The 57445-nt window shown below is 59.8% G+C and carries 57 protein-coding genes and 1 tRNA gene (1 of these 58 running past the window's edge); 23 read left to right on the top strand and 35 right to left on the bottom strand.

What is annotated here, in order from left to right; all coding sequences use genetic code 11:
• The 20 genes from ABHT90_RS00820 to ABHT90_RS00725 form a co-directional block, all read left to right on the top strand.
• Positions 1-63, top strand: partial view of a pseudouridine synthase gene (locus tag ABHT90_RS00820; RefSeq protein ID WP_346981284.1) — the end only. 903 nt of this gene lie to the left of the window's left edge; only the last 63 of its 966 coding nucleotides appear in the window; the start codon falls outside the window, past its left edge; it ends in the stop codon at positions 61-63.
• A 66-nt stretch (positions 64-129) separates the two neighbouring features.
• Positions 130-816 carry a (d)CMP kinase gene (cmk, locus tag ABHT90_RS00815; protein WP_271760406.1) on the top strand — a complete coding sequence of 229 codons (687 nt, stop codon included), beginning with the start codon at positions 130-132 and terminating at the stop codon, positions 814-816.
• 3 nt (positions 817-819) lie between these two features.
• Entirely contained in the window at positions 820-1548 is a 729-nt protein-coding gene (locus tag ABHT90_RS00810) for a lysophospholipid acyltransferase family protein (RefSeq protein ID WP_195445797.1), read from the top strand.
• A 2-nt stretch (positions 1549-1550) separates the two neighbouring features.
• Positions 1551-2450 (top strand): 4-hydroxy-3-methylbut-2-enyl diphosphate reductase, encoded by a 900-nt coding sequence (locus tag ABHT90_RS00805; protein ID WP_346981283.1) that lies wholly within the window; start codon positions 1551-1553, stop codon positions 2448-2450.
• Between the two features lie 2 nt (positions 2451-2452).
• Complete coding sequence (locus ABHT90_RS00800) at positions 2453-3895, top strand: DUF512 domain-containing protein (protein ID WP_346981282.1); 1443 nt, start codon at positions 2453-2455, stop codon at positions 3893-3895.
• 10 nt (positions 3896-3905) lie between these two features.
• Positions 3906-5240 (top strand): ribosome biogenesis GTPase Der, encoded by a 1335-nt coding sequence (gene der, locus ABHT90_RS00795; protein WP_346981281.1) that lies wholly within the window; start codon positions 3906-3908, stop codon positions 5238-5240.
• The gene (gene plsY / locus ABHT90_RS00790; protein ID WP_052044181.1) at positions 5233-5916 is read left to right on the top strand and encodes a glycerol-3-phosphate 1-O-acyltransferase PlsY; all 684 of its coding nucleotides are present in this window, start codon (positions 5233-5235) and stop codon (positions 5914-5916) included. The genes der and plsY overlap by 8 nt, the downstream gene beginning before the upstream one ends.
• 9 nt (positions 5917-5925) lie before the next feature.
• On the top strand, positions 5926-6933 hold the full coding sequence (locus tag ABHT90_RS00785) for an NAD(P)H-dependent glycerol-3-phosphate dehydrogenase (protein ID WP_035138461.1): 1008 nt from the start codon (positions 5926-5928) through the stop codon (positions 6931-6933).
• A gap of 18 nt (positions 6934-6951) precedes the next feature.
• Entirely contained in the window at positions 6952-7623 is a 672-nt protein-coding gene (gene rpe, locus ABHT90_RS00780; protein ID WP_346981280.1) for a ribulose-phosphate 3-epimerase, read from the top strand.
• Between the two features lie 6 nt (positions 7624-7629).
• Entirely contained in the window at positions 7630-8808 is a 1179-nt protein-coding gene (locus ABHT90_RS00775; protein WP_346981279.1) for a cysteine desulfurase family protein, read from the top strand.
• Entirely contained in the window at positions 8805-9614 is an 810-nt protein-coding gene (locus ABHT90_RS00770; protein ID WP_346981278.1) for a Nif3-like dinuclear metal center hexameric protein, read from the top strand. The genes ABHT90_RS00775 and ABHT90_RS00770 overlap by 4 nt, the downstream gene beginning before the upstream one ends.
• Positions 9611-10330 carry a zinc ribbon domain-containing protein gene (locus ABHT90_RS00765; RefSeq protein WP_346981277.1) on the top strand — a complete coding sequence of 240 codons (720 nt, stop codon included), beginning with the start codon at positions 9611-9613 and terminating at the stop codon, positions 10328-10330. Before ABHT90_RS00770 ends, ABHT90_RS00765 begins: the two co-directional genes overlap by 4 nt.
• 3 nt (positions 10331-10333) lie before the next feature.
• A complete protein-coding gene (coaBC, locus tag ABHT90_RS00760) occupies positions 10334-11545 on the top strand; it encodes a bifunctional phosphopantothenoylcysteine decarboxylase/phosphopantothenate--cysteine ligase CoaBC (protein WP_346981276.1) in 1212 nt (403 codons plus the stop codon).
• A gap of 80 nt (positions 11546-11625) precedes the next feature.
• A tRNA-Pro gene (locus ABHT90_RS00755) sits at positions 11626-11702 on the top strand.
• 293 nt (positions 11703-11995) lie between these two features.
• Positions 11996-12700, top strand: coding sequence for a CDP-alcohol phosphatidyltransferase family protein (locus tag ABHT90_RS00750; protein ID WP_089573364.1), 705 nt, complete (start codon positions 11996-11998; stop codon positions 12698-12700).
• Positions 12701-12766: 66 nt separating this feature from the next.
• The gene (locus ABHT90_RS00745; protein ID WP_006236002.1) at positions 12767-13201 is read left to right on the top strand and encodes an FHA domain-containing protein; all 435 of its coding nucleotides are present in this window, start codon (positions 12767-12769) and stop codon (positions 13199-13201) included.
• Between the two features lie 3 nt (positions 13202-13204).
• Positions 13205-14083, top strand: coding sequence for a transcriptional regulator FtsR (ftsR, locus tag ABHT90_RS00740; RefSeq protein ID WP_148346656.1), 879 nt, complete (start codon positions 13205-13207; stop codon positions 14081-14083).
• Between the two features lie 40 nt (positions 14084-14123).
• A complete protein-coding gene (locus tag ABHT90_RS00735; RefSeq protein WP_006235999.1) occupies positions 14124-14654 on the top strand; it encodes an adenine phosphoribosyltransferase in 531 nt (176 codons plus the stop codon).
• A 32-nt stretch (positions 14655-14686) separates the two neighbouring features.
• Positions 14687-15814, top strand: coding sequence for a coiled-coil domain-containing protein (locus tag ABHT90_RS00730; RefSeq protein WP_346978494.1), 1128 nt, complete (start codon positions 14687-14689; stop codon positions 15812-15814).
• 168 nt (positions 15815-15982) lie between these two features.
• Positions 15983-16849 carry a DegV family protein gene (locus ABHT90_RS00725; protein ID WP_346981275.1) on the top strand — a complete coding sequence of 289 codons (867 nt, stop codon included), beginning with the start codon at positions 15983-15985 and terminating at the stop codon, positions 16847-16849.
• A gap of 71 nt (positions 16850-16920) precedes the next feature.
• On the opposite strand, the gene ABHT90_RS00720 is transcribed toward ABHT90_RS00725, so the two are convergent.
• Both ABHT90_RS00720 and ABHT90_RS00715 read right to left on the bottom strand, forming a co-directional pair.
• Positions 16921-17532 carry a DUF1836 domain-containing protein gene (locus ABHT90_RS00720; protein ID WP_346981274.1) on the bottom strand — a complete coding sequence of 204 codons (612 nt, stop codon included), beginning with the start codon at positions 17530-17532 and terminating at the stop codon, positions 16921-16923.
• Positions 17533-17687: 155 nt separating this feature from the next.
• Positions 17688-18626: an NAD(P)/FAD-dependent oxidoreductase gene (locus ABHT90_RS00715; protein WP_346981273.1), complete on the bottom strand. Its 939-nt coding sequence runs from the start codon at positions 18624-18626 to the stop codon at positions 17688-17690.
• Between the two features lie 222 nt (positions 18627-18848).
• Here ABHT90_RS00715 and ABHT90_RS00710 point away from each other — a divergent pair, with 222 nt between their 5' ends.
• Complete coding sequence (locus ABHT90_RS00710; RefSeq protein WP_346981272.1) at positions 18849-20045, top strand: MGDG synthase family glycosyltransferase; 1197 nt, start codon at positions 18849-18851, stop codon at positions 20043-20045.
• Positions 20046-20439: 394 nt separating this feature from the next.
• Here ABHT90_RS00710 and dut read toward each other — a convergent pair whose 3' ends face one another.
• Genes dut through ABHT90_RS00695 form a run of 3 tightly spaced genes read right to left on the bottom strand, consistent with a single transcriptional unit; the run spans position 20440 to position 21832 of the window.
• Positions 20440-20883 carry a dUTP diphosphatase gene (dut, locus tag ABHT90_RS00705; RefSeq protein WP_346981271.1) on the bottom strand — a complete coding sequence of 148 codons (444 nt, stop codon included), beginning with the start codon at positions 20881-20883 and terminating at the stop codon, positions 20440-20442.
• Positions 20884-20887: 4 nt separating this feature from the next.
• On the bottom strand, positions 20888-21331 hold the full coding sequence (nrdR, locus tag ABHT90_RS00700; RefSeq protein ID WP_022093781.1) for a transcriptional regulator NrdR: 444 nt from the start codon (positions 21329-21331) through the stop codon (positions 20888-20890).
• Positions 21332-21382: 51 nt separating this feature from the next.
• Positions 21383-21832 carry a LysM peptidoglycan-binding domain-containing protein gene (locus tag ABHT90_RS00695; RefSeq protein ID WP_346981270.1) on the bottom strand — a complete coding sequence of 150 codons (450 nt, stop codon included), beginning with the start codon at positions 21830-21832 and terminating at the stop codon, positions 21383-21385.
• Between the two features lie 163 nt (positions 21833-21995).
• On the opposite strand from ABHT90_RS00695, the gene lexA reads away from it, so the two are divergent.
• Both lexA and ABHT90_RS00685 read left to right on the top strand, forming a co-directional pair.
• A complete protein-coding gene (gene lexA / locus ABHT90_RS00690) occupies positions 21996-22640 on the top strand; it encodes a transcriptional repressor LexA (protein ID WP_040359862.1) in 645 nt (214 codons plus the stop codon).
• Complete coding sequence (locus ABHT90_RS00685) at positions 22640-23344, top strand: heparan-alpha-glucosaminide N-acetyltransferase (RefSeq protein WP_346981269.1); 705 nt, start codon at positions 22640-22642, stop codon at positions 23342-23344. Before lexA ends, ABHT90_RS00685 begins: the two co-directional genes overlap by 1 nt.
• On the opposite strand, the gene hflX is transcribed toward ABHT90_RS00685, so the two are convergent.
• The 30 genes from hflX to holA all read right to left on the bottom strand — a co-directional run bounded on the left by hflX (position 23329) and on the right by holA (position 57438).
• Complete coding sequence (gene hflX, locus ABHT90_RS00680) at positions 23329-24618, bottom strand: GTPase HflX (protein WP_346981268.1); 1290 nt, start codon at positions 24616-24618, stop codon at positions 23329-23331. The two genes, ABHT90_RS00685 and hflX, sit on opposite strands and share 16 nt — an antisense overlap.
• Entirely contained in the window at positions 24618-25556 is a 939-nt protein-coding gene (gene miaA / locus ABHT90_RS00675; RefSeq protein ID WP_346981267.1) for a tRNA (adenosine(37)-N6)-dimethylallyltransferase MiaA, read from the bottom strand. Before miaA ends, hflX begins: the two co-directional genes overlap by 1 nt.
• Positions 25556-26926, bottom strand: coding sequence for a tRNA (N6-isopentenyl adenosine(37)-C2)-methylthiotransferase MiaB (miaB, locus tag ABHT90_RS00670; protein WP_055285164.1), 1371 nt, complete (start codon positions 26924-26926; stop codon positions 25556-25558). Before miaB ends, miaA begins: the two co-directional genes overlap by 1 nt.
• Before the next feature lie 49 nt (positions 26927-26975).
• Positions 26976-27293 carry a stage V sporulation protein S gene (locus ABHT90_RS00665; protein ID WP_006235982.1) on the bottom strand — a complete coding sequence of 106 codons (318 nt, stop codon included), beginning with the start codon at positions 27291-27293 and terminating at the stop codon, positions 26976-26978.
• Positions 27294-27367: 74 nt separating this feature from the next.
• Positions 27368-28453: an ATP-binding protein gene (locus ABHT90_RS00660; RefSeq protein ID WP_346981266.1), complete on the bottom strand. Its 1086-nt coding sequence runs from the start codon at positions 28451-28453 to the stop codon at positions 27368-27370.
• Position 28454: 1 nt separating this feature from the next.
• Positions 28455-30005 (bottom strand): ribonuclease Y, encoded by a 1551-nt coding sequence (gene rny, locus ABHT90_RS00655; protein ID WP_089573375.1) that lies wholly within the window; start codon positions 30003-30005, stop codon positions 28455-28457.
• A gap of 257 nt (positions 30006-30262) precedes the next feature.
• On the bottom strand, positions 30263-30955 hold the full coding sequence (locus ABHT90_RS00650; protein WP_346981265.1) for a regulatory protein RecX: 693 nt from the start codon (positions 30953-30955) through the stop codon (positions 30263-30265).
• A gap of 11 nt (positions 30956-30966) precedes the next feature.
• The gene (gene recA, locus ABHT90_RS00645; protein WP_346981264.1) at positions 30967-32115 is read right to left on the bottom strand and encodes a recombinase RecA; all 1149 of its coding nucleotides are present in this window, start codon (positions 32113-32115) and stop codon (positions 30967-30969) included.
• Positions 32116-32372: 257 nt separating this feature from the next.
• Positions 32373-32903: a CinA family protein gene (locus tag ABHT90_RS00640; RefSeq protein ID WP_346981263.1), complete on the bottom strand. Its 531-nt coding sequence runs from the start codon at positions 32901-32903 to the stop codon at positions 32373-32375.
• A 12-nt stretch (positions 32904-32915) separates the two neighbouring features.
• Positions 32916-33464: a CDP-diacylglycerol--glycerol-3-phosphate 3-phosphatidyltransferase gene (pgsA, locus tag ABHT90_RS00635; protein WP_430393356.1), complete on the bottom strand. Its 549-nt coding sequence runs from the start codon at positions 33462-33464 to the stop codon at positions 32916-32918.
• 99 nt (positions 33465-33563) lie between these two features.
• Entirely contained in the window at positions 33564-34913 is a 1350-nt protein-coding gene (rimO, locus tag ABHT90_RS00630) for a 30S ribosomal protein S12 methylthiotransferase RimO (protein WP_346981261.1), read from the bottom strand.
• Positions 34914-34940: 27 nt separating this feature from the next.
• Positions 34941-35438, bottom strand: coding sequence for a YajQ family cyclic di-GMP-binding protein (locus ABHT90_RS00625; protein WP_022094699.1), 498 nt, complete (start codon positions 35436-35438; stop codon positions 34941-34943).
• Between the two features lie 26 nt (positions 35439-35464).
• On the bottom strand, positions 35465-36976 hold the full coding sequence (locus ABHT90_RS00620) for a helix-turn-helix domain-containing protein (protein ID WP_217108128.1): 1512 nt from the start codon (positions 36974-36976) through the stop codon (positions 35465-35467).
• Entirely contained in the window at positions 36976-39750 is a 2775-nt protein-coding gene (locus tag ABHT90_RS00615; protein ID WP_346981260.1) for an FtsK/SpoIIIE family DNA translocase, read from the bottom strand. Before ABHT90_RS00615 ends, ABHT90_RS00620 begins: the two co-directional genes overlap by 1 nt.
• 1 nt (position 39751) lies before the next feature.
• Positions 39752-41422, bottom strand: a complete 1671-nt coding sequence (locus ABHT90_RS00610) for a ribonuclease J (RefSeq protein ID WP_346981259.1) — start codon at positions 41420-41422, stop codon at positions 39752-39754.
• A gap of 251 nt (positions 41423-41673) precedes the next feature.
• Positions 41674-43920, bottom strand: a complete 2247-nt coding sequence (locus ABHT90_RS00605; RefSeq protein WP_055309899.1) for a polyribonucleotide nucleotidyltransferase — start codon at positions 43918-43920, stop codon at positions 41674-41676.
• 148 nt (positions 43921-44068) lie between these two features.
• Positions 44069-44347 (bottom strand): 30S ribosomal protein S15, encoded by a 279-nt coding sequence (gene rpsO, locus ABHT90_RS00600; protein ID WP_035138510.1) that lies wholly within the window; start codon positions 44345-44347, stop codon positions 44069-44071.
• Positions 44348-44485: 138 nt separating this feature from the next.
• A complete protein-coding gene (gene recO / locus ABHT90_RS00595; protein WP_346981258.1) occupies positions 44486-45235 on the bottom strand; it encodes a DNA repair protein RecO in 750 nt (249 codons plus the stop codon).
• Positions 45236-45250: 15 nt separating this feature from the next.
• Positions 45251-46318: a GTPase Era gene (gene era / locus ABHT90_RS00590; RefSeq protein ID WP_346981257.1), complete on the bottom strand. Its 1068-nt coding sequence runs from the start codon at positions 46316-46318 to the stop codon at positions 45251-45253.
• Positions 46319-46330: 12 nt separating this feature from the next.
• A complete protein-coding gene (locus ABHT90_RS00585) occupies positions 46331-46708 on the bottom strand; it encodes a diacylglycerol kinase family protein (protein WP_346981256.1) in 378 nt (125 codons plus the stop codon).
• A gap of 9 nt (positions 46709-46717) precedes the next feature.
• Complete coding sequence (gene ybeY / locus ABHT90_RS00580; RefSeq protein WP_238023186.1) at positions 46718-47227, bottom strand: rRNA maturation RNase YbeY; 510 nt, start codon at positions 47225-47227, stop codon at positions 46718-46720.
• Positions 47224-48210, bottom strand: a complete 987-nt coding sequence (locus tag ABHT90_RS00575) for a PhoH family protein (protein ID WP_346981255.1) — start codon at positions 48208-48210, stop codon at positions 47224-47226. The genes ybeY and ABHT90_RS00575 overlap by 4 nt, the downstream gene beginning before the upstream one ends.
• A complete protein-coding gene (locus tag ABHT90_RS00570) occupies positions 48191-49483 on the bottom strand; it encodes a MiaB/RimO family radical SAM methylthiotransferase (protein ID WP_346981254.1) in 1293 nt (430 codons plus the stop codon). The genes ABHT90_RS00575 and ABHT90_RS00570 overlap by 20 nt, the downstream gene beginning before the upstream one ends.
• A gap of 9 nt (positions 49484-49492) precedes the next feature.
• Positions 49493-50641 carry a molecular chaperone DnaJ gene (gene dnaJ, locus ABHT90_RS00565; protein ID WP_346981253.1) on the bottom strand — a complete coding sequence of 383 codons (1149 nt, stop codon included), beginning with the start codon at positions 50639-50641 and terminating at the stop codon, positions 49493-49495.
• 81 nt (positions 50642-50722) lie between these two features.
• Complete coding sequence (locus ABHT90_RS00560; RefSeq protein WP_346981252.1) at positions 50723-51826, bottom strand: DnaJ domain-containing protein; 1104 nt, start codon at positions 51824-51826, stop codon at positions 50723-50725.
• A gap of 58 nt (positions 51827-51884) precedes the next feature.
• Positions 51885-53117, bottom strand: a complete 1233-nt coding sequence (gene hemW, locus ABHT90_RS00555; RefSeq protein WP_346981251.1) for a radical SAM family heme chaperone HemW — start codon at positions 53115-53117, stop codon at positions 51885-51887.
• A 2-nt stretch (positions 53118-53119) separates the two neighbouring features.
• Positions 53120-54163, bottom strand: coding sequence for a tRNA dihydrouridine synthase DusB (gene dusB / locus ABHT90_RS00550; RefSeq protein ID WP_346981250.1), 1044 nt, complete (start codon positions 54161-54163; stop codon positions 53120-53122).
• Between the two features lie 4 nt (positions 54164-54167).
• Positions 54168-55979: a translation elongation factor 4 gene (gene lepA / locus ABHT90_RS00545; RefSeq protein WP_055250059.1), complete on the bottom strand. Its 1812-nt coding sequence runs from the start codon at positions 55977-55979 to the stop codon at positions 54168-54170.
• Between the two features lie 96 nt (positions 55980-56075).
• On the bottom strand, positions 56076-56342 hold the full coding sequence (gene rpsT / locus ABHT90_RS00540; RefSeq protein WP_022094714.1) for a 30S ribosomal protein S20: 267 nt from the start codon (positions 56340-56342) through the stop codon (positions 56076-56078).
• 133 nt (positions 56343-56475) lie between these two features.
• On the bottom strand, positions 56476-57438 hold the full coding sequence (gene holA / locus ABHT90_RS00535; protein ID WP_271736547.1) for a DNA polymerase III subunit delta: 963 nt from the start codon (positions 57436-57438) through the stop codon (positions 56476-56478).
• Between the last annotated feature and the right edge of the window lie 7 nt (positions 57439-57445).

Below are 57445 nucleotides of genomic sequence, written 5' to 3'. Positions count from 1 at the left end.
CACCACGGCAGCCACGGCTCCGCACCCAAGCGCAACACCTACCGCGAGCGATACACGGGCTAGGCAACCCGCCGCGCCCCAACGCCCGCGAACCATACCAGCACGTCAACCATTGAAAGGAAGCATTGCATGATCGTCGCCATCGACGGCCCCGCCGGATCCGGCAAGTCCACCATCGCCAAGGAGATCGCCCGTCAGCTTGGCTTTAACAAGCTCGACACGGGCGCCATGTATCGCGCCGTCACCTTCGCCGCGCTCGACCGCGGCATCGATCTGGATAACGAGGCGGCCATCGACGCTCTCGCCGAGCAGATTGAGATCCGCTTTACCAACGGCACCGGCGAGGACACGCGCCTGACCATCGACGGCCAAGACGCTTCGGCCGCCATCCGCACCCCGCAGGTCGACGCCAACGTGTCCAAGGTCTCGGCCTATCCGGGCGTGCGCGCCGCCATGCTCATCCACCAGCGCCGCGCCGCCGAGGACCGCGATATCGTGGCCGAGGGTCGCGACATCGGCACCGTCGTGTTCCCTAACGCGCAGGTCAAGGTCTTCCTGACCGCCGACCCGCGTGAGCGCGCCCGCCGCCGCGTGCTGCAGCGTCACCAAAACGACGCCCAGCCGCTCACGTCCGAGCAGCTCGAAGCCGAGGTCGACGAGACCCTCGACGCCCTCAAGCAGCGCGATAAGCTTGACAGCAGCCGCGAGGTCGCCCCGCTCGTGCCCGCCGAGGACGCCGTGCACGTCGACTCCACCGCCCACACCATCGACGAGGTCGTCTCGATAATCGAGGACCTTATCAACCAAAGGAGGTAGCCCATGCGCCTGTTTCAGCAGACGCCCGAGGACTATTACAACGCCCCCTACGCCGAGTTTCCAGCGCTCATCCGCGGCACCGTCGTCGTAGTCATGGCCATCCTTTGGGCCTTCTCCAAGCTCATGTGGCGCTGGAAGGTCGAGGACGCCGATCTTCTGTTTGAGCGCCAGGAAGGCCGCGGCAGCGTGGTCATCTGCAACCACACCTCGATGGCCGAGCTCTTGGCCGTGGAGACGGCGCTGTTCTTTGGGGGCCGCCGCATTCGTCCCATCTTTAAGTCCGAGTTCGCCAAGAGCAAGATTGTGCGCTGGGCCTTCAGCCGCGTTGGCGGCATCCCCGTGGAGCGTGGTACTGCCGATATGAAGTGCCTGCGCGCCGCCCAGCATGCGCTGCAGCGCGGCGAGGACGTCCTGATTTTCCCCGAGGGCACGCGCATCCGCTCGCGCGATATCAAGCCCGAGGTCCACGGCGGCTTTGCGCTCATCGCCCAGATGGGCAAGGCGCCCGTCAACCCGCTCGCCATCTGCGGCTGGTCCGATATTACGCCTGCGGGCAAAAAGCTCATGCGCCCCAAGAAGTGCTGGATCCGCGCCGGCAAGGCCGTCTCGCTTTCCGACGCACCGGCCGGGCTTAAACGCACGGAGCGCCTGGAATGGTTTGAGTCCGAGGCCATGAACCGCGTCTACGCTATGCGAGACGAGCTGTGCGCCGAGCATCCGGGCAGGTTCTAGCCATGAGCGAGAATGTGACGAACACCGCCGCGACTGCGTCCGACCAGGCAACCGCGCCTACCATCGAGATCGCCGCCCACGCCGGTACTTGCTACGGCGTACAGCGTGCGCTCGATATGGCGCTAGCCGCCGCGCCGCAGGCAGGGGAGTGCACTCAGGTTCATACCTTGGGTCCGCTCATCCATAACCCCATCGTGGTGCGCGAGCTTGCTGAGGCAGGCGTTGGCCTGGCCGAGAACCTGGACGACGCCGCATCGGGCACCGTAATCATTCGCGCGCACGGAGTGGTGCCGCAGGTGATCGATGCCGCTCGCGAGCGTGGCCTTAACGTCGTCGACGCCACCTGCCCTTACGTGAAGAAGGTCCATATGGCAGCCGAACGCCTGGTGCGCGAGGGCTACCGCGTGGTGGTCGTAGGCGAGCCAGGTCACCCTGAGGTGGAGGGCATCCTGGGCCACGCCGGCACTGATGCGCTGGTCGTGAGCTGTGCCGCCGACGCCAACGCCTTGTCGTTCAAGGGCAAGGTAGGCCTCGTCGTGCAGACCACCCAGACCGCGCAGAACCTCGCCGAGGTCGTGGCAGCTATCACCCCGCGCGTGCAGGAGCTGCGTGTGATCAACACCATCTGCGCCGCCACGAGTGAGCGTCAACAGGCAGCAGCCACACTTGCCAACCGCTGCGACTGCATGGTCGTCGTGGGCGGCAAGAACTCGGGCAACACCCGCCGCCTGGCGCAGATTTGCGCAGACGCCTGCGAGCGCACGCATCACATCGAGGAAGCTTCAGAGCTTGAGACCGCTTGGTTTACCGACGCTCACCACATCGGCATCACCGCCGGAGCCTCCACCCCGCAAGAACACATCGAGCGCGCCGTCGAGCGCATCAAGGAGCTTTGCCGCTAATCATGGACCAGACCGTACCCGCATACGCCGCCGAGGTGGCCGATTACGGGCGCAGCCGCGACCCCGAGCCGGGTGAGGGCGCGCTCGTAAAGAACGTGCGTCCCGAATCGCCCGCGTGGGATGTGGGTATCGAGCCGGGCATGCGCGTGCTCGCGGTCAACGGCGAGCAGCTTACCGACATGATCGTGTGGCTCTGGGAGGCAGACGACGACACGGTCGACCTCGAGGTTTTCGACCCGCGCGATGGCACCGTCACCCCCGTGGAGCTCGATCGCTTTCCCGGAGAGGATTGGGGTCTGGAGTTCGACGGCCCTATCTTCGATGGCATGCGCACCTGTGTAAACGCCTGCGTGTTCTGCTTTATGACGATGCTCCCCAAGGGCGGCCGCTCCACGCTCTATATTCGCGACGACGACTATCGCCTAAGCTTTTTGCAGGGCAACTTCGTCACGCTCACGAACCTCACCGACGAAGATATTCAAAACGTCATCCAACGCAACATGAGTCCCATGAACGTATCGGTCCATGCTGTGAGCCCCGATGTCCGCCGCCGCATGATGGGCCGCAACGCCCAGCGCGGAATGGACGTACTCGAGGCCATCATGGCCGCCGGCATCGAGATTCACGCGCAGATCGTGTTGTGCCCCGGCATGAACGATGGCGAGGAGCTGGAAAAGACCCTGCGCTTTTGCGAGGAGCACGAGCAAATCACAAGCCTGGGCATTGTGCCGCTCGGTTTTACCAAGCACCAAAACCGCTTTAGCTGGTCATACAGCGACAAACCCGAGCTAGCGCGCGAGACCATCGCCATGATCCGACCGTTCCAGGACCGCGCCTATGAGCGCTTTGGCCGCCACACCTTCCAGATGAGCGACGAGTTCTATCTGGACGCCGGCATCGATCCTCCCGAGGCAGACTTTTACGACGGTTACCCGCAGTACTACGACGGCATCGGCATGATTCGCTCGTATCTGGACGAGACCGATGACGTGCTCGCCGCCGACGCCGAGCGTCTGGCCCGCGTTCGCGAGGCCGTCGCCGCCCGCAACCAGCGGCTTCTGTGTCTCTCGGGCGCCAGCGCGCGCGACACCGTGGCGCGCTTTGTGGAGTCGTCGCATGGTCTCGCCGGCGCCGTCACAGCCATCAAGAACCGCTACTTTGGCGGCAACGTGGACGTGACCGGCCTCATCGTCGCGTGTGACATTCTGGAGCAGCTGCCCCAAGATCTGTCGGGGGTTATGCTCTTTGTGCCTAAGCTCATGTTCAACGCTGACGGCATGACGCTTGACGAGTATCATCGTGACGATTTACTCGCAAGCCTTACCAGTCGCGGCGCCGAGGTTCATGTGGTGTCGACCATGCCGCATGAGCTGCTCGATACCCTGGAGCGCATCCTTGGCATTGTGCCCGCAGACTCTAACACTTCCACTGACCCTACCCATTAAAGGAGAGCAGATGAAACCTATCGTCGCCGTCGTCGGACGCCCCAACGTGGGCAAGTCCACGCTCGTTAACCGCCTGGCCCAGACCTCGGACGCCATCGTCCACGAGTCTCGCGGCGTCACGCGCGACCGCTCGTATCACACGGCCGATTGGAACGGCCGCGAGTTCACCATCGTCGACACGGGCGGTATCGAGCCGCTCAAGAGCGACGACGTCTTTGCCACGTCCATCCGCGACCAGGCCCTCGCCGCCGCCGAGGAAGCCGCCGTCATCCTGTTTGTGGTCGACGGCCGCACCGGCGTCACCGAGGAGGACGAGTCGGTTGCCCGCATGCTCAAGCGCTGCGACAAGCCGGTCTTTCTGCTGGTGAACAAGCTCGACAACCCCGATCGCGAGAACGACAGCATCTGGGAGTTCTATTCGCTCGGCGTCGGTGAGCCTACGCCGCTCTCGGCCCTGCATGGTCATGGCACGGGCGACCTGCTCGATGACATCGTGGCCCTGCTTCCGGAGGAAGAGGACGAGGTCGCCGATGAGTTCCCCGACGCGCTGAACGTCGCCATCATCGGCCGTCCCAACGCCGGTAAGTCCTCGCTGTTCAACCGCATCCTGGGCGCCGACCGCTCTATCGTGTCCAACATTGCCGGCACGACGCGTGACGCCATCGACACCGTCGTGGAGCGCAACGGCAAGCATTACCGCATGGTCGACACCGCGGGCATTCGCAAGAAGAGCACCGTGTACGAGAACATCGAGTACTACTCCATGGTCCGCGGCCTGCGCGCCATCGACCGCGCCGACGTGGCGCTGCTCGTCGTCGACGCCTCCGTGGGCGTTACCGAGCAGGACCAGAAGGTCATGGGTCTTGCCATCGAGCGCGGCTGCGCCATCGTGGTGCTGCTCAACAAGTGGGACCTGCTCGACGATGACCGCAAGCGCGAGGCCTGCATGGAGACCGTCGACCGCCGTCTGGGCGTCATGGCTCCCTGGGCCCAGTACCTGCGCATCTCAGCCCTGACCGGCCGTAGCGTCGAGAAGATCTGGTCGATGGTCGACGCGGCCGAAAAGACGCGCTCGCAAAAGATCAGTACCTCACGCCTCAACACGTTCCTCACCGACCTGCGCGAGTTCGGTCATACCGTGGTGGACGGCAAGCGCCGCCTGCGCATGCACTACGTGACCCAGACGGGCGTCAACCCGCCGACGTTCACGTTCTTCGTCAACCACAGCGACCTGGTCAACGACACCTACCAGCGCTACGTGGAGAACCGCATGCGCTCGACCTTCGACTTTGCCGGCACACCCATTCGACTCTTCTTTAGGAAGAAGGAGCAAAAGGATGCATAATCCGATTCTGCTGACCGCCATCTGCGCCGTGGTCTCGTTCTTTATCGGGGCGATTCCGTTTGGCCTGATTCTGGGCCGCGTGTTCAACCACACGGACATCCGCAAGGCGGGCTCCGGTAACATCGGCACCACCAACGCCCTGCGTGTGGCCGGCCCCAAGGTGGCCGCGCTCACGCTGCTGCTCGACTGCCTTAAGGGCGCCATCTGCGTCCTTATCGCGCGTCCGCTCATTGCCGACTTGGGCTATGGCTTCCCCGTGAGCATTATGGCCCCCGGCGCCGCCGGCGACTGGATGCTCGGCGTCATCTGCCTGGCAGCCGTGTGGGGCCATATCTTCTCGCCCTATCTCAACTTCCACGGCGGCAAGGGTATCGCGGTTGGTCTGGGCGTCATCCTCGCTTGGTACTGGCCTATTGGCCTGTCGCTGCTGGGCATGTTTATCGTGGCCGTCGCCATCACCAAGTTCGTGTCGGTGGGCTCGCTCGCCGCGGCCATCGGTCTTCCCATTGCCGTCTGCGCGGTCTTTCCGTACAGCAGCCTGGGACTTAAGTTTTGCATGGCGCTGATCGGCATCACCGTGGTGTGGGCCCATCGTGCGAACATCAAAAAGCTCATGACGGGTAAGGAGTCCAAGCTCTCGTTTACCAAGCGCGTCACCGAGCCCGACGATAAGTAGGAGAGAGTCATGAATGTTGCGCTGATTGGCTCCGGCTCCTGGGGAACCGCCGTCGCCGGCCTTGCCGCCGCGCGAGCCGAGCGCGTGACCATGTGGGCCCATAGCGAGCAGACGGCCGCCGGCATCAATGGCGAGCACCGCAACCCCCGCTACCTTGTGGGCTACGAGCTGCCCGGCAACGTCGTCGCCACGACCGAGCTCGTGCAGGCGCTCGACGGCGCCGAGGCCATCATCTTTGCCGTTCCTTCGACGCACCTTCGCAGCGTGTGCCACCAGGCCGCGCCCTTTATCGCCGCCGATACCCCGGTGCTCTGCCTCACCAAGGGCATTGAGCCCGAGTCCGGCCTGCTCATGAGCGAGGTCATCGCCAGCGAGATCGGCAACGAGGCGCGCGTGGCGACCCTCTCGGGCCCCAACCATGCCGAGGAGATTTGCCGCGGCGGACTTTCTGCCGCCGTCATCGCCAGCGAAGACCCACAGGTAGGGGAGACCTTTAAGGACCTGCTCCTATCCACGGCCTTCCGCATCTACCTGTCGCAGGACATGACCGGCGTCGAGGTTTGCGGCGCCATGAAAAACGTCATCGCCATCGTGTGCGGCATTTCCGCCGGTTCCGGCGCGGGCGACAACACGCTCGCCCTCATCATGACGCGTGGTCTGGCCGAGATCAGCCGTCTGGTACACGCCCGCGGCGGTCAAGCTATGACCTGCATGGGACTTGCCGGCATGGGCGACCTCATCGCCACCTGCACCTCGGAGCATTCGCGCAACCGCACCTTTGGCTACGAGTTTGCCCACGGCGTGTCGCTCGACGAGTACCAGACGCGCACGCATATGGTTGTCGAGGGCGCCGTCGCGGCCCGCAGCGTGAGCGAGCTTGCCCGTTCACTGGGCGTAGACATTCCGCTCACCTTTGCCGTGGAGCAAACGCTCTACAACGGTGTTACTTTGGATAGGGCGCTCGAGATTCTTACCGATCGCGTCCCTTCTCAAGAGTTCTACGGACTCACCGACTAGCGCAGAAAGGCTTCTACCATGGGTTCCATCAAAATCGCTCCGTCTGTCCTTTCGGCCGACATGGCCAACCTCAAGGGCGAACTCGACAAGATCGCCGGTGCCGACTACGTGCACTTCGACGTCATGGACGGCCACTTTACCGGCAACCTCACCTTTGGCGTCGACATCCTTAAGGCCGTCAAGCGCTCCACCGATGTACCGGTCGACGCACACCTGATGGTGTCGAACCCCGACGAGACGGTCGATTGGTACGCCGACGCCGGTGCCGACATGATCACCGTGCACTACGAGGCCTCCACGCACCTGCACCGCACGCTCACGCACCTGCAGCAGCGCGGCGTCAAGGCCGGCGTGGTGCTCAACCCCGCCACCCCCGTGTGCGTACTCGAGAGCATCATCGACGTTGTCGACATGGTGCTGCTGATGAGCGTGAACCCCGGCTTTGGCGGCCAGAGCTTTATCCCGGGCACTCTGCCTAAGCTGCACGAGCTTACGGCCATGTGCGAGCGCCACGGCGTGTCGCCCCTGATCGAGGTCGATGGCGGTATCTCTTCCAAGAACATCGCCGAGGTCGTCAAGGCCGGCGCCAACGTGCTCGTAGCCGGCTCCGCCGTATTTAAGTCCGAAGATCCCGCCGCCGAGGTTGCGCTGCTGCAGAAGCTGGGCAACGAGGCTGCACAGGAGGCATAAACCCTTATGACCGCAGGTCAAAACCGCATACCCGTGAATCTTGACTATGCCGCCTCGACGCCCATGCGCGCCGAGGCGCTCCTTGCGCAGCGCGAATATGACGACAGCGAGCTTGCCGGCGTCAACCCCAACTCGCTGCATTCGCTCGGCCGCAAGGCCGCCGCGCGCCTGGAGGTGGCACGTCGCGAGATTGCCCGTAGCTTTGGCGCGCGCGTTCGCCCGTCCGAGATCATCCTTACCAACGGCGGCACCGAGGCCAACCAGCTGGCGCTGCTCGGACTTGCCGAAGGCGCTCGTCAGCGCGACCGCAAGCGCAGCCGCGTGATCGTATCTGCCATCGAGCACGATTCGATTCTGGACAACCTGCCGCTGCTGCGTGCCGCCGGCTTTACCGTCGACCTGGTGCAGCCCTGCCGCGCGGGCTACATTGAGCCTGCCACGCTTGTCGAGCTGCTGGGCGACGACGTGGCGCTCGTGAGCATCATGGTTGCCAACAACGAGACCGGCGTAGTGCAGCCCATCCGCGAGCTGGCCGCCGCCGCACATGCTGCCGGCGCCCTGTTCCACACCGATGCCATCCAGGGCTACTTGCACATTCCGCTCGATGTCACCGAGCTGGGAGTTGACGCCATGACCGTTGCCGCGCACAAGATCGGTGGCCCCGTGGCATCCGGCGCGCTCTACCTTAAGAGCCGCACGCCGCTGCGCCCGCGCATCTTTGGCGGCGGACAGGAAGCCGGACGACGTGCCGGCACGCAGGACCTGCGCACGCAGATGGCCTTTGCCGCTGCCGCCCGCACGTTGGCGCCCCGCGTGGCCCAGGAGCGTACGACGCTGCAAGCCCTTTCCGACAAGCTCTATGCCACGCTTACGGCTCATCCGCGTATTCATGCCACCATGGGCGACTACGCACAGGCCGATCGTCTGCCGGGTATGGTTTCGATCTACGTCGACGGCATGGACTCCGAGGAGCTCATCATCAAGCTCGACGCCGCCGGCTTTGAGGTTTCGGCCGGTTCTGCCTGCTCGAGCGGCAGCATGGACCCCAGCCATGTGCTCAGCGCCATGGGTATTGGCCGCGAACAGGCGCTGGGTGCACTGCGCATCTCCTTCGATGACCGCGTGAACCCTGCCGACCTGGATGAGTTTGCCCAGACGCTGCTCTCGATCGTAGGTGCCGCATGATCGTCGCCGAGCTTGAACGTGCGCTGCTGGCGCGCTATCCCAAGGCGGACGCCGAGGGCTGGGATCATGTAGGACTCTCCGTCGGCGACCCTGCCGCGGAGATTACCGGTGTTGCCTGCGCACTCGATGCGACCGAAGCCAACGTGCACCGCGCCCAGGAGGCCGGTGCCAACGTGTTGTTGACGCATCATCCTATCTACATCAAGGCGCCCGAGGCGTTTTGCCCGGCGGATGCCACTCGCCCCCAGTGCAGCGCGGCACTCTATGAGGCGGCCCGTTGCGGCGTGAGCATCATATCGCTCCACACCAACCTGGACCGCTCGCACGAAGCCCGTGTCTGCCTGAGCAAGCTGCTGGGTGCCGCACCCGTGAGCTCACTGGAGTACGTGGACGACCCCGAAGCCACCGGCCTGGGCGCGCTTGCAACGCTCAACGACCCGTGCACGCTGCGCGATCTTGCCACCCGTGCTGCCACGGCCTTCGGCAGCGACCCGCGTGTGTGGGGCGAAGCCGATCGCCCGAGCCGCACCGTCGCCATTTTGGGCGGCTCCCTGGGCGACTTTGGAGAGCTCGCCATCGCCGCAGGCGCAGATGTTGTCGTAACGGGCGAGGCGGGCTACCACGTGGCGCAAGACCTTGCCTTGCGCGGGCTGTCGGTGATCTTGCTCGGCCACGACCGCTCCGAGGAGCCGTTCGTTGATATATTGATGAACTCTGCAGTTGACGCCGGGGTCGACCCCCGTCATGCGATTAAAATACTGAACCCTTGCCAATGGTGGACTGTGACAAAAGGAGAGAACTTATGAGCGCCGGCGCTACGCTACTCAAGCTGCAACAGATCGATTTGGAGCTCGCCCGCAACAAGAGCGAACTTGCCAATATGCCGGAGCTCAAGGAGCTCGCTTCCAAGCGCAAGACCTATGTGAAGCTCAAGTCTGAGATGACCAAGCTCTACGCCCAGCGCAAGGATCTGGACATTGAGCTCGATGATCTCAACACCACCGAGATTCAGACCAACAACGCCATCGAGGCTGCCAAGAAGCGCCATGTCGACGGCTCCGACTACCGCGAGGTTCAGGACCTGGAGAATGAACTCGCCACCCTGGCCAAGCGTCTGGACAAGATTGAGCATACCCGCAAGGACGTCGTTGTCGCCCATAAGGAGGCGCTCGACCGCGAGGCCCGCGCGCAGGCAATCATCGCCAAGTTCGAGGAGGGCGTGAAGGCCGATACCAAGGCCGCCCGCGCCAAGGCTGCCGACCTTCAGGCTCAGATTGACGCCGCCACTAAAGAGCGCACCGCGCTTGCCGCCACGCTGCCGGCCGACGTGCTCACCGACTACGAGCGTCTGCTCAAGCAGTTCCGCGGCCTGGCCGTCGAGACCATCCAGGGCAACATCCCCACGGTCTGCCACACCGCGCTGCAGGCATCGTCCATGAGCGACCTCAACCACGACGGTAGGTCAATTACGCACTGCCCATACTGCCACCGTCTCCTGGTGCTCCCGAGCAAGGAAGCTTAAACGATGGCGGCATCCAACAATTCAATGCAACTTGAGGGAAAAACGATCCTGCTGGGCATTACCGGCGGGATCGCCGCCTATAAGTCGTGCAATATCGTGCGCCTGCTGCAAAAGCGCGGTGCGCGCGTCAAGGTCGTTATGAGCGAGCATGCCACCGAGTTTGTGGGCCCGCTCACCTTCCGTGCACTCACCAACGAGCCCGTTGCCGTGGGCCTATTCGACGATCCCTCCGACCCCATCCACCACATTTCGCTGGCGCAGGAGCCCGATCTGGTGGTCGTGGCGCCCGCGACGGCCAATATCATCGCCAAGATGGCCAACGGCATCGCCGACGACCTCATCTCCACCACGCTGATTGCGACGCCGCGACCCATCGTGATCGCACCCGCTATGAACAACGGCATGTGGAAGGCGCCGGCGACACAGGCCAACATGTCCACGCTGCGCGAGCGCGGTGTCCATGTGGTGGGACCCGGCAGCGGCTACCTTGCCTGCGGCGACGTGGACACCGGACGTATGAGCGAGCCCGAGGACATCGTCGAGGCTGTCTGTGAGGTGCTCAACCCCGCGCCTCAGGACCTGGCAGGTAAGCGCATCGTGATTACCGCCGGCCCCACGCACGAGCCGATCGATCCGGTGCGATTCATTGGCAACCGCTCTTCGGGCAAGATGGGCATCGCCCTGGCGGGGGAGGCCGCACGCCGCGGTGCCGAAGTCACGCTCGTGTTGGGACCGACATCGCTCGATGTTCCCCGCGACGTGGAGTGCGTGCGCGTGCAAACCGCCGCAGAGATGCTCCAGGCGGCACTGAGCGCCTTCCAGACGGCCGATGCGGCAATTTGTGCGGCTGCCGTCGCCGACTATACCCCGGCGGCCCCTGCCGACCATAAGCTCAAAAAGGCTAACGAGCGCCTGGATCGAATCGAGCTCGTCGAGACCGTTGACATCTTAGCCGAGCTTTCGCGTCAGAAGGGCGAGCGATGCGTGATCGGCTTTGCGGCCGAGACCGACAATGTTGTCGAGTACGCCGAACGCAAATTGGCCCGCAAGGGCTGCGATGCCATTATCGCCAACGATGTCTCACGCGCCGATTCGGGCTTTGGAACCGATACGAACAAGGCCTGGATCGTGAGTAAAGCGGGTACGCAAGAACTTCCTGTGCTAACAAAACCCCAGCTCGCAGATACAATTTTGGACTTGCTTCAAAATTTGTAAAAAAGTTCTTGCACAAGGCTAAAGTTTCGGGTTAATATACTCCCTGTTGCGAGCGAGAGCAGAGCAACAAACAAAAGCTTCGGGACGTGGCGCAGCTTGGTAGCGCACTTGACTGGGGGTCAAGGGGTCGCTGGTTCGAATCCAGTCGTCCCGACCAGAAGTTTGCAGGTCAGGCACCTAGTGCCTGACCTTTTTTGTTTTAATCACCATGATTATTTTGCTTAAAGCAACAACGTTCCCGCTCGATGTAATCACCGAATCAAAACGTGTACATCAGCCACCAAAATCGACATTTTTCGACATGTTTGGAGGCTGATGTACACGAATGCGAAATCCCCGCCGCCTAAAAGCGTCCTCCACATGTCTGGACTCTCTATGCTTGCGCTGGATAGACATCGCCGGAACGGGTATAGTATCGAAAGTTTTGTCGTTAACCAGCGGGGGAGTCCTGTGGGCATCAAAAAGAAGATCAAAAAGGAGCTTATCGGCACTTCCGATTACCCGTCGAATAAGATCTTTACGATCTCCAATTTCATCACCTTTACGCGCCTGATCCTCACCCTGGTATTTCTGTACCTGTTTGTGACGGATAACAATCGCGTCATCGCCATCGTTATCTACGCCGTTGCCGCCTCCACCGACTGGATGGACGGCCAGATCGCCCGCATGACTAAGACGGTCTCGTGGCTCGGCAAGGTCATGGATCCCATTTGCGACCGTGCACTGCTGTTCACCGGCGTGCTGGGGCTGGTGGTCCGCGGAGAGCTACCTATCTGGGTCTGCGTGCTCATTATTGGCCGCGACATCTATCTGGGTATCGGCACGCTTATCGTGCGTCATTATCATCGTCGCCCCATCGATGTCGTCTTTCCCGGAAAGATTGCCACTGCGCTGCTCATGACCGGCTTCTCGCTCATGCTGCTCGGTTTCCCCGTTATTGACGGCCTGCATCTTTTGCCTTCAACCCTCACGGCCTTCCCGGGCCTCAACGGAAGCTCGGTGCCCCTCGGCATCTTCTTTGTGTACGGCGGCGTGATCTTCTCCATGCTCACGGCTGTCATCTACTCCATTAAGGGCGGAGTGGCCATTAAACAGGCTCTCGCGCATCCCGAGGACGAGGACATCGACTTTCTGAACCCTGAAATCGAAGACTGATTCGTTGGGGTATGATTACGTACGGTTCATTATTTGCGGCACGTCCGCGATAAGTTAGGGGTTGTCATGGACAACATGGTTAACAATATGCCTCAGAATGATAAGACTGCTGACGCTACCTGCGTATTCCGCGTGCCTTCAAGCGACGTCACCGTTCCCGACCTCATGGCCAACGTGCGCATCACCGCCCCCGTTCTGTCCATCGTCAAGGGTCCGCAGACTGGTGCCGCTTTTGAACTCGAGGACGACGTGACCACCATCGGCCGCGATCCTGCGAACGGCATCTTCCTCAATGACATGACCGTTTCGCGCAGCCACGCGCGCATTATTCGCGAGGGCCTCGGCGCTCGCATCGAGGACTTGGGCTCGCTCAATGGCACCTGGGTCGACGGTGCCATCGTCAATGCAGCCCCGCTGCACGACGGTTCTTCCGTCCAGATCGGTACGTTTACGCTCATCTACCACGAGAGCACGCCGGAGCGCATCGAAACCGGTGAGTAGGGCATGGCCGAACGCAACTATCTGAGTATCGGCCAAGTCGTCAACCTACTTCGAGGCGCATACCCCGATCTTTCGAACTCAAAAATTAGATTTCTAGAGGATGAGGGGCTCATTACCCCTCATCGTACGCCAAAGGGATACCGTCAGTACTCCAAGGAGGACGTTGATCGCCTGGAGGTCATTCTGCACCTGCAGAAGACCCGCTATATGCCACTCAACGTGATTAAGCAGCGCTTGGAAAACGCCACGGACCTGTCAACGCTCGCCTACGAGGTGGGCTTGCTGTCCGATGTTCCGCTCAAGACGGAGCCCAAGGAGACTAAGCAAAAGCTGCATCCCATCGAGACCATTCCCGATATGCTGGGCGTCGAGATTTCGTTTATCCGCTCGCTCGCCGAAAACGACCTCATTCGCATCATCAAAAGCCCGCAGAACCGCGAGCTCGTCGATGGTCGCGATTTTCCGATCATCCGTTACTGCTCCGAGCTGTCGCGCTTCCATATCGAGCCACGCAACCTGCGTCAGTACGTGTCTTCCGCTAACCGCGAGTCCTCGATGTTTGAGCAGGTGCTCGTGAGCATGCTCGGAATGGATACCTCCGATGACGAGCGCGACGCCAAGCTCGAGCGTGCGTTTAAGAAGCTTCACGACCTGACGGAGGGCGTGCACACCGCGCTGCTCAAGAACCGCGTTTTTGAGTCGCTCAACGCCGTGGTCGAGGACGCCGACATCGATGCACTCGATGAGGAAATCACGCGTTCCGAGTCCACCAAGGCCAAAAACGAAGAGCCAGCCGCGCCGGTTTCGCACGAGGATTCTCTCGTAAAGCCGCTCAAAGTCGTCGCCCCTTCGCAATCCGGCGCCGCCACCGCGGGCAAATAACCGCTTCTGAAATTTCGGCAACCCATTGAAAGGTCATGCAATGTACGACTTCGAATCTCAAATCGTCGACATCCCCGACTATCCCGAGCCCGGAGTCATCTTTAAAGACATCACGCCGCTCTTCGGCAATCCCGAGGCGCTCAAAGCCATGACCGATGCCCTCGCCGAGCACTTTGCCGGCATGGGAATCACCAAGGTCGTGGGCCCAGAGGCTCGAGGCTTTATGGTTGGCGTACCGGTGGCTGTAGCCCTTGGCGCCGGCTTTGTTCCCGCACGTAAACCGGGTAAGCTGCCGCGCGAGACCGTAAGCCAGAGCTACGAGCTCGAGTACGGAACGGATTCCATTGAGATCCATGCCGACGCTATCAGCTCTAAAGATACCGTGTTGATTCTGGACGACTTGGTCGCGACGGGCGGAACCGTCGAGGCAACAGGTAAACTGGTGCGAGATATGGGCGCAAAGCTTGTCGGTTACGGTTGTATCCTTGAGCTTGCGTTTCTCAACCCGCGCGAGAAGCTCACGCCGTCTGATGACGATGTGGAGCTGTTTAGCCTGGTGACGGTGGACTAGCCGTTACCCTTAGTTACTGGAAAGGAAGCTACATGCGCACAGCAAACACGCACAAAAACATGGCACGCTGCGCTGCTACGGCAACCCTCGCTTGTGTTTTGGGCTTGGGCCTCGCGGCTCCTGCCTACGCCGATACCGCATCCGACCTTGCCGCTGCTCGTACTAAGCTCGAGCAGATCGGTACCCAAACTCAGCAGATTTACGATGAGCTCGCCACGCAGACGCAGGCGCTCGATCAGACTGCCGGCGAGATCACGCAAAAGCAGCAGGAGATCGCCGATGGCCAGGCCAAGCTCTCGACCTATGTCGCCGGCGAGTACAAAACCGGCGGTCTGAGCCTGCTTCAGGTTCTGACGGGTGTCGATGACCTGAGCGATATGCTCAACCGTCTGTTCTACTACGGCAAAGTTTCCGATAAGCAAGCTCAGACCATTCAAGAGGTCAAGGAACTTAAGCAGCAGCTCACCGATAAGCAGTCCGAGCAGGAAAAGAACGTCGCCGCCACGCAAAAGAAGGTCGACGAGCTTAACGCCCAGCAGGCTGAAGCCCAGAACGTCGTAAACTCCCTGGATTCGCAGCTGCAGGCCGAGCTTGCCGCCGAGGCCGAGGCCAACGCCGCGCTGCAGGCCGGCATCAACGCCAGCACCGCCGAGAAGGCCACGGTGAGCAACGAGACTGCCGGTACGACCGAGAACACCAACAACGGTGGCCAGACCAGCAATAACAACAACCAGGGCGGCAACACTCCGGCTCCTACGCCGGCACCTGCTCCGACGCCACAGCCCTCCACGCCTGCTCCGGCTCCGACGCCTTCCGCTCCGAGCCAGTCCGTCGATGGCGGTTCTGTTGTCTCGCGTGCATACAGCAAGCTTGGTTGCGCCTATTCCTGGGGCGGAATTGGCCCGAACAGCTTCGATTGCTCTGGTTTTGTTAGCTATTGCCTCACTGGTCGCTATTGCCGCCTGGGCACCACGGGCACCTTTATGGGCTGGACGCGTGTGTCCGATCCGCAACCCGGTGACGTTGTGGTCAACTCATACCACACCGGCATTTACATCGGTGGTGGTCAGATGATTCATGCTTCCGACTACAACACGGGTGTTATCATCAGCTCCGTTGCCGCCGGCATGAACAATAACTACATCTTCGTACGCTACTAAGTCATCTTACACAGCGTGTGGATGTGGACCTCGTGGCTTTAAGTCGCGAGGTCCATTCTTTTTTTCTCTCTCATCTTAGACGGCTATCTAGTATTCAAAACTAGATAGCCGTCCATTCGGTTTGCAAGAAGGCTATAATTGTTGATGAACAATTAGAAAGGACCCTCTATGAGCTGGGCACTTATCTCCGATTCAAGCTGCAACCTCCGTGATTGGCAACCGACCGCGCCCCATACCACCTTTGCATTTGCGCCCCTCAAAATTCGAGTGGGGGAGCGTGAATTCATCGATGACCTTTCGCTCGATGTTCATGAGCTCAACTGCGCTGTTCAGGTGGAGACGAACGCTTCTTCGAGCGCTTGTCCCAGCGTAGGGGAGTGGGCCGAGCTCTTCAAATTGGCAGACAAGACCATCTGCATGCCGATCTCTGAGGGCGTGTCGGGCAGCTACAACGCGGCAGCCACGGCTCGCGATATGGTTCTTGCCGAGGAACCGGACCGACAGATTCATCTAGTCAATTCACGCGCAGCTGGCGGCAAAATGGACCTCATTTTCCTGCTGTTCGACCGCTATCTTGCAAGCAACCCGGATGTCTCATTCGAGGATGCTTGCGCATACTTCGATAGTCTTGAACAGAACAGCAAAATCCTCTTCAGTTTGTGCAATTACGAAAACCTCGCCAAAGCCGGACGTATCCCTAAGGCAGCCGGCGTCATTGCCAACAAGCTCAATATCCGCATTTTGGGCACGGCGAGTGAGGCCGGTAAAATCGAACTCGTCGGGCACACGCGTGGCGAAAAGAAGATGCTCAACAAGATCATCGACACCATGGAAGCCGAGGGCTTTACGGGCGGTGAGGTCGTCATCGACCATGTGGAAAACGTATCGAGCGCCCAGGCGCTGGCCGATCGCATTATTGAGCATTGGCCCGACTCCAAGACCATCATTATGCCCTGCAATGGCCTGGATTCCTATTACGCCGAGATGCACGGCCTCATCATCGGCTATGGCATGGGCGTAGCTTCGGGCAAATAAAGTCCAACCAGCAAAATACGGGCGGGACAAAGCGACAGATGGCTCTTTGTCCCGCCCGTTTTATACGTCGGCTAGCTATTAAACCCGTTGAACTTGAGATAGCTCATCAGGTACGCTTTCGAAACAAAGGATGAAACCGCGCTGCGCACAAGCAGCGACTCACGCGTTACCTGATGCGCCGTATCGGGAACCGGCGTCTGCTCGACAGAAAACGCCGCACGAATCGATGCCTCAAGCTGATCGACAACATAATCAAAGGCGGTCGGAGCGTCGTAGCTCAAGCGCTGAATATTAAAGAGCGCCTGAACCGCAGCGATGGGTAGCACCTGCTTAAAGATACAAATGGCGATGAGACGCGCAATCTGCTCACGGCCATACTGTTTTTTAACCGGAGCAGGAACGAGGCCGACCTTCACGTAGTTATTAATCATTGAAGGCGTGATAACGGGCTGCTCTACGCAAATAGACAGCGGCTCCATCCACAGCGCAACATACTCAATGACCTGGTCGCGGTAGAGCGTCACATTGGGCAACTGGTCATAGCGCGGCAGACTCAACGTATTGAGTTTGCGCACGATATCGGACTGAATAAATGCATCGGGCAGCACAGTGGGCTGAATATCCTCAGGCTTAATGCTGACCGACGAATCGGACATCGGGATAACGCGTTTGGCGTGGTTCATAAGGATCCTCCGTTCATTAGCTATATTGTATTCTAGGTTATCTAGTTTTGCATACTATATAGCAGGAAAGTAAAAGTGGTTGGACAGCACATTGATGCACCGTCCAACCACTTTGTTTTAAAGATAGCAACCTTACATAAGATATATTATCGTACTTAACCGCGTAGAAACGCGTATGCGCTCGTTCCTGCTATGGCTCCGTCAGAAACGGCAGTCACAACCTGACGTAAGCGTTTGGAACGGATGTCGCCAGCAGCAAATAGACCTGGCGTACGGGTCGCCATGGATTCATCAGTCAGAATGCCGCCATCAGGCGCCAGATCGACTAGATGCTCAACAAGCTCGGTATGGGGTTGCGTCCCGGTAAAGACAAAGATGCCAAACGAGCCGGGCTCAAATGACTCGGTATGAGTCTCACCGGATGCATTGTCCTTAAAGGTAATCGTCGTTGGCATGGCTTCGCCCGAGAGCTCCACAATACTAGTTTGGTACCTAACTGAAATATTATCTTTTGCAAGAACTTTTTGAACCACACCATCGGGGGCACGGAACTGATCGCGGCGCAAAACGATGGTCACGCTGCTGGCGATTTCTGACAAGAACAGAGCTTCCTCGCAGGCAGCATTGCCGCCGCCGATGACAAAGACCTGCTTGCCGCGAAAGAACATGCCGTCGCACGTCGCGCAATAGGAAACGCCGCGACCGCGAAACGCATCTTCGCCAACAAAACCAGCAGATCGCGGCGTGGCACCCATGCAAGCGATAACGCTCGAGGCCAGCGTATCGCCCATATCGTGATGCACCGTAAACAACGCTGCATCGGCATCGTAATCGATACCCGTAACCATGCTCCATGTAACCTGTGCTCCCAGGCCCTCTGCATGCTGCTGAAAACGCTCGCCGAGTTCGGCGCCACTCAAGAGCGGAATACCCGGATAGTTCTCGACCTCATTGGTTGTGGCAATCTGCCCTCCCGACATGCCCTGCTCAATCACAGTCGTCGTTAGGTTGGCACGCGCAGCGTAAATGGCGGCAGAATAGCCCGCGGGGCCGCCACCGATAATCGCAACATCGATCGGCTGATTGGTAGTCATGAAGAGACCTCCTGTCGAAAGATTGGCGTTCTTTGCGCTCATACCCAAATTTACGTGAACATGACACTCATGCACTACAATGATAAATCGCGTAACAAAGCTGAAGGGGAGTTATCGATGGATCAAACGCAGACGAGCAATAGCGCTCCCCTGCCCATGCAAGCCACTCCCCAACCGGAGCAAATGACCGTTTCACCTGCACAAAAACCCCTAGTAACCATTGTGCACGCATCGGTTGGATCGGGCCACAAAGCCGCCGCCAACGCGATTGCACAAGCATTTGACCTTATCCGCGGCACCAAGGAAATCCCTGAGGATGTTGAGATCGAAGTCCTGGATATCCTCGATTTTGGACGCATTAGGTTCGATGGTAATAAAACAGCAGCTTCGTTTACCGGCGCCACGCGCCCCATATATGACCTAACCTGGCGATATACGTTTACGGGACATCTGCTCTGGGGTGGCGGCACGGCATGGTCACGTATTATGTTCCCCGCCTTCAACGATTATGTCCGCACCCGCAGGCCCATGGCCGTGGTTGCGACACACATTACGGCAGCCAATGTTGCTGTGGGCGCCCGCGTCATCACGGGTATCGATTACCCGGTCATCTGCGTACCAACAGACTATGAAGTCGAAGGCTTTTGGCCCCACAAGGACACCGACCTGTTCTGCGTAGCCAACGAATTTATGGCCGAGACACTTCGCCCCCGTAAAGTTCCCGAGACCAAAATCCGCATTACAGGCATCCCCATTCGCGCCGGGTTTGATACAGACTACAATCGCGAGGAAGAACTCGAGAAGTTCAATCTCCCCGCTGACAAGACCGTTGTGTTGGTGATGGCCGGTGCCAGTTTGCCTCAACCGTACGTTCGCTTTCGCGCGGAGATGGACCGCACACTCCCCTTCCTGCGCAGCTTCGAGGACATGCACTTTGTCTTTTTGCCGGGCAAGGATGAGGAATACGCCACCCGCCTCAAGACGCTCTTCGACGCCATGAAGCTCGAAAACGTCACGGTTCTGGACTACGTGGACGATATGGCAGCCCTCATGCACGGCTGCGACCTGGCAATCCTCAAATCAGGCGGACTCACGGTCACCGAGTGCCTGTGCGCTCATCTGCCGATGATCCTGCTGGGCAAATCATACGGTCAGGAAAAGGCCAACACCACGATGCTTACCGGCATGGGCGCCAGCATGCACGTCACCACGGCACGAGAGCTCATCGTAACCCTACGCCACCTGCACGACCATCCCGAATCACTCAAAGCCCTACTCATCAACGGCGAAGTACTACGCCGCCCCCATGCAGCCAAAGACATCGCCATCGCCACCATGGAACTCGTAGGCAAACCCCAAAAGCGCAAACGAGCCTTCTGCCGCTTCTACTGGGGCGGAAAACCTGCGCATATCAGGTAGACGAAAGTCCGCTGCTCGGCGGGAGCCGCCCATATATCATTCCATGCTCAAACATTCTCGCTGCGCTGCAAAACTGCGCGTGGAACGATATATGGGCGGCTCCCGCCGAGCAGCTACGTTTACGTGCTAGCAGCTATGCCAGATTCCCTACCATTAGAACCTGCAAAGGAGAAACCGGAAAAAATAAATATAGTAAGCCGATGCGAGAAAGGAGGTTTTCCTTTATCGCATCGGCTTACTAGAAAGAAAGGCTTTTATTTTTCAAGCGAGTAACCGCCCGCCCGCCTCTCACACATATCGTTCCACGCGCAGTTTCGCAGTGAGCGAAGCGAAGCGAGAATGTTTGAGCATGGAATGATATGTGTGAGAGGCGGGCGGGAGGGATATGAGCGCCCTAAGCGACGCCGCTGGAGCCGAAGCCGCCGGCTCCTCGGTCGGTTTTATCTAGTTCTTCTACTTCTACGAGGTTGACCGTGGGGACTTCTTGGATGACGAGTTGGGCGATGCGGTCACCTTTGTTGATTTGGATGTTGTTCGTGAGGTCTAGGTTAATGAGGATGACTTTGAGCTCTCCTCGGTAGTGGGCGTCGATGAGGCCCGGCGTGTTGACTATAGACAGGCCCTGTTTGATGGCGAGACCGCTACGGGGCTGGACGAAGCCGGCGTAGCCATCGGGCAGGGCGATGGCCAGCCCAGTAGAGACCAGACGGCGTTCGAAGGGCTTCAGGACGCAGTCCTCGTTGGAGCGCAGATCCAAGCCGGCATCGGTGGGATGGGCGTATTTGGGAAGCTCGACAGTGGGGTCGAGACGCTTTATGTTGACGGTAATGCTGGACATGGAATCACCTTAGCTTGTCGAGCTCTTGCAGAAACTCATCGACGTCTTTGAAATCGCGGTAGACCGAGGCAAAACGGATGTAGGCCACCTTGTCGATCTTGGCCAAGCGCTTGAGCACCATGTCACCCAGCTCATGGGACGTGACGGCCGTCAGCGTGCGAGAACGCAGCTCGACCTCGATGTCGTCGATAATCTCATTGAGCTTCTTAGTGTCGATATCGCGCTTGATGGTGGCGCGCATCAAGCCGACGAGCAGCTTATTGCGATCGAACCGCTGCTTGGTTCCGTCTGACTTAATGACCTCGATTGGGTCTTCGCATCGCTCAAACGTTGTAAAGCGATAGTTACACGAGCAACATTCGCGACGGCGCTTAATGGTGTTATTTGACTCCTGCATACGGGAATCAACGACGCGGGTATGTGCCTTGCCGCATTTGGGACAGCGCATAGTACCTCCTCTTAAACGATAACAAGGGTACCATGCGCAGCGCGATAATGATTACGAACGAGCAGGAACCTTAAGATGCGCACCGGCGGCGAGCGAGCCATGCTCCAGATGATTGACGTTCCGGATCATATCGGAAGTCTCTTGCGTGGAAAGGCCTTCGATTTGATATTCCTCGGCAAGAGACCAAAGAGAATCGCCAGGCTGAACGCGAATGGTCTCGTAGGTAACGTTGGAAACGGACTCGGCATACACGGCGTGACGAGCGCTAAAGACCGACATAGCGAGGACAAAGAAGAGCGTAAGCGCAACGGCAACGGCGACAATCGTCGGAACCTTCAGGGCAACGCGAGCCGGCGCGACTACAGCCTGCTGATTGCGAGCAGGCTTTACGGTCAAAGGCTGAAAGCCGGAGCGGCCACCCTGAACAACCGTAAAAGTGGGTTCTGCAGGCGTCTCGAGCTTAAGGGCGAGGTTTCCCTGGACCATATTCGTTGCGTTCATCATGTTCTCCTCTCGCGTGTTTTGCTGAGAACAGTTTTATCAAGCCGCGCGGACAAAAATGTCTAGCGCGAGAACGAATGTTCGGTTATTATTATCTTCGAACAGTTGTTCCTGTCAAGCAAAATTCGAACATTTGTTTGACATGGGTAGAGAGGATGCCCTGATGGCTCGCAAAATTACCAAGCGTCAGCAGCAAATTTACGACTTCATCAAGGAATATCAGCAGGAGAAGGGTTATCCGCCCAGCGTGCGCGAGATGGCTTCTGCCGTGGGCCTTTCCTCCCCCAGCACCGTGCACGCCCATCTATCTGCCCTGGAGGCGCGCGGGCTACTCAAGCGCGATGCCACCAAACCGCGCGCCCTGGAACTCTTTAACGAGGACGGTTCCTCTGTCTCAATTTCTAAATCTGACGAGCCCACCGCACCTCGCGGAACGGTCTCGCTACCGCTCGTTGGTCGCGTCGCGGCTGGGATTCCCATTCTGGCCGAGCAGAATATCGAAGACACTTTTACTATCCCGACCGAAATCGCCACTGATCAGGGTTCCTTTATCCTTGAGGTGCATGGGAGCTCAATGATCAATGTCGGCATCTTCAATGGCGATTACATCATCGTCCGTGAACAAAAGAGTGCCATGAACGGCGAAATTGTCGTGGCCATGATTGATGGTTCAGCGACCGTCAAGACGTTCTACAAGGAGCAGGGACGCGTACGCCTGCAGCCCGAGAATGACACCATGGAGCCTATCTATGCAACAAATCCCGTTATTTTGGGCAAAGTCGTCGGCTTGATGCGCCGGTTCTCGTAATGCAAAAACGCATCACCATCTTTGATACCGTCCGCGGGTTTACGATGATTTCAATGGCAGGTTTTCACGCTTGCTACGATCTCGCGTACCTGTACGACTGGGATATGCCATGGTTTACCCAGACTGTCTTTCAAGACATCTGGCGCGCCAGCATCAGCTGGGTATTTTTGTTTATCGCGGGTTGGATGTGCACGCTCTCACGCAACAATGTTAAACGAGCGGCCAAGTACGCTACCGCAGCTTTGGTCGTCTGGATCGCAACAACGCTCGTATCGGTCGACGATTCAGTGAACTTTGGCATCATTTATTGCATGGCGGCGTGCACGGCGGTGGTTGCACTCACCCGTCCGCTACTCCAAAAATTACCGGGCTCGTGGGGCATCGCGGCGTGCCTTGTTCTTTTTGCCCTAACCTGGGGCATTCCAAAAGCGGTCTACCCACTCCCCTACCTGGCATGGCTAGGATTTCCGGGCCCGGGTTTTGTTTCGGGAGACTACTATCCGCTCATTCCGTTTGTCTTTATGTACCTTACCGGCTATTTTGCTGCCCAGGTAGCACAAGCATCAAGCCTCGAAGCGCCAGAATGGACCTACGCCAATCCCATCCCGGCGCTCGCCAGCCTTGGACGCCATGCACTCCCCTTTTATCTGCTGCATCAGCCCATCATTCTGGGCATTTTGGAGCTCATCTACTCGGTACGATAACGCTCAAGCCGCGGTGCAATACGAGCCGGCAGTTTCGCCACAATGCGAACGCCGTCCTCGAGATATTCCTCATGCAGAAGGGTTCCCTGCTCATGCACCAGCGTGATGAGAGCGCCCTCGCGATACGGGATATCAGCGGAGAGCAACACATCGGTGGCAGCTGCCTCGCGAGCAATGCGATCGACGAGATCGTCGAGTCCCTCGCCCGTTTGGGCCGAGAACAGAACGGCTTCCGGATAGCGACGACGGAAACTTAATCGATCAACGCTATTGAGCAGATCGATTTTATTGAATACGGTCAGCGTTAGGCGCTCTCCGGCGCCGATCTCATCAAGCACGCGGTCGACAGCCTCCAGCTGCCGCTCATAGTCCTCGTCAGACGCATCTACGACTTTGAGAATTAGATCGGCACCCAACACCTCGGACAGCGTCGATTTAAAGGCATCGACCAGACCATGCGGCAGCTTTTGAATAAAGCCGACGGTATCAGTAATCGTCATGCCGCGACCGCCGGGCAGGCGATACGAACGCGTCGTCGGATCGAGCGTAGCAAACAGCTTGTCCTGAGAAAGTACCGTAGAGCCGGTCAGACGATTGAGCAACGTCGATTTACCGGCATTGGTATAACCGGCTAACGCGACGCGAAACGCCGGTGACTCAATGCGGCTCTTGGATTGAACATCGCGACGCTGTTCAACCTGCTTGAGCTCACGACGAAGCGCAGCGATCTTATTACGAATGAGGCGACGGTCGACCTCGAGCTGACTTTCGCCCTGACCAAAACGTGAACCGATGCCGCCGCGCGTCTGCTCCTTGGCGAGATGGCTCCACATGCCACGCAGGCGAGGCAACAAATATTGAAGCTGTGCCAGCTGTACCTGCAGGCGTCCCTCACGCGTCTGAGCATGCAGGCCAAAGATATCCAGGATCAGTGCTGTACGATCGATAATCTTTACCGGCTCGCCCACGGCTTTCTCCAAATAGGATTGCTGCGAGGGGGTCAGGTCGTCGTCAAAAATAACGACATCGGCATCCATGCGATGCACCAGGCCGCACAGCTCTTCGACCTTACCGGAACCGATAAACGATTTAGGATACGGCTTTACCAAACGCTGCGACAAGCGTGCCACGCACTGGGCACCAGCTGTGTGGGCAAGACGCTCCAGCTCATCAAGCGAGCAATCGAGCGGCCACGCATTGTCGCGCCACTCAACACCAACTAAAATGGCACGCTCGGGCTCGGGTGCCGTGGGAACAAGAGGGAAACGGGCCATTAGGCAGCCTCAATACGATGCACGATATCCTCAACGACCTCATCGATCGTACATTCATCCATATCAAACCACACGATACGGTCATCGCGCTTAAACCACGAAAGCTGACGTTTGGCATAGCGACGCGAACGCGTCTTAATGAGTTCGCGAGCCTCATCCATGCTCGTCACGCCATTGAAAGCATCGATGATCTCTTTATAGCCAATTGCCTGCATCGAAGTCAGGGCATCTCCCAGCCCCTGGTCCATAAGACCGCGAACCTCATCAACAAGACCCTGTTCAAACATCAGATCGACACGCAGGTTAATGCGCTCGTAGAGCACCTCGCGATTACGCGTCAGACCAAACCATAGGGCATGATAATGCTCGCGCGGAACACTAAACTGCGACTTTTGCTGCGCATAGGAGACGCCATCATCGTGCATTTCGAGCGCGCGAATCACGCGACGCACGTTATGGGGATGAATAACAGCAGCCGATTCTGGATCACGCTCGGCAAGCAGGGCATGCAGCTCTTCCTCACCAATACGCTCGGCAAGCTCCTGATAGCCCGCACGGCGATCGTCCTCAAGTTCACCCGAGGGAAAGTCCATCTCATCAAGGGCAGCCTTGAGATACAGCCCCGTACCTCCGCAAAAAACAGGCAGGCAACCCGAACCAAGGAGACGTTCAACATGCGCGCGAGCGTCAGCCTGATAAAGCGCAGCAGAATATGCCACACCCGGCTCTACAATGTCGACGAGACGCAGTGGCGCCGTACACTCATTGGGCGCCATCTTTGCGGTACCGATGTCCATGCCGCGATAGATTTGCATCGCATCGCACGACAGCACTTCGGACGAAAGACGAGCTGCCAAACGGTCGGCAACATCACTCTTACCAACCGCCGTCGGACCGACGATCGCAACGGCGGAAAGACCTGTCCCGGGAGAAACCATTAGCGCGGCTCGCCCACAACGGAGCCGGACAAATACCAGGTCTTGGCAACGTCAACGTCAACATCAACGATCTTGCCAACAAGCTGATCGATGCTGTAGCCCTCGGGGATAGGCGCATGAACGGTCTGATTCTTGGGACTCTTGCCCAGCAGGACCGCGTCGTTCTTTTTACTCGTTCCCTCAATGAGCGCCGGCACCACAGTATGAAGCTCACCCTGGTTATACTCGTGTGCCGTGGTCTCGATAACCTTAACCAGGCGGTTGAAACGCTCGAGAATAACCTCATGCGGCGTAGGATCGTCAATCTCTGCAGCCGGGGTACCGGCGCGCTTGGAATAGATGAAGGTATAGGCCTGAGCATAGCGGACCGTCTCGGCAAGTGAGAGCGTCTGCTCAAAGTCTTCTTCAGTCTCGCCCGGGAAGCCAACGATAATGTCGGTCGAGAGCGCGATATCGGGCATGCGATTGCGAATGCGATCGACCAGGCCCAGATAGTCCTCGCGTGTATAACGGCGATTCATCTCTTTGAGGATCCGTGTCGAACCTGACTGGACGGCCAGGTGCAGCTGCGGCATAACGGCAGGCGTCTCGGCCATGGCGTCGATGGTCTCGGGGAGCAGATCCTTGGGATGCGAAGACGTAAAGAAGATGCGCTCCACACCCGTATCGCCCACGGCACGCAGCAGATCGGCAAAACGCGGCTTGCCAAACAGATCGCGACCATATGAGTTAACGTTTTGGCCCAGCAGCGTAATCTCACGCACGCCCTGGCGCACCAAACCGGTCACCTCGTCGACAATCTCCTCGAAGGGGCGGCTTTTTTCGCGACCGCGCACGTACGGCACGATGCAATAGGTGCAGAAATTATTGCAGCCTGTCATGATGGGCACCCAGGCGTGATACTGGGTCTCGCGATGCCACGGCATGCTCATGGCATCCGTATCCTCATGCTCGTTGGTGCGGATATGACGCTTGCCGTCAAGGAACGCCTCGGCAATGAGCTCGGCCACATGTGCGATGGAATGCGTGCCAAAGATGACATTGACGTTATCGACGTTGGTGAGCAGACCCTCGCCATCACGCTGTGCGATGCAGCCGCCCACGGCAACCACACGCTTGCCCGAAGGCGAAGGCGGCAGGCTTTTGCAGGAATTGCACTGACCGTACAGGCGAGTATCGGCGGCCTCACGCACACAGCATGTCATGAAGACAACGATATCGGCATGCTCGGGATCGAGCGCCATGAGGCAACCATACGAATCGAGCAGACCGCTCACGCGCTCGGAATCGTGCTGATTCATCTGGCAACCAAAGGTGCGGATAAAGTAGGTTTTACCGGCAAGAATATCGCGTACGGAACGCTGGTCCATGTGCATAAGTCCTAACGATGGAAGGGAGGCGAATCGAGGCAAGCAGAAGCTATGCCACAGGCTTAACATCATCCATGACGACGTTATCCATAGCAGCTCGATTAATCTGGTGAACGTAAATAGAAAGGCGGATGGCCGTGCGTGACTCCCCGTTAATGAGGATGTCGGAGAACACGGGCGCGCAGGAAATATCAAAACCGGTTGGAATCAAAAAACCGCGCGCGATAGCCACGGCCTTAATGGCTTGGTTGACCGCACCGGCGCCGACACACTGGATGTTGACGGGTACACCATCCTTGACCATGCCGGCGATGGCGCCGGCAACGGACGCGGGCGATGATTTGCTTGATACCTTCAGGCAATCCATGAACAAACTCCTGCGTTTAAAAGTACGTTTTAACTGCAATAACTTTATCGTACCGAGTGGACTCGGTAAAGGCACTATTCCTCTTTGGCAAGATCGAAGGTCACAGTGATTCGATCACGCGAAACGCGAATCTTTGGGTCGCCGCAAAGGTTGAGATAGTACCGGGCGGCAAGGTCATTAAAGTCGCGCTCCACAGCACGCGAAAACTGTGCCATGTCATCCTTGGCAATACGTAGCCCGCGACGATCCTTCGCGAGATCGACAGGAGCCGGCGCATGCGAGGACGAATCACGCTCGCGCAGCAGACGCGCGGTCACACCGCGAACGGGCTTAATCTGCCCTGCCAAAATGCGATGTGCCGTGCGCTCGGACATCTCAAGGCCCAAACCCGAACAGATGCGGATAAAGTCCTCGGCATCAGAGGCAAGGCCTAAACGATCGACAACCGGAAGCTCGCTCTCGTCATCAATAAACAGGAGACGCGACGTATCGAGCCGGCTTGACGCCCGAGCATAAAGGGTCGCGGCAATCTCAGACGGAGAACCAAGATAGACATCGCAACCACGCAACTCCTCGAGCGCAAACTCACAGGCAGCGCGAATAATATTATGCGGACCGCGAGCACAGACATAACGTCCGTCCTCATCCTTGACGGCCTGGGGCCAGCTGGACTGATCGGCACGCTCACTGAGGCGGTCGGCCGCAACGCTCACCTTAAAGGCTGAACCAAGATCGACACCGGACGTGACCACACGGGCCTCGTCGGTGTTCTGCTTGATCGAAAACAATGCCATGCCACGACCGTGAACGCCCCAACGGTCCATCTTCATGCTCTCGAGCTTGGAGGTAACGCGAGCATCGAAGATTCGCTCTTGCATATCCTGCGGAACACCCGAGCCGTTATCCAGAAAGACAAGCGTGCGGACGCCATCTTCCTTGGTCGTAGCGAGAAAGACCTTGTCGGCGCCGGCATCGCGAGCATTACGGAGCATTTCGATGACGATATCCTCGACATGCTGAATGTCGTGCTTTGCCTGGCGCCGCTCGGCCTCCGAAACGCGGAGGCGGACATACCCCTCGCCAAGGTTCTCCTCGACGCGAAGGTTGCCCTCCCCCGACATCGACGCGATAAATGAGATGAGCTCGTTCGCGTCGCTCATGTTATTTAGCGATATCGACAGCGCGGCTCTCGCGAATCACGACGACGCGCACCTGACCGGGATACTCCATCTCTTCCTCGATCTGATGGGCGATATCGTGAGCCAGAACCGTGGACTGGGCATCGGAGATCTTGTCCGGCTGAACCATGACGTGGACCTCGCGACCAGCCTGCATGGCATAGGTACGCTCGACGCCGTCATGGGAGTTGGCAATCTCCTCAAGCTTCTCAAGACGCTTGATGTAGTTCTCGGCAGACTCGCGACGGGCACCGGGGCGAGAGGCAGAGACAGCATCGGCGGCCTGTACCAGGACATCGAGCACCGTGTTGGGGTCGACATCGGCATGGTGAGCCTCGATAGCGTGGACGATAACGGGCTTCTCGCCATAACGACGGGCGAGCTCGGCGCCGATGACGGCATGCGGGCCCTCGACGTCATGGTCAATTGCCTTGCCCAGGTCGTGAAGCAGACCGGCGCGCTTGGCGGTCACAACGTCCAGACCAAGCTCGGAAGCCATCACGCCGCACAGATCAGAGACTTCGAGGGAGTGCTGAAGCACGTTCTGACCAAACGAAGTACGGTAGCGTAGGGCACCAAGGGTCTTGACGATCTCGGGGTGCAGGTCGTGAATGCCGGTATCGAAGGCAGCCTGCTCGCCAGCCTCGCGAACGCGCTGCTGAACCAAGTCGGCAGCCTTGTGATACATCTCCTCGATGCGGGCGGGGTGAATGCGGCCGTCGGCGATGAGGTTCTCGAGGGCAACACGGGCGGTCTCACGACGGACCGGGTCGAAGCTCGAAAGAACGACGGTCTCGGGCGTGTCGTCGATCACGAGGTTGACGCCGGAAACCTGCTCGAAGGTCCTGATGTTGCGACCCTCGCGACCGATGATACGACCCTTGAGGTCATCAGAGGGAATGTGCACGGAGGTAACGGTGACCTCGGCAGTGTGGTCGGCAGCGCAGCGCTGAATCGCCAGGGACAGAATCTCCTGGGCGGTCTTGTGGCACTCGGCGCGAACCTGCTGCTCGGACTCGCGAATGATCGTGGCGGCCTCATGGGTAACCTCGCCGCGAACCTTATCGAGGAGCTCCTTGTGGGCGTCCTCGCGGGTAAGGTCGGCGATACGCTCGAGCTCGGAGGTCTGCTTTGCGCAGAGCTCCTCGAGCTCTCGGGAGCGCTTCTCGACCTGACCGGCCTGGCTGGACAGCTGATGCTCGCGCTTGTCGAGAGCGTCGTTACGGCGATCGAGGGATTCCTCGCGCTGCATCACGCGGTTCTCGAGCGTACGAATCTCGTTCTTACGCTGCTTGTCCTCGGCCTCGGCGGCCTGCTTGTTTTTGATGATCTCCTCTTTAGCCTCGAGCAGAGCCTCTTTTTTGAGGGTCTCGGCCTGACGCTTTGCATCACCGATCAGGGACTCAGCCTGTGCGTGTGCCGACTGGATCTTTTCGTCGGCCTCGTGAAGACTACCCTGCTTGGCGGTGCGCATGTAGGCAATGGCGGCGATAGCACCCAAAACGATGCCAACGAGCGCTGCGATGATAGGCATGCTCACTCCTTTTTATGGATTCGTTACACAACAAAGCGAACCGTCCTTACGAACGGCTCGCGACATTTGAGTAATATGGGCGCAGCTTATGCGGGTCGGATACAGATAAACATATAAACAAACTCATCACAGATGAGCACATATCACAAAGCAAATGACAGTGTTTATCGTACGTTGAACCACAACAACTGTCAAATAAATGGCCCCAGTACGGCGGCTAAAACGCGGTGAACGGCAGGGCCACAAAACGCATACGCCTAAACCGCACATTCCTCGCATTCAACATCGAGACGTGCCTTAACGGCATCGGCGGCAATGTGATACGAAAAGCCCTTGCCCATCAAAAACCGAACCAGTTTTTCGAATCCGCGCGTCTCTGGAACACGCCGCTTGGCGAGCAGGGCTGACGCACGCGCCAAATCGTCTACGACGGCAAAATAATCCTCGGGATAACCGGGAATGTCATCGAGCACAACATGACGTCGCTTGAGCTCGGTCTCGATTTTGCGCTGTCCCCAACCGCACCGCTTGCGTTCCTCGATAAAGTACGAGCAAAAGCGGTTCTCGTCTAAAAAGTGATACTCGGTGGCGCGCTCGACGGCGAAATCGATCGCGGGTTGGTGAAAGCCGTAGCGAGCCAGCTTGTCACGGACCTCACCCGTCGCATGGTCGCGGCGCGATAACATCTCAGTCACCATGGTAAGTGCACATTTACGCTCGACGAGCTGCACAGCCTCACGAAAGTTGTCCCAATCGCAGGGAAGATCGGGGCGGTTTTTGACATACAGGCGCGCGACCCGCACGGGAATCCAAATGGACCGCTCAAAACCGCCCTCAAGCTCACAATCGATATGCGCGCAGGGCTTTTTAGACGCATACCCGCTCGAGAACGAGGAGGCCGCCTTCTTATCGGGAAAGACGACCGTGGCCTCGGTCACCGTATACGACATACGCGAATCCGTTACTCGTCGTCATCATCGAGCATGGCAGAGCCATCGATGGCGTAAAGCTCATCAAACTCCTCAGGCGCAGGCTGATCGGTCAGCTCGACATCGGACGGAGCATCGTCATCAAACTCAAGCCCGCAGGCAAGGCGGACCTTATGCTCAATCTCGTCAGCGCAATCGGGGTGTTCGCGCAGGAACGCCTTAGCGGCCTCGCGACCGTTGCCGAGCTTGTCCTCGCCATAGGCAAACCAGGAGCCCATCTTCTTGCAGATGCCGCACTCGACAGCCATGTCCAGAATCGAGCCCTCCTTAGAGATGCCCGTACCATACATGATGTCGAACTCAGCAGAACGGAACGGAGCTGCCACCTTGTTCTTAACGACCTTGGCGCGCACGCGGTTACCTATAACCTCGTCCTTAAGCTTAATGCTGTCGATGCGGCGAATGTCGATACGCACCGAAGAGAAGAACTTAAGGGCGCGGCCGCCCGTCGTAGTCTCGGGGTTACCGAACATGACGCCGATCTTCTCACGCAGCTGGTTAATGAAGATGCACGTCGTGTTGGACTTGGACAGCGAGCCGGCGAGCTTGCGGAGCGCCTGGCTCATCAGGCGAGCTTGCAAGCCGACCGTGGTATCGCCGATCTCTCCCTCGATCTCGGCACGCGGGGTCAGCGCGGCGACGGAGTCGACGACGATGGCATCGATGGCGCCGGAACGCACGAGCATGTCAACAATCTCGAGCGCTTGCTCGCCCGTATCGGGCTGGGAAATGAGCACCTCGTCGATATCCACGCCGATGCGCGCGGCATACGTGGGATCGAGCGCGTGCTCGGCATCGATAAATGCCACAACGCCACCCATTGCCTGGGCCTCGGCCAGGATCTCAAGCGAAAGCGTCGTCTTACCAGAGGACTCGGGACCGTAAATCTCGACGATACGGCCGCGCGGCACGCCGCCGATACCCAGCGCGGCATCGAGGGCCAGGGCGCCCGTGGGAATGGCCTCGACCTCGAGCTCGGGACCACCGTCGCCGTACCTCATGATGGAACCCTGGCCGAATTTCTTCTCGATCTCGGCCTTGGTGGTGGCGATCATCTCATCGCGCTCTTTACCCGTCGTGCGAGCATGAACGGTACGTACGGGACCTGAATTCTTGGCCATGAATAGCCCTCCTCTTAACAACCTGCATCGATAATAAACGAACGGCTGTTCGTGGTCAACCGTTCAGGCCAATCATATGCAGGCGGTCTTTCCAAAACCCAACCAAACGCCGACCAAACACTGACCAAATGCTTGACCACAAAGGACCAAATATGAACAAGGCAGGCAAAAATACATCTACAACCAGCACAAACGCCAAATGAGCCTAAGGTCCCTATCTCCACAATTAAGGGGCTCGGAGGCCCCTTAAAACACGTCTATTCCATAGAATCGAGCACGCAGACAATGCGACCCAGTGCCTCCGCGACCGCATGGGCACGAACACACGAACGGTCGCCCTCATAGTGGCAGCGCACAGAGTCCACGACCGGCACGCCCCCATCGGCGGAACGATACGCCCAGCCAATATAGAAAGAGCCCGCCGGATCGTCCTCAGTGCCACCGCCGGGGCCGGCATAACCCGTTGCGCTCACTGCAATATCGCTCTGGTACAGCTCCAGCGAACCCACCGCCATCTCGCGCGCGGTCTGATGCGACACCGCGGTATAGCGGTCGAGCGTCTCCTGCTCAACACCAAGAACGCGATGCTTAATCTCATCGCAATAGGTCACCGCACCGCCACGCAGCACCGCCGAGGCGCCCGGGATATCGGTAATCGTCGATGCGATCATACCCGCCGTCAGCGACTCAGCCGTCGAAACCGTCACGCCCCGAGCGCTCGCGCGCTCGACAATATCGCGCGCCAGCTCCTCGTTGTGTGCGGAAATCTGCTCAAAAGAGTCCGTCATACCCACCAGGACCTAGACCGAAAAGACGATCTTGCGGCAGTTCCAGAAGTACTGGGCGCCCGAGATAACGGTCAGGACAACGGCAACGGCATACAGGAAGCGCGACACCGAGTAGATGCCGAGCGTCAGCGCCACCGGGCCAAGGTGCAAGCCGGCCATAGCAAAAACGCACAGGTAACCGCAAATGGAGACCATCGTGGTTGCCGTCTTGTACTTGCCGAGCTTATCGGCCGCAACGACCACACCGGCCGCACTCGCGACCATGCGAAGGGCGCTCACCAGAAGCTCACGGAACAGGATAATGAACACGGACCACACGGTCACCGCGCCAAAATCCAAGAACAGCAGCAGGGCCGAGAACACGAGCAGCTTATCGGCGATGGGGTCCAAGAATTTACCGAAGTCGGTGATCTCGCTGCGCGAACGCGCCAGATAACCGTCGACCTTATCGGTGCACGACAGGATCACATACAGAATGAAGGCAGCGGCGGCGAGCGGGCCGTCGAAGATGCTCCAATCCGTACCGGCAACACTCGTGTGAGAAAGCGCCGACACGATCATGAACACCGGGATAAAGACGATGCGAACGCACGTCACGATGTTGGCGGGCGTCCAGACACTCGTCAGTTCCTTATTGCTCTCGTTAGCCACGACGCTCTCCTACTCCACAACATGACCGATAAGCTCATAGCAGAAGCTATCGGTAAACTCGACAGTCAGAATATCGCCCACGGACGCCTCGCTGGCGTCCAGATGCACCGCTCCATCGGAATCGGGCGCCTGGAACCAGGCATGGCCGATCAGCTCGGCGCCGTCCTCGGTCTCTTCGATACCGTCGACGATCACCTGGGCGCGCTCGCCCACATGGGCGGCGGTGGCGGCAAAGCCGAGCGACTCGGCCAGGTCCATGGCCTCCTGGGCGCGCTCGAGCTTAACCTCCTCATCGACCTGACCCTCCATCTTAGCGGCCAGGCTGCCCTCCTCCTGCGAGTATGCAAAGACGCTCGTGTAGTCAAAGCCGACGGTGTCCATAAAGTCGATAAGATCACGAAACTCGTCGTCGGTCTCGGTCGGGAAGCCGACCATGGCCGTGGAGCGAATCACGATACCGGGGATGCGCTCGCGAAGGTCGCGGAACAGATCCTCGAGCTCCTGGCGCGAACCGGAGCGACGCATGGCCTTGAGGATGCGCGCGTCGCAGTGCTGCACGGGGATATCGATATAGGGCAGCACCTCGGGCGTATCGCGTATCGTCTCGATGAGTTCGTCAGTCATGCCCTCGGGCTGCAGGTAGAGCACGCGGACCCAGACGTTGTGCGGACGCACGGCCTCGGCGACGGCACGCAGCAGCTGTGCCAGATTGCGCGGCGAGCCATCGGCGAAGTCCTCGTCGGCAAAGTCGGTACCCCAGATGCCCGTGTCCTGGCCGATCAGCACGATCTCGCGCACACCGCCGGCAACCAGGTCGCGCACCTCGGAGATGATGCTCTCGGCATTGCGCGAATGATAGCGACCGCGAATATAGGGGATCATGCAGAAGCTGCAGAAACGGTTGCAGCCATCGGAAATCTTGACGTAAGCGACAGCACCCTCGACGGTACGTTTGACCTGCGGGATATAGGCTGCAATCTCACGCTCGACACCCAGCACGCCATCGATGACCGCCACGATGCCGTCTTCCTCGTCGGCCTTCACAAAGGCAGCGACCTCGGGCAGCTCGTCAGGCAGGTCATCGCCATAGCGCGACGGCACGCAGCCGCACATGACGATGGGGCAAGAACGAACGCCGTCCTGAACCTCGTTGGCGAGCTCGAGCGTGGTCTCGATGCTCTCGGACGTTGCGGAGGCGAGGAACGAGCAAGTATTGACGATGGCGATATCGGCATCCTGCGGGTCGAATGCCTCCTCGTAGCCCGCGGCGGTCAAAAGAGAACGCATGCGGTCGGTGTCAACCTCGTTCTTAGCGCACCCGAGGGTGATGTAGAGCACGGAGCCCAACGGTGTATCCATGTTGGAGAGCGGTCCTTTCGATTGATATTAGCGGTAGTTGGTGAACTGCAGCGGCTGGCCGTAGTCTTGGTCGCGCAGGAACTGGATCACGGTCTGCAACGCGTCCTTCGAAGCAGAGGAAACACGCAGCTTGTCGGCCTCGATGGTCACCTTGACCTTGAGCTTTTGGTCCTTGATGTCCTTGTTGATCTTCTTGGCGGTCGCCTGGTCGATACCCTCGACGATATGGCCGAGCACGCGCACGGTGCCGCCCGATGCCGCCTGCGGAGCATCCCACGAGACAGCCTTGAGGTCGATGCCGCGCTTGATGAGCTTGGAGCTCAGCACGTCAATAATCTGCTTGGAGACAAAGTCGGCCGGGGCGTTAATCGTAAAGAGCTTGTCGCCCTTCGAAAGCTCGATCGTAGCGCCGGAATCCTTAAGGTCATAGCGCTGGGAAATCTCGCGCGTGGTCTGCTGAAAGGCGTTGTCGACCTCTTGCATGTTGACCTCGGACACGACGTCGAAGCTGGAATCTTTAGCCATGATGTTTCCTTTCGCGTACGAGCGGCTTAGTAGCTATCGTACGAATAGTCGGTAGAATCGGTGGGCGTCTGACCGTCAGTTGCGGTATCGGCGCCATCCGCGGACTGGGCATCGGTAACGTCGGTGGTATCGGCACCATCGGTGGTGTCGGTACCATCAGAACTTTCACCATTCTCGGAATCAGTCGTCTCCTTCTTGGGAACGGTGATCGTCACACGCGCCACGCCCGAGGTCTTGGTGTCGTAACGGACCTTTTCACCGTTCTTGGTAACGGTGACATCGGAAGGCTTGGACGTGGTGATCTCGATCGAGGACTCGGGCGTGTACTCCTGCTCAAAGGGGCCAGTCGCTTGGGCGCCATAGACCGACTTGCCGTCGACCTTGACCTCAATCCACGCGGTCTTTCCCTTGGCAACGGAGACTTTGACCTTCGTGACCTCGTTCTCTTCCTTCTTGGCCGTCGTCTTGGTAGCGTCCGAGTCAGTCGACTCATCCGTCGCCTCATCGGTGTCTTCGTCCTCGTCGACCGTTTCGGTCTTCTTAGAAGACTTCTTGGTCGTCGTCTTGGTAGCAGTGGGCGTCTCGGGCGTGGTCTCGGGCGCCGAAGATGCGCAGCCGCGCAGAAGCACCACGATGAGCACAATCAACAGCAGCGCAACGGCACCGATGCCGGCGTAGACGATACGCGGATCGAGCCCGTTGTTTTGAGGAGTACGTGATCCGCCGCGTCCACGACTGGAACTGCTGCGGCCGCCTCCCTGAGGCATACGACCACGATTGCTATCGGAACGGCCACGATAGCCACCCTGGCCCTGAAGGCTGCGCTGACCCGAGCGGGGCGCAAGTTCACCGCGGCCTTGATAGCCACGCTGTCCCGCACGCGGAGCCGAAGAGCGCTGGCCATACGGCTGCGATTGAGAGCGAAGACGCGGCGTCACCTGTGTGGTATCGGCATCCGCATAGCCACCGCGAGAGCGTCCGGTGGAGACACCACGGTAACCGCGATCGGAATAGCCGCCGTCGCCGTAGCCGGCACGAGGGTCACGCGCCACGCCGCGAGCAGCGGGGAGTGCGCGGTCCTCGGGCATCGGCGTACTGCGGAACCGGTCACGCTGCGAGCGAATCTCCTCGCCCGAACCCGTCTCGGTAATATAACCGGCCTGCTGAGGACGCTGTCCATAGCGGGTCGAACGACCGCCCTGAACCATCAGGAAGCGCCCGTTATCGACCGAGGAACGCGAATTAACGTAGCCGGCGGCGTCCTGAAAACGACCGCCCTGCTGCGACGTCTCGCGTTCGTATGCCATCAGATCGTCAAAGTAGGCATTGACGACCTCGCGCGGATTGAGGCCCAAAAAGCGAGCATAACTCGAAATCATGCCCTGCGCATAGCCGCGCGGCGGCATCGAAGCAAAGTTACCGGTCTCGAAAAACTCGATGATCTGCGGCCTGATTTTGATGGTGTTGGCGACTTGCTGAATGGAAAGGCCCATTCGGCGACGCTGCTCAAGCAGCATGTCACCAAAGCGTGCAGCCATCAGAATCCTCCAAACTCACGATCTTCACGTGCCATCTCGGCATCGACAGACTCCAGCGCGGCAAGCCCCTCCTCGTCCAACAGGACCTCGCGCGGCTTAGAACCGTCGGGCGGGCCGACGACACCCTTTTCTTCCAGCATATCCATAATACGCCCGGCACGCGCATAGCCAACCTTCAGACGACGCTGCAGGCCAGATGTGGAGCCAAGCTGCGATTCCACCACAATATGGGCGGCTTCCCAAATGAGCGGATCATCGTCTTGCGGCTCGGCGACTCCGGTACGGACAATGCCGCCGCCACCCGCCATGGACATGGAAGCGGGCGCCACGGCAGACAGGATCTCCTCGTGGTAGTCGGGCTCGCTCTGCGACTTGACGAACTCGACGATCTCGTTGATTTCATCATCCGAGACAAAGCAGCCCTGGATACGGCGGGGCTTGCCCCAGTCGACCTTAGAGAACAGCATGTCGCCCAAACCGGTGAGCTTTTCGGCACCCATCTGGTCGATGATGACGCGCGAGTCGATGCCCGTGGCGACGTTAAAGGCGATGCGGTTGGTGATGTTGGCCTTGATGAGGCCCGTCACAACGTTGGAGCTCGGACGCTGCGTAGCCACGATGAGGTGAATACCGGCAGCACGGCCCAGCTGAGCAATACGCACGATCGAGGCCTCGACATCCTTACCGGCGACCATCATCAGGTCCGAGAGCTCGTCGATGATGATGACCAGGTAGGGCATCTTTTGCGGCGGGTTATCGTAATGCTCAAACTCGCCGGCGGCCTGCTTTTCGTTGTAGGTCGAGATCTTACGCACGTTGAGACGCTCGAAGACCTTCAGGCGACGCTCCATCTCGGACACGGCCCATTGCAGAGCGCTCGCGGCCTGCTTGGGCTCGGTCACTACAGGCACGTAAAGATGCGGCAGACCGTTATAGCCCGCAAGCTCGACGCGCTTGGGGTCGACCATGATCAGGCGAACGTCCTCGGGAAGGGCGCGCATGAGCAAGGTCGTGATGATGGAGTTGATCATGACCGACTTACCGGAACCCGTGGTACCGGCGATCAGCAGGTGGGGCATCTTGGCAAGGTCGGCGACGACCGGCGTACCCTCGGCATCTCGACCGATGGCGAGCTCGAGCGGACCGCCCTTCACATAGGGAAGCACGTCGCCCAGGTTGACGTTCTGGCGCTTGCGATTGGGGATCTCGATACCCACAAGCGAGGTGCCGGGGATCGGGGCAAAGATACGCACGGACTGGGCAGCAAGCGATAGCGCGATATCGTCCTCGAGGCTCGAAATCTTGCTCACGCGCTCGCCCTCGCCAGGTTGCAGCTTAAAGGTCGTCACCGTGGGGCCGGCGATCCAGCCGACCACGCGGGCACTACGACCAAACTCCAGCAAGGTGGACTGAAGCGACTCGGCAGTCTGTTCCAGCTCCTTGTCAGAAGACGCAGAGGAAGCCGACTGCGGGTTAGCATGCAGAATCTCAAGTGGCGGAAGTTTGAGGCCGTCCTCTTCTTCGCCCTCGTTATCTGCGGCGCCGCCGTCCGCTCCCCCATCGCTAGCCGCAGCCGATTCGACAGCACTCAAGGCAGGCGCATCGGCAACCTTGGGATGCTTCAAGAAGTCGGGGATCTGAGGTGCTGCCGAGACAGGATTCACGGCAAACGGCGGCTCGGACTCGTCGATCTTATCGGGGTCGTCTTCCATCGAAAGCTGACCGGTTACCTGGTCGCGCTTTGCATGGCGACGCGGCAGCAAAGTTGTCTTTGCGGTCTCAATCAGACCCTCGTCGTCCTCGTCATCGCCCTCGGTGAGCTCAATCTCGCTATCGGACCAAGACGGATCGGGCTCACTTGTATTCAACTTGGGTGTGGCCTTGCTCTTCTTGGCATGACGGCGCGGCAGCAGCGTCGTCTTAGCGCGCTCAGCCTCCACGGCATCGGACACGTCGACAAACGGATCCTCGTCGTCATCGTCCAAAACCGGGTCCACATCATTGCCCATGACCGTGGTCACGGCCGCATCGGAGCCCTTTTGACGAAAAATGCTCAGGTGCGGACGGGCGATACCAGGCACCGACAGGGCCTCATCGTCACCCCACGGACTCGCGTTGACGTCGGCACGACGGCGCTCGGCAAAATCTGCCGCACGGTCGCGGGCAGAGCGCAAAACGCCGCCCACCGAAAAGCCAATGATGACCAAGCCCACGACGACAAGGCCCAGCAGGACTACCATCGCGATAGGCTTACCCAGGGCATTTTGCAGCGCACTCGCAATAAACGCACCGATGTAGCCACCCGAGGCGGACAGATTTTGCGGCGTGAACATAAGGTCGCACGAGTCGCTCGTACCCGGCACCATCAACGAAAGAATGGAGACGACGGCAATAAAGACCACGGCGCCGCCCGCAACAGAGCGCGCGTTGAGCGGCGAGTCCTCGCCTAAAAAGAGCGTGGCGGCAAACAGCAAAATGACGATCGGCAGCACGTAGGCGCCCAGACCAAAGCCCAAGTGGTAGAAACCGGCAACCGCAGCCGTAACGGGCGCAGTCGCCGGCGAAATCACGGCAATAAAGGACGCAATCGCCAAAACGGCAATGACCACGCCGGCGATATCGCGGTTGGCCGAGGGCTCGACCAAGGGCTCGAAATCATCGAACTCGGACTCGTGGCCCTTATTGGCACGCAGATGGGAACCGGCACCCTTAGCAGATGCCGGTTGGTTGTTGGCCTTATTGCCTTTGGCGTTTTGTGCAGATCCGCGCGCCAAACTAAACCTCCATGACGACCGGGATGATCATCGGACGAGTGCGCGTACGGCTCCAGATAAAGTTGGAGAGCGAGTCGCGCACGGCCTTGCGAATGGCATCGGAACCGCTGCTCGTAAAGCTGAACTTGCCCTTCTCGATCGTCTTCATAATGGACGCGGAGGCATCCTCGGAGAACTGGTCGTCGATGGCAAACGAGACGCCGCGGCCCGAGAACTCGATGGCCTCGATCTTCTTGTGCTTGAGCGAGACGATGGCAACAGCGGTAACCATACCGTCGTTGGCGAGCTTCTGGCGATCGCGCAAGACGATGGGGTCGGTATCGCCGATACGCAGGCCGTCGACGTAGACGACGCCGGACTCGACGGGCGTACCGCGCTTGACGATACCGCCGCGCATCTCGAGCGTGTCGCCGTTATCGAGGATAAAGATATGATCGTCCTTGAGACCCATCTTGCGGGCCAGCTGGGCATGGGCGCGCAGGTGCACGGCCTCGCCGTGAACCGGCATAAAGTACGTGGGCTTGGCCATGGCCATCAGGAGCTTGAGCTCCTCCTGGCTGCCGTGACCGGAGACGTGAACGAGAGCGCGGTTCTTATCCCACACGTCGCAGCCGAGCTTGGCCAGGCTGTTGACGACCTGCTGGACGGCCTTCTCGTTGCCGGGAACAGGAGTTGCCGAGAGGATAACGGTATCGCCCTCGTGGATGGAGAGCGTCTTGTGCTCGCCATTGGCCATGCGGGACAGGGCCGACAGCGGCTCGCCCTGCGAACCGGTGCACATGACGACAATCTTGTCGTCGGGCAGGTTATCAATGTCAAAGGCATCGATGATATCGGCATCATCGATGTTGAGATAACCGAGCTCGCGCGCCACGCGGGTGTTCGTGAGCATGGAACGACCGGTCACAACGACCTTACGGCCGCACTTGCGGGCGGCATCGCAGATCTGCTGCAAACGATGGATGTGGCTCGAGAACGACGCGACGAACACGCGACCCGGGGCGTTCTTGATGGCGTGCAGCAAGTTGGGACCAACCTCGGCCTCGGACTTGGTAAAGCCGGGAACCGTGGCATTGGTGGAGTCGGAAAGCAGCAGATCGATGCCCTGCTTGGCAAAGCGGCTGATAGAGGCATAGTCGGGCGTGACGCCGTCGATGGGCGTCTGGTCGAGCTTAAAGTCGCCGGTGTGCATAACGGTGCCCTGATTGGTGCGGATGAACACGCCCAGAGCGCCGGGGATGGAGTGCGTCATCGAGAAGAAGTCGAGCGAGATGCCACCGAGATTGACATGGCTTCCGCCCTTGACCTCGCGGAACTTGGGCGCGCGGATGCGGAACTCAGAGAGCTTGCCCTCGATAAAGCCAAGCGTCAGCTTGCTCGAGAAGATGGGCACCTTGTTGTTGAGGTCCTGCAGCAGATACGGAAGCGAACCGGTGTGGTCCTCGTGGCCGTGGGTGACGACGATACCGCGGAGCTTCTCCTCGTTTTCAAGAACGTAGGTGTAGTCAGGAAGCACCAGGTCGATACCGGGCTGGGAGTCGTCGGGGAACATGAGGCCAGCGTCGACGAGCACCATGTCGTCGCCGCACTCGAAGACCGTCATGTTCTTGCCGATGCCGTCAAGGCCGCCGAGCGGGATGATCTTCAAGGGAGATGATTTTTTAGCTGCCATAGGTTAGTGTTGTTTCCTTTCTTCGAAACGGGTCTGGAACAACCGACGGGGCGCTTCTGGCAAACCGACCGCCGGGAACGTACAAACATGCATCACAGATTCGACGCAGTAACCACAGTATGATACCCATTTGCACAACAACAGACCACCCATGCATCAAAGCCCCATCTGAACTGGTCCATCCCGCCGGGAATAGCAAAAGGGCGACCCCTGTCCGGAGTCGCCCTTGTTGAGCTGCTTATGTGTAGCTGTTACTCGGCGTCGTGGTGACGGCGGGGCTTGCGGCCTCCGTTGTCGCCGGGACGGCGCGGACGGTCGCTGCGCTCGGAGCGCTCGCGACGCGGACGCTCACGACGCTGGAAGTGCTCGCCGTCGCCCTCGGAGGCACCCTCAGCACGTGCCGGGGCCTCGGGCTTATCCAGACGATCGAGCGAGATCTTACCGCGATCGTCGACCTCGATGACGACGACCTTGACCTCGTCGCCCACGTTGAGGACGTCCTCGACCTTCTCCACGCGGCCCTTGGCGACGCGGGAGATGTGCAGCAAGCCGTCCTTACCGGGCAGCAGGTTCACGAAGGCGCCGAAGGGCTGGATGGAGACCACTCGACCGGTGTACTCCTCGCCCGGCTCGGGAACCTTGATGATGAGCTTGATGCGCTCGACGGCCTGGTCGACAGACTCGCCGGTGCCGCCGACAAAGACGGTACCGTCCTCCTGGATGTCGACCGAAGCGCCGGTCTCGTCCTGGATGCCGCGGATGACCTTGCCGCCGGAACCGATGACGTCGCGGATCTTGTCGGTCGGAACCTGGATGGAAACGATGCGCGGAGCGGTGCTACGCGTGGTGTGGCGCGGCTCGGGGATCACATCGAGCATCTTCTGCAGGATGAAGGCGCGACCCTCCTTGGCCTGCTGCAGGGCGCGGGCCAGGATGTCGAAGGTGAGGCCGGTGGCCTTGTTGTCCATCTGCAGGGCGGTAATGCCCTCGGTGGTGCCAGTGACCTTAAAGTCCATGTCGCCCAGGAAGTCCTCGAGACCCTGGATGTCGGACAGGACCACGGTCTTGCCCTCCTCCTGGATCAGACCCATGGCGATACCGGAGACCGGGCGCTTAATGGGCACGCCGCCGTCCATAAGGGCGAGCGTGGAGCCGCAGGTCGAAGCCATCGAAGAGGAGCCGTTGGACTCCATGACCTCGGAGACGACGCGGATGGCGTAGGGGAACTCGTTCTCGTCGGGAAGCACCGGAAGCAGAGCGCGCTCTGCCAGGTTGCCGTGGCCGATCTCGCGGCGCTTGGGGCTGCCCATGCGGCCGGTCTCGCCGGTGCAGAACGGCGGGAAGTTGTAGTGGTGCATGTAGCGCTTGCCCTCGGTGGGCTCGATGGTATCCAAACGCTGGCCCTCGTTGAGCATGCCGAGCGACAGGACAGAGAGCACCTGGGTCTGGCCACGCTGGAACAGGCCGGAGCCGTGAACGAGCGGCAGGTAGTTGTCCTTCACCATGATGGGGCGAATCTCATCGGCGGCACGGCCGTCGACGCGCTCACCGGTCTCGACGACCATGGTGCGCATGGCCTTCTTCTCGAGCTTCTTGAGCGCCACGGGGATCTCGCGCTCCCAAGCGGCCTGCTCCTCCTCGGTGAACTCGGCACGGATGGACTCCTTCAGAGCCTCGACCTTGCCGATACGGGAGAGCTTGTCGGCGTCGCGAAGGGCGGCTGCCATCTCGTCGTAGTGGGCGAAGATGCGCTCCTGGACCTCCTCGACGGGCTGGTCGAGCGGGTACTCCTTCTTGACGATGGGGCCGTTGACCTGCTCCCACTCGGCGACGAACTCGTCCTGAGCCTGGCAGAAGGCAGCAAGGGCCTCCTGGCCAAACTTCATGGCGGCGAGCATGTCGTCCTCGGAGATCTCCTCGGCGCCGGCCTCGACCATCGAGATGAAGTCGGCAGAGCCGCCCAGCTCCAGGTCCAGGTCGGAGTTCTCGCGCTCCTCATAGGTGGGGTTGACGATAAACTCGCCGGTCTCCACGTTGCGGCCGATGCGCACGCAGGCAAGCGGGCCCTCGAAGGGCACGCCGCCAAGCGTCATGGCCAGAGAGGCACCCATGACGTTGATGACGTCGAAGGGGTTGACCTGGTCGGCGACGAGCGAGGTGGCGACGATGTGCACCTCGTTGCGGAAGCCGTCCGGGAAGCTCGGGCGAATCGGACGGTCGATCATGCGCGCGGTAAGCGTGGCCTTCTCGCTGGGACGGCCCTCACGCTTGAGGTAACCACCCGGGATGCGGCCGGCGGCGTACATCTTCTCGTTGAAGTCGACGGTCAGCGGGAAGAAGTCGTAGTTCTTGCGCTCCTTGGAGACGACCACGGTGTCGAGCATCGTGGTGTCGCCCTGCTTGACCAGGCACGCGCCGGTAGCCTGCTTGGCAAGCTCGCCCGACTCAAAGGTGTAGGTCTTGCCGTACAGCTCAAAGGTCTTGGATACGAGTGTCATTGTTCTCCTTTACCCCACAGGCCCCTTGCCTGCGGGCTTCTCATGTGACGCGGGCCCCCTGCCCCGCCACGCTTCAGAGCGTGATTGTTCACGCCCTTACACAAAAAGAGCGCCCCGCTGCGCAGGACGCTCTTAGCATGTACAAATCCTACTGGATGTTGTCGCGGATGCCCAGAGCCTTGATGAGCTCACGGTACTCGACGATGTCGTTCTTCTTGATGTAGGAGAGAAGACGACGACGACGGCCGACGAGCATGAGCAGACCGCGACGGGTGTGGAAGTCCTTCTGGTGGGACTTCATGTGCTCGGTCAGCTCCTTGATGCGCTCGGACAGGATGGCGACCTGAACCTTGGGGTTACCGGTGTCGACCGGGGTGTTACCGAACTGGGCAGTCAGCTCCGCCTTGCGCTCTTTGGAAACAGTCATTGTTTCACCTTTCGTTTTACGTCGCCCGCGGGCGACTCGATTCGCCTCGGACTGGGAAGCCGCCGGTGGAGCGAGCAACCAAGGTCGAGGTACCAACAGGTCGGTATGTTACCACAAGCAGCCCGCGCCCGCGCATCATCACCGACCCAACATGAATTCCATCGCACGGAGGCGCTGGTCGGTGTGCGTCGCCGCCCACACATGCGAAAGCCCGAGCAAGAACGCCGCCGTATGCGGGTCAATTTTCTCGGCCATGAGCGCATCGAAGGTCATGGACATGAGGGCGCGCAGCCACGCGACCTCACCGGCCGACACCAGCTCGGCACCCGGAACGCTCGACGCGCACGACCCGCACATGAGACCGCCCGCCTGGGGCGAAAAATACGACAGCATGGGGTCTCCGCACAGCACGCAGGCCGAAAAATCGGGACGATAGCCAACGTGCGATAGCAGCTTAAAGACATATGCCGCCACAAGTAGATCCATGTGCGCTGTGTCGAGCCCGCTGCCCACCAGGGCAAGCGCCCGCTGCGTGATGGCAAAGGTAAACGGGTCCTCGGCGTCCTCGAACGAGCACACGCGCGCGACCTCGGCGATCGCGCTTGCGGCGCAGGTCGTCTCGTAATCGGGCGCAGCTCCGAGCGGCGCCTCCATAAGCTCGGCCTGGGAAACCACATCGAGCGACCGTCCATGCGCGAGCAGTATATCGACAGTACAGAACAGCTCGCAGCGCGCCGCCAGGCGCCCACCGGGTTTGCGGGCGCCCTTTGCCACGGCACGCACCTGCCGACCCCGCTCGTCAAGCATCGTCAGGATCAGGTCCGTCTCTTTGAGCTTGGTTTTGTCGAGAACGAGCACCTTCGTGCGATATGTCCGGGAGCCTGCCATGCGCGCCGTGCGTCCTTAGTCCTCGGCGTTATACCCAAAGCGGCGAATCTGGGCCTCGTCGTCACGCCAGCCGGCCTTGACCTTCACGTCCAGCTCCAAAAAGACCTGCGTGCCAAAGATGCGCTCAAGATCGCGACGGGCGTCAATACCGATATGCTTGATCATCTCGCCGCCCTTGCCGATGATGATACCCTTTTGGCCCTCGCGCTCAACGTAAATGGTGGCGTGGACGCGCAGCACCTTCTTGGTCTGCTCGAGCGCATCGCAGATCACGCCAACGGAGTGCGGAATCTCATCACGGGTGCGACGCAAGACCTTCTCGCGCACAAACTCGGCAACGAGTGTCTCGTCGGAAGCGTCAGTACCCATGTCCTCGGGGAACCAACGCGGACCCTCGGGCAAAAAGTGCGCAACGGTCTCGATGAAGGCATCGACGTTGAAGTTCTTGACCGACGACGTCACGATCTCGTCGTCATATTCCATGAGCTCATGGGCGGCCTTAAGCTGTTCCATGACCTGTGCGGGGTCGGCCTCATCGGCCTTGGTGAGCACCAGGACCTTCTTGCAACGAGCGCATCTAACACGCTCGGCAACCCAGGCGTCTCCCCTGCCGATAGGTTTGGTGGCATCAATCAAAAACGCGACAACATCGACATCGTTCAGCTCGAACAACGCGCTCTTGTTGAGCTCGGATCCCAAGCCGTCCTTGGGCTTATGAATACCCGGGGTATCGACAAAGACCAGCTGGTAGCCGGGGCGGTTGACGACGGCGCGCATGCGGCGGCGGGTCGTCTGGGCCACCGGCGAGGTGATGGCGACCTTTTTGCCATAGCAGGCATTAAGCAGCGTAGACTTGCCAGCGTTGGGACGACCGACCAGGGCCACAAAGCCGCTGCGGAAACCGGGCTCAACGTCACCAAAGCCCGCGAGGTTGTCGTCCTCGTCGCACAGGGCGTCGAGTTCCTCGTCGCTCATACCCTCAAACGGGTCGAACTCCTCGACATCCTCGAGCTCCTCGGTATCCACCGCGTCCAGGGACTCGTCGTCCAAAATCTCATCGGCAGGCTGCATATTGTCGGACATGGGAATCCCTTTCTAAATAAAGCCGAGCGCGTGGGCAAATACCAGCAAGCCCACAATCGCGGCGGTGATGGAAAGAACGTATACGGAGGCGGCGGCGATGTCCTTCGCACGCTTGGCCAGCGGATGGAGCTCCTGGGTCGCCAGGTCGACGATGGCCTCCATAGCGGTGTTGCACAGCTCGCCGTGAATCACCAAGCCACAACAGATGATAATCGTGGCCCACTCGGCAATGTCGAGGCCCACGATACAGCCGGCAATGACGGTGCACACGCCCGCAACGAGCATGACCTTAATGTTGCGCTCGGTCTTGACGGCGGTGACGAAGCCCTCCATGGCGTAGGAAAACGACTTAAAGAAGGACGGATGGTCCTTGTTCGATCCGGGAATCATAGACGGCTCCTAGTCGTGGGCGTGGTTGGTGATGGGGCCGACGTGGACTAGCTTAGGGTCCTCGCCGCGCTCGAGCGACAGATCGCGCAGGATGGCGTCCTCGCGGGCCTCCATGACCTCGGCCTCGTCGTCCTCGATGTGGTCATAGCCCAGCAGGTGCAGCATTCCGTGTACGAGCATCAGACGGCACTCGTCAGCGGGGCTATTGCCAAAACCGGGGGCCTGACGGGCAATAACCTGCGGGGCCAAGATAATATCGCCGAGCTCGAGCGTCTCATCGGCGGGAATGTCATCGTCAAAGGCCGAATCGCACTCAAACGAGAGCACATCGGTGGTGCGGTCGATACCGCGCCACTCGTGGTTGAGCTCGTGCATCTCGTCCTCGTCGACATACGAAAGGGAAATCTCGACTTCACGCTCAACGCCCTCGGCGGCAAGCACAACCTCGCAGATGTGCTCCACCTCCTGCGCGTCGAGCAGCGTATCGAGCTCGGCATCGTTGCTGATCAATACACTCAACGGGACTCCTTTCGGTCACGTACGCGCTTCTCGCGCACATCATCATACGTATCGTATGCCTCGACGATACGTCCCACCAAGGCATGGCGCACCACGTCGGCACGCTCGAGGTGCGAAAATGCGACATCATCGACACGGCCCAAAATCTTCTCGACATCCGCCAAGCCACCACGACGACCCACCAGGTCACGCTGGCTCAGGTCGCCGGTAATCACGAACTTGGAGTTGAAGCCCAGGCGCGTCAGGAACATCTTCATCTGCTCGGGCGTGGTATTTTGCGCCTCGTCGAGCACCACGAAGGCATCACTCAGCGTGCGGCCGCGCATGTAGGCAAGCGGGGCGATCTCGATCACGCCGCGCTCCATAAGCTCATCGGTGCGCTCGCGATCCATCATGTCAAAAAGGGCGTCGTAAAGCGGACGCATGTAGGGATCGATCTTTTCCTCGAGGGTGCCGGGCAAAAAGCCCAGATTCTCCCCCGCCTCGACAACCGGACGCGTCAAGATCAGACGGCCCACCTCGTGACGCTTGAGCGCGGCAACGGCGAGCGCCATGGCCAGATAGGTCTTACCGGTACCGGCAGGACCCAAGCCAAACGTGATGGTATGCGAGCAGATGGCATCCACATAGCGCTTTTGCCCGAGCGTCTTGGGGCGAATGACGCGGCCGCGATACGAAAGCAGCACGTCATCGCGAAGCGACGTAGCCTCGTGCTCACCGTCGCGCAAGACGGCCAGGCAGCGAGAGACATCGTCGGCAGACAGCGTGCGCCCGGCGGCCGCCTCGCGAAAAGCGTGCTCGAAAAAGCGCGCCACGAGTTCGACCTCGTCCGGGTCGCCGCTCACGGAGATGCTATCGCCACGGGCGACCACATGAGCGCGAACCAAGCTCTCGAGCGCACGAAGGACGCCGTCGCCGGCGCCCAAAACGCGCGAGGGATCAATCTCCTCGGGAACGGTAAGTCTAATCTTCGAGGCTTCCATGAACCTCCCTGCGTGCATGGACCAAGCCGGAATCATCGACTCCGATGATAGCAACATCGAGCAGGCACGGGGCTGTAAGTCCACAGGTATCGTCAAGACGGGCATGATGGAACGAGCCGAGCGTCAGGTTGTCGCCATACTCGAGCACGGCACGCTCGACCGTGCCCACGCGACGGCGAGCGTCGGCAATAGCGAGCTCCTGTGCAGCGGCCCGCATACGGCGGCTGCGCTCGACCATAACCTCGGGCGGAACCTGGTCGGGCATGTCGGCAGCAAGGGTACCGGGACGCTTGCTGTAGCGGAACACGTGCATACGCGAGAAACCCACACGACGGCACAGCGCCAGCGACTCCTCGAACTCCTCGTCCGTCTCACCAGGGAAGCCGACAATAACGTCGCAAGAAAGTGACGCCTGCGGCAGATTGGCGCGAATCATACGCACCGTGTCCTCAAAGGCCTCCGCACTATAGGGACGGCCCATGCGATGCAGGGTCGCCGTGCAGCCGGACTGCACGGGCAGGTGCAAAAACGGGGCGATACGCTGCGGATAGCGCGCCATAACCTTAAGCAGGCGCTCAGAGATATCCATGGGCTCGACCGAGGAAATGCGCACATGCGGAATAGACGTGCGCTCCATGATGGCCTCGAGCAGCTCATCGATTTCGACGTGCTCGTCGGTCGCGCTCTTGCCATCGTAGGCACCCAGGTTCACACCGGTCAGCACCACCTCGGGCACGCCGGCCTCCTGGGCCTCGCGAACTTGCTCGAGCACGGACTCGACGGGCACGGAGCGCTCGGGGCCGCGTGCCTTCCACACAATGCAATAGGTGCAGCGATGGTTGCAGCCGTCCTGAATCTTCACGCCCAGGCGAGAGCGACCGAGCGCATCGACCACCTCGCCATCGCTGCAGGCGGGAACGCTATCGGATTCGACACCCAGCACCTCGCAGACGCGCTCGGCGACGTCAATCTTGGACGGCTCGGCGATCACGTGATCGGAGAGCTCCAGCAACTCCTCGGGATGCAGGTTGACGACGCAGCCGGTTACGACCACGTAAGGGTCGTTAGGATGGGCCAGCGCATGACGGACGGCCTTACGGGTCTTGGCCTCGGCCTCGCCCGTAACGGCACAGGTGTTAATGACGATCAGATCGGCATCCTGGGGATCCACAATAGCAAAGCCCAGGCGCATAAGATCGGCAGTGATACGGTCAGACTCAACCCGGTTGACGCGGCAGCCGAGGTTGACGACGGAAATATGGGGTGCGAGCACGCGGGCTCCTTAATCGAGGATATCGTCGAGGGCACTCTTGATACGGTCGGTCACCGACTTCTTACCGGAAGCGACGTCATCGCCCATCTCATCGGCAAAAGCACGGAGCAGCTCGTGTTGCTTATTGGAAAGATTGGTGGGAACGACCACGCGCAGTTGCACGATCAGGCGACCACGCGAACCGCCACCGCCAATGCGCGGCATGCCGTAATTATTGACGCTCACGGTGTCGCCGTACTGTGTACCAGCAGGGACCGTCACCTTGACGACCTCATCGGGCATAATGCCCTCGACCTCGATCTCGCAGCCGAGCGCTGCCTGCGCAATCGAAATATCGCTCACGAGGTACAGGTCGTCACCGTTGCGCTTAAAACGCTCGTGGTCGGCGACGCGCACGTTGACGATCAGGTCGCCCGAGGGCTCGCCGCGAAGGCCAGCCTCGCCAAAGCCGCTCACGCGCAGCTGGCGACCGGTCGAAACGCCGGCGGGGATATCGATGTCGATCTTTTCATGCGAAGGCGTGCGGCCCTGACCGTCGCAGGTCTCGCAGGGTTGATCGATGACCGTGCCCTCGCCGTGGCAGTCGGGACAAGGCGAAGAGGACTGAACCTGGCCCAGGAACGAACGCTGGACCGTCGTGACATAGCCCGTGCCGTGGCAGCGGCTGCACTGCTTTTCCTGCGCGCCCTCGGCCCTACCGGTGCCATTGCAATCCTCACAGGGAGCAAGGCGGTCATAGCTGATCGTCTTTTTGCACCCGAGTGCCGCCTCCTCGAGCGTCACCGAAAGGGAGATGGCCATGTCGCGGCCGCGACGACGCTCACGGCGATTTCGGGCGCCACCGCCGGCACCGCCGCCAAAGAACGACGAGAAGAGGTCGTCCATGCCCATGCCGCCAAAGATATCGTTAATGTCGACGTAGCCCGAACCACCAGGGCCGTCGGCAGTGCCGTAACGGTCGTAATTAGCACGCTTCTGCTCATCGGAAAGAACGGAATATGCCTCGTTGAGCTCTTTGAACTTGGCCTCGGCCTCGGGGTCGTCCGAAACGTCCGGGTGTACGGTGCGGGCCTTCTTTAGAAACGCGCGCTTAATCGTCCGCGCGTCGGCATCCTTGTCGACGCCAAGCACCTCGTAGTAATCCCTATTTTCCGACACGACCGAATCCTTCCGACTTTCATTATTGTCACAGTGCGTCCTATACCCAAGCTGGGCCGACCGCAAACAAAGGGTTTGATGTTATTGCATTTGGTACGGCGAAAGCATGGCCCGTTGCGAGCAGCTTGCGAACCAAACCGACACGAGCGCGAACATGAAGCCATTGGCAAAACCGTTGGCAAACTGCATCGCACCGCGCTTCCACCACAGCAGGCTGCGATGAAGCACACCGTCCGAAAGCACCATGAACAGGCCCATGGTAAACGGAATAAAGCACATCACGGCAAAGGCCGAGAACACACCCGAGATGGCCGAGAGTACCAAAAACGGCGCTACGATGCCCATCAGGTAAAAACCGGTACGAGCTTTGCCTTCCAAGCGCTCGGCCTCAACATGGGCGCGGCCGACCAGGTCGCCGCCCGCGGCACCGTTAGTGCCAGCATGACCCATGCCGCCAATGCGGACCTCGTCGCCATCGTGCGTGCCGGCAGGAAACTCAATCGTCTGCTCGGAGGTTACGCGAGTACGACCGCTGCCGCCGCAATCAGGGCAGGGATCGGCCACGACTTTACCGGAACCGCCGCACTCGGGGCAGACCGACTGGAACGCACCCGCACCAAACAGGAAGGACAGGTCGACGTCGATGTGGCCGCGGCCACCGCAGCTCGGGCAGGTATGGGCATGCTCAGACGAAACGGAGCCCGAGCCGCCGCAATGTCCGCACGTATCGAAACGCGTATAGCGGACGGTCTTGCGGGCACCGCCCTTGGCCTCCTTGGCGTCGAGTTTGATATCGACGACCACGTTGGCACCGTTCTCGGGATTATAGGCAGCCTGCCCACGACGCTGCTGGCCCCAGGCACCGCCAAAAGGAAAGCCGCCCTCAAAAGGATTGCCATAACCCGTGCTGCCGGCGTAGCCGCCACCATAGGGCGAAGCCGTAGGAGCACCGGCAAAGGGATTGCCCGAACGCATGGCGTCGTAGCGCGAACGCTTCTGCTCGTCCGAAAGCACGGCGTAGGCCTCGGAAACCTCTTTAAACTTTTCCTCGGCATCCGGCTCTTTGTTGACGTCCGGATGGAGCTTGCGGGCCTTTTGCTGGAAGGCCTTTTGAATATCACGCGAGGTGGCGTCCTTGGAGACACCCAGAATCTCGTAGTAATCTTTTTCGTTCATCGTCGCCATGCGCGGCAACCTCCTGCTCACAGCAGCGTATATATTCCGGTAATTCTACCCGAGCGACCTAAGCTAGATCCCAAAACAGCTCGAACAGAACATTTCCATCGAGCCAGCCCAGGTGGGTCGGCGCCAGACGAGCTCGAACATGACCCGCGACGACATCTGCCGAAGTGAAGGGTCCCCCATGGACCCCGAACGTCTCGGGCACCCAAGTGGCAAGACCCAATTCGAGTGCGCGATCGCAGGCAGCTGCCAGCTCATCGGCCGGGATGACACGAGCCGCGCGAACCAACAGGTCGGACGCGACACCGCGCGTCATGCGACAGGCGAGCATCAGGTCTTCGGCCGCAGCCTCGCGCTGCGACAGATGTTCGGCCTCGAACGCCGTCGCGTCATCGTCGCGTTGCACCAGACGCACGCGGTGCGCATCGCCTCGAGAAGACACGCCGGGGAACAAACCTGCAAGACGGTCGAAATCCTCGGCGTCGAGCATGCCCGCGGCAGAACGACCCAGGCCCAGGTAGCCCCGTCCGGTCCAGTAGGCAATGTTATGGGCGCACTCATGGCCGTCGAGCGCATAGCTCGCCACCTCATAGGGGTGATAACCGGCCGCACCCAGGAGCTCGCGTGCCATATCCATGCAGGCGGCCTGAAAATCCTCGTCGGGCTCGAGCGACTCGTCGCGACACGCCATGAGGTAGAGCGGCGTGGCCTCCTCGAGCGTGAGCGGGTACACCGACACATGATGCGGCGCCGCCACCAGCACGCCATCGAGCGTGCGCTTCCAACTCGCTGCGGTCTGCCCGGGAAGTCCGCACATAAGGTCGCACGACACGTCAAGCCCAGCGGTCTTGACTGTCGCGATGGCGGCGAGCGCCCGATCGGCATCGTGAATACGGCCGATAGCGGTAAGTTCGGTGTTATCGAGCGTTTGCACGCCCAGAGAGACGCGTGTGACACCAACCTTGGCAAGTGCAGCGGCAAGCTCGGCGGTCAGCGACTCGGGATTGGCCTCGCAGGTAAACTCAACGGGGGCGCACCACGCACGAATACGCCGCGCCAGCTCCACCAGGCGCTCCCCCGCCAGCGACGGCGTACCGCCGCCAACATAGACGGTGCGGATCTGGTCAAGGGCACCAGCCTTGCCAAAAGCATCGAGACGCGCGAACAACTGCTCAAAATAGGCATCGAGCGCAGCGCTCAGATCACACGGAGCAAAACTGCGCGAGTCAAAGTCGCAGTACCGGCACTTTTGGGCGCAAAACGGCACGTGCACGTACAGCGCGGTAACGGCCACCCTTAAGCCTCCAGCGGATGAGGGGGCACCGATTCGCCGGCGGCAAGTGCGGCCTCGCAGGCCACCACATCGCGCTCGATCTCATCGACCAGCACCATAAACTCCTCGTATGTGGAACAGCGCACCACATGGGCACGCCAAGCGGCGGCATGGGGAATGCCTTTTAAGTACCAGCTTGCGTACGTGCGGGCACGCGACATGAGCGGCAGAAGCTCGTGCGTCAGCGTTAGGTGTTCACGCAGGGCGTCCAGGCGCTCGACGGAGCTGCGCGCCGGCACCGGTATGCCATCGAGCGCAAGGGCGCGAGCATCACCGAACACCCAGGGATTACCATAGATGCCGCGCGCGATAAACACCGCGCTGGCACCAGAACTGCGCAGATGCTCCGCGGCATCCTCGGCGCAGAACACATCGCCCGAACCAATCACGGGAATCTCGACGGCATCTGCGACCTCATCGACGACAGACCAATCGGCCTGCCCCGTATAGAGCTGCGTGGCACAACGACCGTGCACGGCAACTGCGGCAGCCCCTGCGCCCTCAAGCATCTGGGCAAACGTCGCGGCATTACGGTCCTCGGCATAAAAGCCCTTGCGGATCTTAACGGTCACGGGCACGTGCGCCGCGCCCACCGTGGCCTCGACGATCTTCTCCGCCAGGTCGGGCGTGCGCATGAGCGCCGAACCCTCGCCCTTGGTAACGACCTTGCGGGCGGGGCATGCCATATTGATGTCGATGAGCGACAGGCGATCGCCAACGCGCTCCTCGACGGCGGCGACGGCGCTCGCAAACTGATCGGGCTTGGAGCCAAAGAGCTGCACGCAAATCTGCTGTTCCTCGTCGGCCGGCAGCACCAGGCGCCACGTCTTATTGCTGGCATAGGCAAGGCCGGCCACGCTCACCATCTCGCTGTAGGCAAGGTTGGCACCGCGGCGGCGGCACATAATGCGGTAGGCGGGGTCGGTCACGCCCGCCATGGGAGCCATAAGGAACGGCTGCTCGGCATAGGCGCCCAGCAGCCGCTTGCTGTATTCAGAAAGCGCCATAGACCTACTCGTCCACCTTGAGGATCGCCATAAAGGCCTCCTGCGGGACCTCGACCGATCCGATGGCCTTCATGCGCTTCTTGCCCTCTTTCTGCTTCTCGAGCAGCTTGCGCTTACGCGAGATATCGCCGCCGTAGCACTTAGCAAGCACGTCCTTGCGACGCGCCTTGACGGTGGAGCGGGCAATGATCTTATTGCCGATAGCACCCTGGATGGGAACCTCGAACAGCTGACGCGGGATGATCTCCTTAAGCTTGTCGCATAGGCCGCGGGCAAGACCGTAGGCCTTGTCCTTGTGGACGATAAACGACAGCGCGTCCACCTCGTCGCCCGAAAGCAAAATATCGAGCTTAACGAGCTCGGAGGGACGGTACTCGTTGAACTCGTAGTCGAGCGAGGCATAGCCCTTGGTACGGCTCTTGAGCTGATCAAAGAAGTCCAAGATGAGCTCGGCGAGCGGCATGTCAAAGCGCATCTCGACCGATTTGCTCGTGAGATGGATCATGTCGGTTGTAATGCCACGGTGCTCGATAGCGAGCTGCATGACGGCACCCGTATACTCGGGCGGGCAGATGATCTTAGCCTTGAGGTAGGGTTCCTCGATACGCTCGATGCGCGTGGCCTCGGGAAGATCCTGCGGGCTACGGACATCAATCATCTCGCCGTCAGTCTTGTAGACGTGATAGTCCACCGAGGGGCTCGTGGCAATGAGGTCCAAGTTGAACTCGCGCTCCAGGCGTTCCTTGACGACCTCCATGTGCAGCAGGCCCAGGAAGCCCACGCGGAAGCCAAAGCCGAGCGCCACCGAGGTCTCGGGCTCCCACACCAACGACGGGTCGTTGACGTGCAACTTATCGAGCGCGTCACGCAGGTTCTCGTAGTCCTTGTTATCGATCGGGAACAGACCCGTATAGACCATGGGTTTAGCCTCGCGGTAGCCGGGAAGCGGCTCGGGGCAGGGATTCGACGCCCACGTGAGGGTATCGCCCACGCGCACGGCCTCGGGGTCCTTCAGGCCCGTGACCACGTAGCCGACCTCGCCAACCGTCAGCGCGTCAACCGGGGTCTCGGCAGGACGCTTGACACCCACGCCATCGACCAAAAAGTCGCCCTTTGCCTGCATCATGCGCAAGGTATCGCCTTTTTTGATGGAGCCGTCAAAGACGCGCACCGTGGCGACGACGCCACGATACTCGTCGAAGTACGAATCCAGAATGAGTGCCTTGAGCGGCGCGTTCGCATCGCCCTTGGGCGGAGAGATCAAAAAGACAATGGACTCTAGCAGATCGTGGATGCCCTCGCCGGTCTTGCCCGAGACACACACGGCATCATCGGCAGGGATCGCCAGGTCATCCTCGATCTCGGTCTTAACCTCGTCGGGATGAGCCGAGGGCAGGTCGATCTTGTTGATGGCCGGCACAATGTCCAGATTGGCGTTCATGGCAAGCGTCGCGTTGGAGACGGTCTGTGCCTCGACGCCCTGTGTGGCGTCGACAACGAGCACCGCGCCCTCACAGGCTGCCAGCGAGCGCGAGACCTCATAGGTAAAGTCCACGTGGCCCGGCGTATCGATCAGATTGAACTGATACGTCTCGCCATCGTCGGCGTCATAGGACACGCGAACGGCATTGGACTTGATCGTGATGCCGCGCTCGCGCTCGATATCCATGGTGTCGAGCAGCTGCGACTCCATGTCGCGCTCGTCGACGGTATGGGTGAGCTCGAGAATGCGGTCACTGATCGTGGACTTGCCATGGTCGATGTGCGCAACAATCGAGAAGTTGCGGATGTGGGAAATGTCAATTGAAGTATTCATGCGGACTATCTTACCCGAGCGGTACAAAAAATGGAGCCTGTTCCATAAAACAGGCTCCATTTATGCGCGTAATCTGTGTGGTGTGAAATTTACAACTTAAGCGTTGATGCTGTTCACGAGCTTGGCAAGACCGGACTTGCGGTTGGAAGCCTGGTTCTTGTGGATAACATGCTTGGCGGCAGCCATGTCGAGACGCTTGGTGACGGTCTTGAGGGCAGCCTGGGCCTTCTCGGCGTCGCCCTCGGCGACGGCGGACTGGACGTGCTTGGTCAGCGTCTTGAGCTCGGACTTGACAGCCTTGTTACGCATGCGAGCTGCCTCATTGGTGCGGATACGCTTCTTCTGAGACTTGATGTTTGCCACTTCTGGAGTTCCTTTCGAGTTCCTTGCAAAAAATGTATGACACCTCTGAGACACGGTGAGGTCATGCAAGCGCCTACTATAGCACGCTCCCCCTCAAAGGGATAGAACGAATTTGTCAAATAGGCAGGTATCATCACGATTTTCTCAAGATGTTCGTAATCCAGAGCAAAAGCGCGGCCTCAGAATCGGCCGAACCCTTGAGCGCGAGCTCTACATCGACCGCCCCCTCGAGCGCCGCGACGAGCTCTGCCATCGAAAAGCGACGTGCCCAGGTCAAGTGATTCTTGACCTGCCAGGACTGGAGCTTGAGCGTTGCGGCCAGCTCACGACCCTGTCCGCGCGCATCGAGCGCCTTGGCGACGATAAGCTCGCGGATGCGGCCGCACAGCAACGTGTAAGTCCACACGTAGCTCTTGGCGGGCAATAGATTGAAAAGCTCGAGCGAGCGTCGCATGTCACGTGCCGAGACCGCATTGAGAAAGTCCCAGGGTTGAACCTCGGCCGTACGTACAATCCAGCGCTCAACGTCGGTAAGCTCAATCTGGGGCGCCTCGACCATCTGGGCAAGCTTAGCCAAGTCGTTATCGAGCATGCGAGTGTTCTCGCCCGAACGCGAGACGAGCTCCTCGGCGGCCGCCGTCGAGATCGACTTGCCGCGCTGCGTCGCCATCTGCTGCACGCGACGCGGTAGCTCCCAGCGTTTGGTGCCGGAGCAATCGATCACGGCCTTCTTATCGATCTTGGCGATCGCCTTATACAGGCGTGTGTTCTTGGCAAGCGAGTCGGCAATGATGAGGCAGACCGTTGTGGGGCTGGGACTCGCCAAATACTCGACAAGCGGCTCCGAGACCGCCTTGGCGAGCTTTGAACAGCCGTCAAGGATTACCAGGCGAAACTCGCTGCCCATCGGAAAGGTGTTAAGCGATCCGATAATCGACTCGATATCGGGGTCTTTGGTCATATCGCGCTCGTCGAGGTTGAACTCGACCATGCCCGTCTTTTCCAGACGCGCTTTCATACGCGAGACGGCGTGATCGCGCTTGACGCCGTCGGTACCGACGATCAGATATGCCGGCAGCAGACCGGTTTCGGACATTGCGCTC

It is taken from the genome of Collinsella aerofaciens (assembly GCF_039758815.1).
Classification (GTDB): Bacteria; Actinomycetota; Coriobacteriia; order Coriobacteriales; family Coriobacteriaceae; genus Collinsella; species Collinsella aerofaciens_BP.
This window is presented reverse-complemented; position numbering and strand designations above follow the sequence as displayed.

What these genes read in the sequence shown, in the direction of transcription:
- ABHT90_RS00735 (WP_006235999.1), top strand. Translation starts at nt 14,124, where the DNA reads ATGTACGACTTCGAATCTCAAATCGTCGACATCCCCGACTATCCCGAG.
- era (WP_346981257.1), bottom strand. Translation starts at nt 46,318, where the DNA reads ATGTCCGACAATATGCAGCCTGCCGATGAGATTTTGGACGACGAGTCC.
- hflX (WP_346981268.1), bottom strand. Translation starts at nt 24,618, where the DNA reads ATGGCCCGTTTCCCTCTTGTTCCCACGGCACCCGAGCCCGAGCGTGCC.
- ABHT90_RS00660 (WP_346981266.1), bottom strand. Translation starts at nt 28,453, where the DNA reads ATGAGCGACGCGAACGAGCTCATCTCATTTATCGCGTCGATGTCGGGG.
- ABHT90_RS00585 (WP_346981256.1), bottom strand. Translation starts at nt 46,708, where the DNA reads ATGATTCCCGGATCGAACAAGGACCATCCGTCCTTCTTTAAGTCGTTT.
- recA (WP_346981264.1), bottom strand. Translation starts at nt 32,115, where the DNA reads ATGGCCAAGAATTCAGGTCCCGTACGTACCGTTCATGCTCGCACGACG.
- ABHT90_RS00560 (WP_346981252.1), bottom strand. Translation starts at nt 51,826, where the DNA reads ATGGCGACGATGAACGAAAAAGATTACTACGAGATTCTGGGTGTCTCC.
- miaA (WP_346981267.1), bottom strand. Translation starts at nt 25,556, where the DNA reads ATGGTTTCTCCCGGGACAGGTCTTTCCGCCGTTGCGATCGTCGGTCCG.
- rimO (WP_346981261.1), bottom strand. Translation starts at nt 34,913, where the DNA reads ATGGATACACCGTTGGGCTCCGTGCTCTACATCACCCTCGGGTGCGCT.
- ABHT90_RS00775 (WP_346981279.1), top strand. Translation starts at nt 7,630, where the DNA reads ATGACCGCAGGTCAAAACCGCATACCCGTGAATCTTGACTATGCCGCC.
- ABHT90_RS00805 (WP_346981283.1), top strand. Translation starts at nt 1,551, where the DNA reads ATGAGCGAGAATGTGACGAACACCGCCGCGACTGCGTCCGACCAGGCA.
- ABHT90_RS00770 (WP_346981278.1), top strand. Translation starts at nt 8,805, where the DNA reads ATGATCGTCGCCGAGCTTGAACGTGCGCTGCTGGCGCGCTATCCCAAG.
- ABHT90_RS00725 (WP_346981275.1), top strand. Translation starts at nt 15,983, where the DNA reads ATGAGCTGGGCACTTATCTCCGATTCAAGCTGCAACCTCCGTGATTGG.
- ABHT90_RS00625 (WP_022094699.1), bottom strand. Translation starts at nt 35,438, where the DNA reads ATGGCTAAAGATTCCAGCTTCGACGTCGTGTCCGAGGTCAACATGCAA.
- ABHT90_RS00640 (WP_346981263.1), bottom strand. Translation starts at nt 32,903, where the DNA reads ATGACGGACTCTTTTGAGCAGATTTCCGCACACAACGAGGAGCTGGCG.
- ABHT90_RS00650 (WP_346981265.1), bottom strand. Translation starts at nt 30,955, where the DNA reads ATGTCGTATACGGTGACCGAGGCCACGGTCGTCTTTCCCGATAAGAAG.
- ABHT90_RS00785 (WP_035138461.1), top strand. Translation starts at nt 5,926, where the DNA reads ATGAATGTTGCGCTGATTGGCTCCGGCTCCTGGGGAACCGCCGTCGCC.
- ABHT90_RS00575 (WP_346981255.1), bottom strand. Translation starts at nt 48,210, where the DNA reads ATGGAAGCCTCGAAGATTAGACTTACCGTTCCCGAGGAGATTGATCCC.
- dut (WP_346981271.1), bottom strand. Translation starts at nt 20,883, where the DNA reads ATGTCCAGCATTACCGTCAACATAAAGCGTCTCGACCCCACTGTCGAG.
- dusB (WP_346981250.1), bottom strand. Translation starts at nt 54,163, where the DNA reads ATGGCGCTTTCTGAATACAGCAAGCGGCTGCTGGGCGCCTATGCCGAG.
- nrdR (WP_022093781.1), bottom strand. Translation starts at nt 21,331, where the DNA reads ATGCGCTGTCCCAAATGCGGCAAGGCACATACCCGCGTCGTTGATTCC.
- rny (WP_089573375.1), bottom strand. Translation starts at nt 30,005, where the DNA reads ATGCCTATCATCGCAGCGCTCGTTGGCATCGTTTTGGGTGCTATCGCC.
- ABHT90_RS00610 (WP_346981259.1), bottom strand. Translation starts at nt 41,422, where the DNA reads ATGGCAGCTAAAAAATCATCTCCCTTGAAGATCATCCCGCTCGGCGGC.
- plsY (WP_052044181.1), top strand. Translation starts at nt 5,233, where the DNA reads ATGCATAATCCGATTCTGCTGACCGCCATCTGCGCCGTGGTCTCGTTC.
- miaB (WP_055285164.1), bottom strand. Translation starts at nt 26,926, where the DNA reads ATGGACCAGCGTTCCGTACGCGATATTCTTGCCGGTAAAACCTACTTT.
- holA (WP_271736547.1), bottom strand. Translation starts at nt 57,438, where the DNA reads ATGTCCGAAACCGGTCTGCTGCCGGCATATCTGATCGTCGGTACCGAC.
- der (WP_346981281.1), top strand. Translation starts at nt 3,906, where the DNA reads ATGAAACCTATCGTCGCCGTCGTCGGACGCCCCAACGTGGGCAAGTCC.
- rpsO (WP_035138510.1), bottom strand. Translation starts at nt 44,347, where the DNA reads ATGACTGTTTCCAAAGAGCGCAAGGCGGAGCTGACTGCCCAGTTCGGT.
- ABHT90_RS00730 (WP_346978494.1), top strand. Translation starts at nt 14,687, where the DNA reads ATGCGCACAGCAAACACGCACAAAAACATGGCACGCTGCGCTGCTACG.
- ABHT90_RS00695 (WP_346981270.1), bottom strand. Translation starts at nt 21,832, where the DNA reads ATGAACGCAACGAATATGGTCCAGGGAAACCTCGCCCTTAAGCTCGAG.
- ftsR (WP_148346656.1), top strand. Translation starts at nt 13,205, where the DNA reads ATGGCCGAACGCAACTATCTGAGTATCGGCCAAGTCGTCAACCTACTT.
- ABHT90_RS00605 (WP_055309899.1), bottom strand. Translation starts at nt 43,920, where the DNA reads ATGACACTCGTATCCAAGACCTTTGAGCTGTACGGCAAGACCTACACC.
- pgsA (WP_430393356.1), bottom strand. Translation starts at nt 33,464, where the DNA reads ATGATCGTGTCGGCGCTTTCTCACACGAGTGTTGCCGGTACGGATTGG.
- cmk (WP_271760406.1), top strand. Translation starts at nt 130, where the DNA reads ATGATCGTCGCCATCGACGGCCCCGCCGGATCCGGCAAGTCCACCATC.
- lexA (WP_040359862.1), top strand. Translation starts at nt 21,996, where the DNA reads ATGGCTCGCAAAATTACCAAGCGTCAGCAGCAAATTTACGACTTCATC.
- ABHT90_RS00800 (WP_346981282.1), top strand. Translation starts at nt 2,453, where the DNA reads ATGGACCAGACCGTACCCGCATACGCCGCCGAGGTGGCCGATTACGGG.
- ABHT90_RS00765 (WP_346981277.1), top strand. Translation starts at nt 9,611, where the DNA reads ATGAGCGCCGGCGCTACGCTACTCAAGCTGCAACAGATCGATTTGGAG.
- lepA (WP_055250059.1), bottom strand. Translation starts at nt 55,979, where the DNA reads ATGAATACTTCAATTGACATTTCCCACATCCGCAACTTCTCGATTGTT.
- recO (WP_346981258.1), bottom strand. Translation starts at nt 45,235, where the DNA reads ATGGCAGGCTCCCGGACATATCGCACGAAGGTGCTCGTTCTCGACAAA.
- ABHT90_RS00685 (WP_346981269.1), top strand. Translation starts at nt 22,640, where the DNA reads ATGCAAAAACGCATCACCATCTTTGATACCGTCCGCGGGTTTACGATG.
- ABHT90_RS00715 (WP_346981273.1), bottom strand. Translation starts at nt 18,626, where the DNA reads ATGACTACCAATCAGCCGATCGATGTTGCGATTATCGGTGGCGGCCCC.
- ABHT90_RS00720 (WP_346981274.1), bottom strand. Translation starts at nt 17,532, where the DNA reads ATGAACCACGCCAAACGCGTTATCCCGATGTCCGATTCGTCGGTCAGC.
- ABHT90_RS00620 (WP_217108128.1), bottom strand. Translation starts at nt 36,976, where the DNA reads ATGGCTGCACGCTTTGGTGACATGCTGCTTGAGCAGCGTCGCCGAATG.
- ABHT90_RS00745 (WP_006236002.1), top strand. Translation starts at nt 12,767, where the DNA reads ATGGACAACATGGTTAACAATATGCCTCAGAATGATAAGACTGCTGAC.
- rpe (WP_346981280.1), top strand. Translation starts at nt 6,952, where the DNA reads ATGGGTTCCATCAAAATCGCTCCGTCTGTCCTTTCGGCCGACATGGCC.
- ABHT90_RS00810 (WP_195445797.1), top strand. Translation starts at nt 820, where the DNA reads ATGCGCCTGTTTCAGCAGACGCCCGAGGACTATTACAACGCCCCCTAC.
- ABHT90_RS00665 (WP_006235982.1), bottom strand. Translation starts at nt 27,293, where the DNA reads ATGGATTGCCTGAAGGTATCAAGCAAATCATCGCCCGCGTCCGTTGCC.
- coaBC (WP_346981276.1), top strand. Translation starts at nt 10,334, where the DNA reads ATGGCGGCATCCAACAATTCAATGCAACTTGAGGGAAAAACGATCCTG.